General features: G+C 64.4%; 53 protein-coding genes, 1 tRNA gene and 1 pseudogene (2 of these 55 running past the window's edge). 34 read left to right on the top strand and 21 right to left on the bottom strand.

The annotated features are described in order from the left end of the window. Positions 1–652 carry the 5' end (the start) of a molybdopterin-dependent oxidoreductase gene (locus M1D74_RS13155; protein WP_458115562.1) on the bottom strand. 950 nt of this gene lie to the left of the window's left edge, so 652 of the gene's 1,602 nt are visible here — the first part of the coding sequence; it begins with the start codon at positions 650–652; its stop codon lies off the left edge, out of view. A gap of 135 nt (positions 653–787) precedes the next feature. On the opposite strand from M1D74_RS13155, the gene purD reads away from it, so the two are divergent. Together purD and M1D74_RS13145 are read left to right on the top strand one after the other, a co-directional pair. After that, positions 788–2,089, top strand: coding sequence for a phosphoribosylamine--glycine ligase (gene purD / locus M1D74_RS13150; RefSeq protein ID WP_458115561.1), 1,302 nt, complete (start codon positions 788–790; stop codon positions 2,087–2,089). 2 nt (positions 2,090–2,091) lie between these two features. Next, positions 2,092–2,958, top strand: a complete 867-nt coding sequence (locus M1D74_RS13145; protein WP_458115560.1) for a phosphoribosylaminoimidazolesuccinocarboxamide synthase — start codon at positions 2,092–2,094, stop codon at positions 2,956–2,958. A 96-nt stretch (positions 2,959–3,054) separates the two neighbouring features. Here the strand turns inward: M1D74_RS13145 and M1D74_RS13140 are convergent. The 5 genes from M1D74_RS13140 to M1D74_RS13120 all read right to left on the bottom strand — a co-directional run bounded on the left by M1D74_RS13140 (position 3,055) and on the right by M1D74_RS13120 (position 10,316). Next, positions 3,055–3,131, bottom strand: a tRNA-Pro gene (locus M1D74_RS13140). Positions 3,132–3,236: 105 nt separating this feature from the next. Further along, a complete protein-coding gene (locus M1D74_RS13135) occupies positions 3,237–5,108 on the bottom strand; it encodes an ABC transporter ATP-binding protein (protein WP_458115559.1) in 1,872 nt (623 codons plus the stop codon). Next, positions 5,105–6,931: an ABC transporter ATP-binding protein gene (locus M1D74_RS13130; protein ID WP_309070563.1), complete on the bottom strand. Its 1,827-nt coding sequence runs from the start codon at positions 6,929–6,931 to the stop codon at positions 5,105–5,107. Before M1D74_RS13130 ends, M1D74_RS13135 begins: the two co-directional genes overlap by 4 nt. A gap of 116 nt (positions 6,932–7,047) precedes the next feature. Next, positions 7,048–7,980, bottom strand: coding sequence for a metallophosphoesterase (locus M1D74_RS13125; protein ID WP_309070562.1), 933 nt, complete (start codon positions 7,978–7,980; stop codon positions 7,048–7,050). A 2-nt stretch (positions 7,981–7,982) separates the two neighbouring features. Continuing rightward, positions 7,983–10,316 (bottom strand): transglycosylase domain-containing protein, encoded by a 2,334-nt coding sequence (locus M1D74_RS13120; protein ID WP_309070561.1) that lies wholly within the window; start codon positions 10,314–10,316, stop codon positions 7,983–7,985. A gap of 37 nt (positions 10,317–10,353) precedes the next feature. Between M1D74_RS13120 and M1D74_RS13115 the strand changes: the two genes are divergently transcribed. From M1D74_RS13115 to M1D74_RS13105, 3 genes are read left to right on the top strand one after another with little or no spacing between them, the layout of a single operon-like run. Then, positions 10,354–10,512, top strand: a complete 159-nt coding sequence (locus tag M1D74_RS13115) for a DUF4177 domain-containing protein (protein ID WP_309070560.1) — start codon at positions 10,354–10,356, stop codon at positions 10,510–10,512. Continuing rightward, entirely contained in the window at positions 10,512–10,994 is a 483-nt protein-coding gene (locus M1D74_RS13110) for a RidA family protein (RefSeq protein ID WP_309070559.1), read from the top strand. Before M1D74_RS13115 ends, M1D74_RS13110 begins: the two co-directional genes overlap by 1 nt. A 4-nt stretch (positions 10,995–10,998) precedes the next feature. After that, positions 10,999–11,910, top strand: coding sequence for an NUDIX hydrolase (locus M1D74_RS13105; RefSeq protein ID WP_309070558.1), 912 nt, complete (start codon positions 10,999–11,001; stop codon positions 11,908–11,910). 105 nt (positions 11,911–12,015) lie between these two features. Here the strand turns inward: M1D74_RS13105 and M1D74_RS13100 are convergent, their stop codons facing one another. After that, a complete protein-coding gene (locus tag M1D74_RS13100; protein WP_026544229.1) occupies positions 12,016–12,693 on the bottom strand; it encodes a Crp/Fnr family transcriptional regulator in 678 nt (225 codons plus the stop codon). Positions 12,694–12,913: 220 nt separating this feature from the next. Between M1D74_RS13100 and M1D74_RS13095 the strand changes: the two genes are divergently transcribed. The 4 genes from M1D74_RS13095 (at position 12,914) to M1D74_RS13080 (ending at position 18,008) form a co-directional block, all read left to right on the top strand. Then, on the top strand, positions 12,914–14,098 hold the full coding sequence (locus M1D74_RS13095; protein WP_309070557.1) for a MarP family serine protease: 1,185 nt from the start codon (positions 12,914–12,916) through the stop codon (positions 14,096–14,098). A 178-nt stretch (positions 14,099–14,276) separates the two neighbouring features. After that, complete coding sequence (locus M1D74_RS13090) at positions 14,277–15,971, top strand: ABC transporter substrate-binding protein (RefSeq protein ID WP_309124337.1); 1,695 nt, start codon at positions 14,277–14,279, stop codon at positions 15,969–15,971. A gap of 88 nt (positions 15,972–16,059) precedes the next feature. Then, a complete protein-coding gene (locus M1D74_RS13085) occupies positions 16,060–17,064 on the top strand; it encodes an ABC transporter permease (protein ID WP_309070555.1) in 1,005 nt (334 codons plus the stop codon). Then, the gene (locus M1D74_RS13080; protein ID WP_309070554.1) at positions 17,061–18,008 is read left to right on the top strand and encodes an ABC transporter permease; all 948 of its coding nucleotides are present in this window, start codon (positions 17,061–17,063) and stop codon (positions 18,006–18,008) included. The genes M1D74_RS13085 and M1D74_RS13080 overlap by 4 nt, the downstream gene beginning before the upstream one ends. Before the next feature lie 77 nt (positions 18,009–18,085). Here M1D74_RS13080 and M1D74_RS13075 read toward each other — a convergent pair whose 3' ends face one another. From M1D74_RS13075 to acs, 4 genes are all read right to left on the bottom strand, one after another. Continuing rightward, positions 18,086–19,828, bottom strand: coding sequence for a dipeptide ABC transporter ATP-binding protein (locus M1D74_RS13075; RefSeq protein WP_458115558.1), 1,743 nt, complete (start codon positions 19,826–19,828; stop codon positions 18,086–18,088). Between the two features lie 4 nt (positions 19,829–19,832). Continuing rightward, the gene (gene aroQ / locus M1D74_RS13070; RefSeq protein WP_309070552.1) at positions 19,833–20,309 is read right to left on the bottom strand and encodes a type II 3-dehydroquinate dehydratase; all 477 of its coding nucleotides are present in this window, start codon (positions 20,307–20,309) and stop codon (positions 19,833–19,835) included. Between the two features lie 52 nt (positions 20,310–20,361). Next, positions 20,362–21,660 (bottom strand): MFS transporter, encoded by a 1,299-nt coding sequence (locus tag M1D74_RS13065; protein WP_458115557.1) that lies wholly within the window; start codon positions 21,658–21,660, stop codon positions 20,362–20,364. 138 nt (positions 21,661–21,798) lie between these two features. Then, a complete protein-coding gene (gene acs / locus M1D74_RS13060; protein ID WP_309070550.1) occupies positions 21,799–23,781 on the bottom strand; it encodes an acetate--CoA ligase in 1,983 nt (660 codons plus the stop codon). 299 nt (positions 23,782–24,080) lie between these two features. Between acs and M1D74_RS13055 the strand changes: the two genes are divergently transcribed. The 3 genes from M1D74_RS13055 to M1D74_RS13045 are packed head-to-tail and all read left to right on the top strand — an operon-like array spanning position 24,081 to position 26,893. Further along, a complete protein-coding gene (locus M1D74_RS13055; protein ID WP_458115556.1) occupies positions 24,081–25,388 on the top strand; it encodes a hypothetical protein in 1,308 nt (435 codons plus the stop codon). Between the two features lie 45 nt (positions 25,389–25,433). After that, positions 25,434–26,213, top strand: a complete 780-nt coding sequence (gene nth / locus M1D74_RS13050; protein WP_309070548.1) for an endonuclease III — start codon at positions 25,434–25,436, stop codon at positions 26,211–26,213. Continuing rightward, complete coding sequence (locus M1D74_RS13045; protein ID WP_309070547.1) at positions 26,210–26,893, top strand: NUDIX hydrolase; 684 nt, start codon at positions 26,210–26,212, stop codon at positions 26,891–26,893. Before nth ends, M1D74_RS13045 begins: the two co-directional genes overlap by 4 nt. Here M1D74_RS13045 and M1D74_RS13040 read toward each other — a convergent pair. Continuing rightward, positions 26,890–27,348 carry an SRPBCC family protein gene (locus M1D74_RS13040; protein ID WP_458115555.1) on the bottom strand — a complete coding sequence of 153 codons (459 nt, stop codon included), beginning with the start codon at positions 27,346–27,348 and terminating at the stop codon, positions 26,890–26,892. The two genes, M1D74_RS13045 and M1D74_RS13040, sit on opposite strands and share 4 nt — an antisense overlap. Before the next feature lie 79 nt (positions 27,349–27,427). Then, positions 27,428–29,134 (bottom strand): bifunctional 3'-5' exonuclease/DNA polymerase, encoded by a 1,707-nt coding sequence (locus M1D74_RS13035; RefSeq protein ID WP_309123733.1) that lies wholly within the window; start codon positions 29,132–29,134, stop codon positions 27,428–27,430. Between the two features lie 115 nt (positions 29,135–29,249). Here M1D74_RS13035 and ssd point away from each other — a divergent pair, with 115 nt between their 5' ends. From ssd to M1D74_RS13000, 7 genes are all read left to right on the top strand, one after another. Further along, positions 29,250–30,317, top strand: a complete 1,068-nt coding sequence (gene ssd / locus M1D74_RS13030) for a septum site-determining protein Ssd (protein WP_309123732.1) — start codon at positions 29,250–29,252, stop codon at positions 30,315–30,317. After that, the gene (locus M1D74_RS13025; protein WP_458115554.1) at positions 30,314–31,504 is read left to right on the top strand and encodes a TadA family conjugal transfer-associated ATPase; all 1,191 of its coding nucleotides are present in this window, start codon (positions 30,314–30,316) and stop codon (positions 31,502–31,504) included. The genes ssd and M1D74_RS13025 overlap by 4 nt, the downstream gene beginning before the upstream one ends. A gap of 1 nt (position 31,505) precedes the next feature. Continuing rightward, positions 31,506–32,228, top strand: a complete 723-nt coding sequence (locus M1D74_RS13020; protein ID WP_458115553.1) for a type II secretion system F family protein — start codon at positions 31,506–31,508, stop codon at positions 32,226–32,228. After that, the gene (locus tag M1D74_RS13015) at positions 32,225–32,788 is read left to right on the top strand and encodes a type II secretion system F family protein (protein WP_309123729.1); all 564 of its coding nucleotides are present in this window, start codon (positions 32,225–32,227) and stop codon (positions 32,786–32,788) included. Before M1D74_RS13020 ends, M1D74_RS13015 begins: the two co-directional genes overlap by 4 nt. 228 nt (positions 32,789–33,016) lie before the next feature. Continuing rightward, positions 33,017–33,307 (top strand): DUF4244 domain-containing protein, encoded by a 291-nt coding sequence (locus tag M1D74_RS13010; RefSeq protein WP_458115552.1) that lies wholly within the window; start codon positions 33,017–33,019, stop codon positions 33,305–33,307. A gap of 52 nt (positions 33,308–33,359) precedes the next feature. Beyond that, positions 33,360–33,680, top strand: coding sequence for a TadE family type IV pilus minor pilin (locus M1D74_RS13005; RefSeq protein WP_309072044.1), 321 nt, complete (start codon positions 33,360–33,362; stop codon positions 33,678–33,680). After that, a complete protein-coding gene (locus M1D74_RS13000) occupies positions 33,677–34,063 on the top strand; it encodes an Rv3654c family TadE-like protein (protein WP_458115551.1) in 387 nt (128 codons plus the stop codon). Before M1D74_RS13005 ends, M1D74_RS13000 begins: the two co-directional genes overlap by 4 nt. On the opposite strand, the pseudogene M1D74_RS12995 reads toward M1D74_RS13000, so the two are convergent. Further along, positions 34,060–36,413: pseudogene (locus M1D74_RS12995) on the bottom strand (DEAD/DEAH box helicase). The gene M1D74_RS13000 and the pseudogene M1D74_RS12995 sit on opposite strands and share 4 nt — an antisense overlap. A 56-nt stretch (positions 36,414–36,469) precedes the next feature. Then, entirely contained in the window at positions 36,470–37,120 is a 651-nt protein-coding gene (locus M1D74_RS12990; RefSeq protein ID WP_309072047.1) for a GNAT family N-acetyltransferase, read from the bottom strand. A gap of 96 nt (positions 37,121–37,216) precedes the next feature. On the opposite strand from M1D74_RS12990, the gene trhO reads away from it, so the two are divergent. Further along, positions 37,217–38,137: an oxygen-dependent tRNA uridine(34) hydroxylase TrhO gene (gene trhO, locus M1D74_RS12985; RefSeq protein ID WP_309072048.1), complete on the top strand. Its 921-nt coding sequence runs from the start codon at positions 37,217–37,219 to the stop codon at positions 38,135–38,137. 11 nt (positions 38,138–38,148) lie between these two features. Here trhO and M1D74_RS12980 read toward each other — a convergent pair whose 3' ends face one another. Next, complete coding sequence (locus tag M1D74_RS12980) at positions 38,149–38,607, bottom strand: hypothetical protein (protein WP_309123725.1); 459 nt, start codon at positions 38,605–38,607, stop codon at positions 38,149–38,151. A gap of 59 nt (positions 38,608–38,666) precedes the next feature. Between M1D74_RS12980 and M1D74_RS12975 the strand changes: the two genes are divergently transcribed. The 4 genes from M1D74_RS12975 to proC all read left to right on the top strand — a co-directional run bounded on the left by M1D74_RS12975 (position 38,667) and on the right by proC (position 45,334). Further along, positions 38,667–40,256 (top strand): DUF7059 domain-containing protein, encoded by a 1,590-nt coding sequence (locus tag M1D74_RS12975; RefSeq protein ID WP_458115550.1) that lies wholly within the window; start codon positions 38,667–38,669, stop codon positions 40,254–40,256. 203 nt (positions 40,257–40,459) lie between these two features. Next, complete coding sequence (gene topA, locus M1D74_RS12970) at positions 40,460–43,219, top strand: type I DNA topoisomerase (protein ID WP_458115549.1); 2,760 nt, start codon at positions 40,460–40,462, stop codon at positions 43,217–43,219. A gap of 52 nt (positions 43,220–43,271) precedes the next feature. Next, complete coding sequence (locus M1D74_RS12965; RefSeq protein WP_458115548.1) at positions 43,272–44,258, top strand: Ppx/GppA phosphatase family protein; 987 nt, start codon at positions 43,272–43,274, stop codon at positions 44,256–44,258. 242 nt (positions 44,259–44,500) lie between these two features. Continuing rightward, complete coding sequence (proC, locus tag M1D74_RS12960) at positions 44,501–45,334, top strand: pyrroline-5-carboxylate reductase (protein WP_458117186.1); 834 nt, start codon at positions 44,501–44,503, stop codon at positions 45,332–45,334. A 2-nt stretch (positions 45,335–45,336) separates the two neighbouring features. Here proC and M1D74_RS12955 read toward each other — a convergent pair whose 3' ends face one another. Together M1D74_RS12955 and M1D74_RS12950 are read right to left on the bottom strand one after the other, a co-directional pair. Continuing rightward, positions 45,337–45,975 carry a potassium channel family protein gene (locus tag M1D74_RS12955; RefSeq protein WP_309071623.1) on the bottom strand — a complete coding sequence of 213 codons (639 nt, stop codon included), beginning with the start codon at positions 45,973–45,975 and terminating at the stop codon, positions 45,337–45,339. A gap of 22 nt (positions 45,976–45,997) precedes the next feature. Next, positions 45,998–47,410 carry a TrkH family potassium uptake protein gene (locus tag M1D74_RS12950; protein ID WP_458115547.1) on the bottom strand — a complete coding sequence of 471 codons (1,413 nt, stop codon included), beginning with the start codon at positions 47,408–47,410 and terminating at the stop codon, positions 45,998–46,000. A gap of 158 nt (positions 47,411–47,568) precedes the next feature. Here M1D74_RS12950 and M1D74_RS12945 point away from each other — a divergent pair, with 158 nt between their 5' ends. The 5 genes from M1D74_RS12945 to M1D74_RS12925 all read left to right on the top strand — a co-directional run bounded on the left by M1D74_RS12945 (position 47,569) and on the right by M1D74_RS12925 (position 51,204). After that, positions 47,569–48,717, top strand: coding sequence for an acetoin utilization protein AcuC (locus tag M1D74_RS12945; protein ID WP_458117185.1), 1,149 nt, complete (start codon positions 47,569–47,571; stop codon positions 48,715–48,717). 54 nt (positions 48,718–48,771) lie between these two features. Continuing rightward, positions 48,772–49,218, top strand: a complete 447-nt coding sequence (locus tag M1D74_RS12940) for an ArsR/SmtB family transcription factor (protein ID WP_309071616.1) — start codon at positions 48,772–48,774, stop codon at positions 49,216–49,218. 246 nt (positions 49,219–49,464) lie between these two features. Continuing rightward, on the top strand, positions 49,465–50,538 hold the full coding sequence (locus tag M1D74_RS12935; RefSeq protein WP_309071615.1) for a 3-deoxy-7-phosphoheptulonate synthase: 1,074 nt from the start codon (positions 49,465–49,467) through the stop codon (positions 50,536–50,538). A gap of 159 nt (positions 50,539–50,697) precedes the next feature. Beyond that, positions 50,698–50,910, top strand: a complete 213-nt coding sequence (locus M1D74_RS12930) for a helix-turn-helix domain-containing protein (protein ID WP_299167223.1) — start codon at positions 50,698–50,700, stop codon at positions 50,908–50,910. 195 nt (positions 50,911–51,105) lie between these two features. Continuing rightward, complete coding sequence (locus M1D74_RS12925) at positions 51,106–51,204, top strand: 30S ribosomal protein bS22 (protein WP_003792170.1); 99 nt, start codon at positions 51,106–51,108, stop codon at positions 51,202–51,204. 62 nt (positions 51,205–51,266) lie between these two features. Here the strand turns inward: M1D74_RS12925 and M1D74_RS12920 are convergent, their stop codons facing one another. Beyond that, complete coding sequence (locus tag M1D74_RS12920; RefSeq protein ID WP_309071614.1) at positions 51,267–52,109, bottom strand: HAD family hydrolase; 843 nt, start codon at positions 52,107–52,109, stop codon at positions 51,267–51,269. 132 nt (positions 52,110–52,241) lie between these two features. Here M1D74_RS12920 and M1D74_RS12915 point away from each other — a divergent pair, with 132 nt between their 5' ends. Continuing rightward, positions 52,242–52,514, top strand: a complete 273-nt coding sequence (locus tag M1D74_RS12915; protein ID WP_309071613.1) for a glutaredoxin family protein — start codon at positions 52,242–52,244, stop codon at positions 52,512–52,514. A gap of 145 nt (positions 52,515–52,659) precedes the next feature. After that, complete coding sequence (locus tag M1D74_RS12910) at positions 52,660–53,382, top strand: redox-sensing transcriptional repressor Rex (protein WP_309071621.1); 723 nt, start codon at positions 52,660–52,662, stop codon at positions 53,380–53,382. An 8-nt stretch (positions 53,383–53,390) separates the two neighbouring features. Here M1D74_RS12910 and M1D74_RS12905 read toward each other — a convergent pair whose 3' ends face one another. Continuing rightward, positions 53,391–54,065: a hypothetical protein gene (locus M1D74_RS12905; RefSeq protein ID WP_309071612.1), complete on the bottom strand. Its 675-nt coding sequence runs from the start codon at positions 54,063–54,065 to the stop codon at positions 53,391–53,393. A 105-nt stretch (positions 54,066–54,170) separates the two neighbouring features. After that, a complete protein-coding gene (locus tag M1D74_RS12900) occupies positions 54,171–54,722 on the bottom strand; it encodes a YceI family protein (RefSeq protein ID WP_458115546.1) in 552 nt (183 codons plus the stop codon). A 198-nt stretch (positions 54,723–54,920) separates the two neighbouring features. On the opposite strand from M1D74_RS12900, the gene M1D74_RS12895 reads away from it, so the two are divergent. From M1D74_RS12895 to M1D74_RS12885, 3 genes are all read left to right on the top strand, one after another. After that, positions 54,921–55,586, top strand: coding sequence for a histidine phosphatase family protein (locus M1D74_RS12895; RefSeq protein WP_309071610.1), 666 nt, complete (start codon positions 54,921–54,923; stop codon positions 55,584–55,586). Between the two features lie 83 nt (positions 55,587–55,669). After that, positions 55,670–56,242: a TlpA family protein disulfide reductase gene (locus M1D74_RS12890; protein ID WP_309071620.1), complete on the top strand. Its 573-nt coding sequence runs from the start codon at positions 55,670–55,672 to the stop codon at positions 56,240–56,242. Positions 56,243–56,331: 89 nt separating this feature from the next. Beyond that, a protein-coding gene (locus M1D74_RS12885; protein WP_309071619.1) for a cytochrome c biogenesis CcdA family protein crosses the window boundary here: on the top strand, positions 56,332–56,475 show its 5' portion. It continues 570 nt past the right edge of the window; 144 of the gene's 714 nt are visible here — the first part of the coding sequence; the start codon lies at positions 56,332–56,334; its stop codon lies off the right edge, out of view.

Here is a 56,475-nt window from a genome sequence, read left to right as displayed (position 1 = left end):
CCCGGGCCACGTTCACGGTGTTGCGCACTCCGCTGACGACGGCGCCGCCAACTGCCGCAGCGGCAGCGACCACGGCGGTGACCCCCGCCGCTGCGAAGAACCCGCGCCTGCTGACGCCGGCCTTGCCCCCAACAGAGTGGGATCCGCCGGTACTGAAGGCGCCGTCATCGTTGGTGTCGACGATGGGGGAGGTGCGGTGCAGCATCCGAATCATCCACCGGAGCGCGGCCAGCCCTGCCAGCGTACCGATGATGGACGGCACGGCATCCTGCGATGCAGCGCCGGCACGGGAGATCACGGCGGCAACCATCACCGCGCCCATGACCAGGACACCGGCGACACCCAGGATCCAGCGTCGCCAGGCGAGGTAGCCGAGGATCGCAGCGAGGACGACGATGGTGACCGCCATGCCGACGAACAGCGCTGCCTTGTCATTGGTGCCGAAGGTGTCGATCGCGAAGTCCTTCAGCCAGGACGGCGTGAAGTCGATGAAGGTGGACCCCAGCGCGATCAGCGGCGCTGATCTGGAAGAGAAGAACGCCCCGACCAGTTCGGCGACGCCCAGCACCAACCCCGCCGCGAGGATTCCGGCAAGCATCGGGAGGGCTTTGAGCGACGGGGCGCTACGACTGGACGTGCGAACGGCTTTCATACTGAGGGTTCGGAGAGACGGGCCCGCTGTATTGGTCGGGTGAAGCCCGCGGGCGGTGCGTGCAGCTTCACACTGCATTCACAGTAGCCCCGCGCGGTAGTTGGGCATAGGAGGAACCCAGTACCCTGAACTACTGTGAAGGTTCTTGTGATTGGCCCCGGAGGCCGCGAACACGCCATTGTCCGAGCGCTCCTGGCCGATCCTTTCGTGAGCGAGGTGCACGCTGCTCCCGGGAACGCCGGAATCGCCCAGGACGTGCCGGTTTCCGCCATCGACGCGAACGATCCCGTCGCGGTCACGGAGCTCGCGAATCGCCTGGGTTCGGATCTCGTGGTCGTCGGACCGGAAGCGCCTTTGGCAGCCGGCGTGGCGGATGCGCTGATCGAGGCTGGTATCCCCGTTTTCGGACCGACGAAGGCCGCCGCGCAGCTGGAGGCGTCGAAGGCGTTCGCGAAGCAGGTCATGGCCGCAGCCTCGGTTCCGACGGCGATGGCGAAGGTCGCTTCGACCGCCGCTGAGGCTGAAGAAGCACTGGATGCCTTCGGCGCCCCCTACGTTGTCAAGGACGATGGCCTCGCCGCGGGCAAGGGAGTGGTTGTTACCTCTGACCGGACCGCCGCCCTTGAGCATGCGCAGGCATGCTTCGACGCCGGCGGTTCAGTGGTCATCGAGGAGTACCTCGACGGACCCGAGGTGTCCCTCTTTGTGCTCTCGGACGGTTCCACCGTGGTCCCGCTTGCACCGGCGCAGGACTTCAAGCGCATCTTCGACAACGACGAGGGCCCGAACACCGGCGGCATGGGGGCGTACTCTCCGCTGGAGTGGGTCCCCGCCGGCCTCGTCGACGAGGTCATCGAGCGCGTTGCGCAACCCACTATCGACGAAATGGCCCGCCGCGGCACCCCGTTCACCGGTGTTCTCTACTGCGGTCTTGCGCTGACCTCCCGCGGGCTGCGCGTCATCGAGTTCAACGCGCGGTTCGGCGACCCCGAGACCCAGGCCGTACTCGCCCGGCTGAAGACCCCGCTGGGAGGCGTCCTCCTCGCGGCTGCGAAGGGTGAACTTGGGAACGTGGATAACCTGCACTGGTCCCCTGAATCAGCTGTCGCCGTCGTACTGGCCTCGGCCGATTACCCGGACACCCCGCGCACCGGGGATCCGATCCGCGGGCTGGAGGATGCGTCCGCGCTGGAGGGCGTGCACGTGGTGCACGCCGGTACCGCACTGGCCGAAGACGGCTCGGTCGTGTCCGCGGGCGGGCGCGTACTCGCCGTCGTCGGGCTGGGAAAGGATCTCGCGGAGGCGAGGGGCAAAGCGTACGACGGCGTAGGGCGCCTTGAGCTCGAAGGCGGGCAGTACCGTACGGATATCGCGGCGAAAGCGGCCAGCGGCGACGTCGTCGTTTCACAGGCGAGCACAACGACGGGCGGGGCGTAGCCATGGTGCAGGAACTGGCCGGTTGGCGGCACATCTACTCCGGGAAGGTCCGTGACCTGTACGAGCCCGAGACGGGCGAGGACGACCGCGTGCTGGTGGTCGCCAGCGACCGGATCAGCGCCTATGACTTCGTGCTGTCATCGGAGATCCCCGACAAGGGGCGTGTCCTCACCCAGCTGAGCCTGTGGTGGTTCGAGCAGCTGTCAGGCATCCCCAACCACGTCCTGTCCACCGACGTTCCCGCAGAAGTCGCAGGGCGGGCCATGATCTGCCAGCGGCTCGAGATGTACCCGGTGGAGTGCATCGCGCGCGGTTACCTCACCGGCTCGGGCCTGCAGGAGTACAACGCTTCCCGCACCGTATGCGAGTTGCCGTTGCCCGAGGGCCTGGTGGACGGGTCGCGGCTCGAGACGCCGCTGTTCACCCCGTCGGCGAAGGCCGAAGTGGGGGAGCACGACGAAAACATCACCTACGACGCCGTCGTCATGATGGTGGGAGATGACCTAGCCGCGAAGCTGCGTTCCCTGACGCTCGACATCTACTCGCGGGCGGAGTCCATTGCGCGTGACCGCGGCATCATCGTGGCCGACACCAAGGTGGAGTTCGGGATGTCGAGTTCGGGAGAGGTCACGCTCGGTGACGAGGTCCTGACGCCCGATTCTTCCCGGTTCTGGGATGCCGCGCTGTACTCTCCGGGGAAGACGCAGCCCTCCTTCGACAAGCAGTTCGTCCGGGACTGGCTCACGTCTGATGCGGCCGGCTGGGACCGGGTCTCGGAACCTCCGGCGCTGCCAGCCGAGGTGGTCGAGAAGACCCGTGCACGGTACATCGAGGCATTCGAGCGGCTGACCGGGCGGACTTTCGTCTGACCAACCAGGGGCTGACCAAATAGGCTTGATCGGCATGCCGACCGACAGGACGAACGAAAGAAGGCACCACCAGTAGGTGGTGCCTTCTTTCCTGAATGGTCGGGGTGACAGGATTTGAACCTGCGGCCTCGTCGTCCCGAACGACGCGCGCTACCAAGCTGCGCCACACCCCGATTCTGCTGTTCAACGTATCCGTACTAACTCATCGGTGAAAGTTCTACGTATCCGTGAAAGCAACCTCTCAAGGATAACGGAGAATCCTGCTTCAGACTAACCGGTTAGACCAGCGAGTCCCGCCACGCGGCATGCAGGGTCGCGAACCGGCCGTTGCCGCTGATGAGGTCGGCAGGTGTTCCGTCTTCGACCACCGCGCCGTCGTGCACCACCATGACGCGGTCGGCGATCTCCACCGTCGAGAGGCGATGGGCGATGATTAGCGCGGTCCGGTTACCGAGCAGCTTTTGCAGGCCCTGCTGTACAAGGCGTTCGCTGGGAATATCCAGCGACGACGTCGCTTCATCCAGGATCAGCACGGCGGGATCAGCCAGGAATGCCCGGGCAAAACTGATCAGCTGACGTTGACCCGAGGAGACCCGGCCGCCGCGCTTGTTCACGTCGGTGTCGTAACCCTCGGGAAGCGAGGTGATGAACTCGTGCGCTCCCACCGCCTGTGCAGCCCGCTCGATCTCTTCCCGGCTCGCCTGCGGTTTGCCGAGCGCAATATTGTCCGCCACGCTGCCGCTGAAGAGGAAAGCCTCCTGGGTGACCATGACGACGGCGCTGCGAAGGTCACGTGGGGACAACTGGCGAAGGTCGATACCGTCAAGCAGAACGCGGCCCTCGGAGACGTCGTAGAACCGGGCAATGACTTTCGCAAGAGTCGACTTGCCGGCACCGGTTTGGCCCACAAGGGCCACCGTCTGCCCGGCAGGAATGGTGAGGTCCATGCGCGGAAGAATCACCGGACCATCGCCGTAACGGAACTCGACGCCGTCGAACTCGATTCTGCCCTGGGCATTTTTCAACGGCACAGGGTTTTTCGGCGGGCGCACGGTGGGCACTTCCTCCAGGAGCCCGGACACCTTCTCCAGCGCCGCCGCCGCCGACTGGAACGAGTTGTAGAACATCGCCATCTGGTCCACAGGCTGGAAGAACCGCTTGCTGTAGAGGAGCAGTGCGAGGAGTGCACCCACCTCAAGGGACCCACCAAGTACCCGGAAGCCACCGAACAGCAGCACCGCGGCCACTGTCACGTTGCCGATCAACACAAGACCCGGCTGGAAGACCCCGTTGAGGTTGATCGAGCGCACGGTCACGCGGCGGTAATCTTCGGCCAGCTCGTCATAGCGGTCTGCGTTGACCTTCTCGCGCCGGAACGCCTTGACAGCCCTGATACCGGTCATCGTCTCGATGAAGTGCACGATCAGCCGTGCGGACACCACCCGGGAAGAGCGGTAGGCGATCTGCGAGTGCTTCTGATACCAGCGCGCGAGGAATGTCATCGGGATCGCTGCCACGAGGATCAGCAGCCCGGTGGGCCAGTCGAGAACGAAGATGGTGACGGCGGTGAAGATCATGTACATCAGGCCGGACGCAAGGGAACTTACACCGGAATCGAGCAGTTCGCGCAACGCCTCGAGGTCCGACGTCTGGCGGGAGATGATGCGGCCGGAAGTGTACTTCTCGTGGAACTCAAGGCTCAACCGCTGGGTGTGCCGGAAGACGCGCAGCCGCAGGTCCAGCAGCATCTCCTGGCTCAACCTTGCCGCCGCGAGGACATAGCCGGCGGTGAGCACGGCAGCGAGCACGGCCGCCAGCAGGTAAGTGATTCCCGTGGCCCAGAGCAGGGCGGAGTCTCCCTGCATCAGCGAGGGCAGCGCGTGATCGATGCCGAAGGCGATGATAGCCGGCCCGGAGACCCGCGCGATTTGCGAGAAGATCACCAGGAACGCCGTCCAGATAAACTGCCTGCGGTTCGGGCGAATCAGGGAGCCAAGAAGCTTGAAAGACCGTGACCGCACTGACTTGTTCTGTGCCCGGTCAAGGATGACGTCGTCCTCGTTGGAGACACCGGAGGAAATGCCCGACGACGGCGCCTCGTCTCCCTGGCTGCGCTTGTTCTGCTTGTTCTCCCTGGCTGAGCTGCTCATGCGTGAGCCCCCTGGTCGTTGTGCCCCAGCTCTTCGAGTTCGCTGTCCAGATCCACTGGCTCCTCGTTGAGACTCGCGATGACGTAGCGGTAGTGGTCGCTGCGCTCCAGCAGTTCGGTATGGCTGCCGACGTCGGCAATGCGTCCGTTCTCCATGAGGGCCACCCGGTCCGCAAGCGCCACTGTCGATGGCCTGTGCGCGACGATCAGCGTAGTGGTCTCAGAGAGCACCTCCCGGAGCCGCTCCTCCACCAGTTCCTCGGTCCGCACATCGAGAGCCGACAGCGGGTCGTCGAGGACGAGGACCCGCGGCTTCGCAGCGATTGCCCGAGCCAGCGCCAGGCGCTGCCGCTGGCCACCTGAAAGGCTGAGGCCTTCTTCACCGATCAGCGTGTCGACGCCGTCGGGCAGGGAGTAAACGAAGTGCGCCTGCGCGACATCAAGGGCCTCAGCGAGGATGGTCTCTGCCTCGTCGTCATTGTGGGCGTCCGCACCCATCAGCACGTTCTCACGGACGGAATTAGAGAACAGCGTGGTGTCCTCGAAGGCTACGGCCACGTGGCGGCGCAGTTCCTCAAGGGACAGCTCGCGCACATCGACGCCGTCGATTCGGAGGGAACCGCCGGTGACATCGTAAAGCCGGGGCACCAGTTGGAGGAGGGTGCTCTTGCCGCAGCCGGTAACGCCCACAAGCGCCATAGTTTCCCCGGCCCGAAGGGTGAGGTCGACGCCGTCGATGACGGACACTGACGCGTCCTCGGCATCCGGGTAACGGAAGTGAACGTCGTCGAAGGTCACCTCGCCCCGCGGGTTCGTCAGCGTGCGAGCGTTCTGCGGGTCAGTAATGGTGTTCTCTGATTCCATGACCTCGTAATGGCGGTCGATGGCTGTCTTGGCCGTGAAGGTCATGGCGAGCAACGGGCCAATGAACTCGACCCGGCCGATCACCACGCCGGCCGTGGCGAAGAAGGCAACCAGGCCGCCGATGGACACCTCGCCGTTCACCGCCAGGAGGATCCCGGTCACCAGGGAGGCCCCAAGTGCGAGTTCGGGGAGCAGCGTGACGATGAAAGAGAACCAGGCAAGACTCTTCGCCTTGTGAATCTCGGTCTCTCGGAGCTCCTCCGCCTGGTCACTGAACGCGTCCAGAGCTTCCCGGCTGCGACCGAAGGCCTTCAAAACGCGGATGCCGTGAACGGATTCCTCAACCGAGGTTGCAAGGTCGCCGGCCTGGTCCTGGCTCTTGCGCGACACCCTGCTGTAGGAGGTACGAAACCGGAACCCGTAGACCATCACGGGGACAGCGGCAGCGAGGAAGATGAGAGCAAGCGGCCAACTCATGAAGAACATGATTGCGACGCCGGCGGTCACGGTGAGCGCGTCGACTACGAGCATGATGGCGCCGAAAGCCATCCAGCGTCGCATGAGGTTGAGGTCTGACATCGCCCGGGACAACAACTGACCGCTTCCCCAGCGGTCATGAAATGCCACGGCCAGGTTCTGCAGGTGCCGGTAGAAGGATGTGCGCAGGTTGGTTTCGACGGTGGTGGCGGGGTTGATGACGAAGAATCGTCGCATGGCCACAAAGGCAGCCTCAAGCACGCCGAGGACGAGCACAATCCCGGAAGCTATCCAGACCGTGGAAGTGGCCTGCCCTTCAGCGAGCGCGTCATTGACGAGTACCCGAAAGACTTGGGGAATGGCGAGGACCATGATGCTTGCACCGAGCGCGGCGAAAAGCCCGAGCATCAGCCGCGGCATGATCGGCTTCAGGTGCGGGTAAAGACGGCTGAGAGACTCCCACAGCGTAGTTTGCTTCGGCATGCTCTTCTCTCGACAGGTTGAAGATAGGAGGGAGCGAAGAATTTGTGTCCCCCAGCAACCAATCCTATGTCAGCTGTGCCGCACGCCGCATCCGGTGGCGGGTGGGAAGTCCGCTGTCAGCGAGGCGTAAGCGTCAGCAATACTGCTTCGGGGCGACAGGCGAAACGGACTGGAGCAAAGCGGGACGTTCCAATGCCGGCAGAGACATTAAGCGGTACGGTCCTGCCGTTGTTCTCCCACTGCGTGAGGCCGCGGGCGCGCCAGGTGGGCAGGTCACAGTTGCTGACCAACGCGCCGTACCCGGGAATGCAGACCTGCCCGCCGTGCGTGTGGCCGGCAAGGATGAGCTGGGCCCCACCGTCGGTGAAAGTGTCCAAAACACGCTGGTAGGGAGCATGCGCGACGCCGACCCGCAGGTACGGCGCCTCGTGCGCTGTGCTGCTTCCGTTCGGGAAACCGACGAACCGGTCCCGGTTGAGGTGGGGATCGTCGACGCCGCTGAAGTCCAGGCGGGTACCCTTCAGGCCAATGGACTGCGACCGGTTGGTGAGGTCGACCCAGCCGGCGGACCCGAACCGGGCGAACATCTGCTGCCACGGCAGTTCCTTGAGCTGCTGGCCCGCAGTCGAGGACGGGCCGCCCAGGTATCTGAACGGATTTTGTAGGCGCGGAGCGTAGTAGTCGTTGGAGCCCGGAACGAAAACGCCGGGGAAGTCCAGGAGAGGCTCAAGGGCATCCAACAGTGGAGCGAGAGCCTTGGGATGACTGAGATTGTCACCGGTGTTGACCACCAGATCAGGCTGGAGTTCAGCCAGCCCCTTCAACCACTTCGCCTTCGCGGCTTGCCGGGGGACCATATGGATGTCCGAAAGGTGCAGGACCCTCAAAGGCCGGCTGCCGGCGGGCAGTATCGGAAGAACTTCCTCGCGGAGCCCGAACAGGTTTCGTTCAACAAAGGCCGCATATCCGGCAGTGGCAACCCCGGCCGCCGTGGTCAAACCAAGCGCAACGGCAGCGCCGTTGCGCAAGCCCCCTTTAGATGTCACCACGATCAGCCGTTGCCTCCGCCATTGCCGTTCCCGTTCCCATTGCCGTTACCGTTCCCATTGTTGCCTGAATTGTCCGGCGGCGTCACAGGTTGAGTGCTTCCTTCGGGGGCCGGGGGAACGATGGGCTGGAAGTTGCCCGCGTTGTTGGCGTTATTGCCATTGTTGTTCGAGGGCTGCGACGGCTCAATGGAACGGCCGCTGTTCAGCATGTTGGACGGCGGATCAGCGAATGGCTTCGGCTGGTACGAACCCCGGATCTGCTGCATGTAGCGCGCCCACGAAGGGGCCGCCACGAACGCGCCGTCGATCTCCTCGTAGATCCGTCCACCGATCTGCAGCTCGGACAACGTGCCGCTGTTGGCTTTCCAGTTACCTACCCAGCTGGCGGTGGCCATCGCGGAGTTGTAACCCATGAACCAGGTCTGCGAGCGGGCGTCGTTGGTTCCGGTCTTGCCCGCCATGGGGATATCGCCGAATTCGAGCAACTGGCCGGAGCCCCGCTCGATCACTTCCTGGGTGGCGTAGTTGACGCCGCGGGCCAGTTCCTTGGGTATGACCTGCTCGCAGGAAGGCTGCGGAACCGGGAAAGTGCTGCCGTCAACGGCCGTTACTTCGGTCAGTGCCCGCGGCTGGCAGGTGAGGCCCTCGGCCGCCAGACCGGCGAAGGCGGTAGCCATCGACATCGGGGAAACCTCGCTGCCGCCACCGATGAGTGCGGAAGGCTGCACCTGGAGCGGTGTGTATTCGCCGCTGGCGCTCTTACCGTCGTGGACGCCGAGCTTGGTGGCAATTTCAAACGGCTTGCACAGGTCGACTTCCTTAGCCGTGTACATGGTCACGGTGTTGTAGGACTGCGCCAGGCCTTCGAGAACGGTGTAGTTGCCGTAGTTGATGTCGCCGTAGTTCTGCGGCTCGTAACCCTCAGCGTCGGGCAGGACGTACTCACCGCCGGGCAGGCAACTGGCTTCCCACGTCTCACCCTGCTCGTACTTCTTCTTGCTTCCGTCGACGACGGTGTTCAGCGACCGGCCGTCCTCGAGCCAGGCGGCAACAACGAAGGGCTTGAACGTCGATCCGGGCTGGAATCCGCCCAGGCCGCCCAAGGGCCGGTTCGGGTCGCCGCCGGCGTACTGGTCCACATTGAAGTTGAGCACTGAGTCGCCTGGAGTTTCACCGGGCATGAACCGGGTGTTCTGTGCCATCACCAGGATGTCTCCGGTGCCCGGCTTCAGGCTCACCATGGAGTGGCCCACGGCGGCGTCGGTGGTCTCGCGGTTCGCGGTCTCGTTGATTGCGGTCTGCGCCGCAGCCTGTGCGCGCGGGTCCAGCGTTGTCTTGATCGTCAGGCCGCCGCGGTACAGAAGGTTCTCGCGGTCCTCGCGGGTCTCACCGTAGGCCGCATCATTGAGGATCAGGTGGGTGACATAGTCGCAGAAGTACGGTGCCTGTTCGGCACCGACACAGCCGTTCAGAACCGGCGTGATTGCCAGACCAAGGTCGGAGGCCACCGCGGCGTCGTACTCTTCCTGCGTGATCTTGCCGGTCTCCAGCATGCGCCCGATTACCAGGTTGCGCCGCTCCAATGCACGCTCCGGGTAAAGCTCGGGGCTGTAGAAGGTGGGACCGTTGACCACGCCGGCAAGCAGTGCCGCCTGCTGAACGTTCAGGTCTTTGGCTTCGACGTTGAAGAAGTACTTCGACGCAGCCTGGACCCCGTAGGTGTTGCCGGTGAACGGCACGATGTTCAGATAGCCCGCGAGGATCTCGTCCTTGCTCAGTTCCTTCTCCACCGCGATGGCGAGCTTGGCTTCACGAAGTTTGTCGCCCAGCGTCTTCTGGCCGCTGAACGTGATGTCGCCGCCGCTCTGCATGCTCGCGTCGATCAGTACGTTGTTGACGTACTGCTGCGTGATGGTGGATGCACCGCGTGTGGTGTCGCTGCTGATGTTGCTGATGGCCGCACTGATGATGCCCTGCAGGTCCACACCGCCGTGGTTGTAGAACTGGTCATCCTCGATGGCGATCAGCGCGTCCGTCATGTTTTCGGACACCTGCTCCAGCGTTACAGGCTGGCGGTTCTCCTCATACAGGGTCGCGATCAGGGATCCGTCAGAAGCCACGATCTTGGAGGGCTGGGCGAGCGCGCCACGCTCGAGCTCAGCCGGAAGATTCTCAAAGAACTGGATGGATGCGGACGCGCCGGTACCGGCGGCCGCAGCTACGGGGACAAGAAGACCTGCAGCAAGCACCCCACTCAATCCACTGATTCCTAGGAATGCAATGATTTTCCCCAGGGTGGTTGCCGTGTCAAAGAAAGGGGATTTACGAGCAGCCATGTGCTCCAGTTTACTAGCACACGCTACCCTGTGAGTCATGACCAAATGGGAGTACGCCACAATTCCGCTCATCATCCACGCAACGAAGCAGATCCTCGACCAGTGGGGCGAGGACGGCTGGGAGCTTGTGCAGGTTGTTCCGGGGCCTGACGGCAAGGGCCTGGTCGCGTACCTCAAGCGGCAGAAGAACGCGTAATGACCAGCGCTAACGGGGCAGTCTCCGCCGTCGAAAGCAGGCTCCAGGAGCTCGGGATCACGCTTCCGGAGGTGGCAGCCCCGGTTGCCGCCTACATCCCCGCTGTGGTCTCCGGCAACTATGTCTACACCTCCGGGCAGCTGCCCTTTATTAACGGCAAACTCCCAGCAACAGGAAAAGTCGGCGCGGCGATAGATGCGGACCAGGCCAAGGAATTCGCGGCCACCTGTGCAGTCAACGCCCTCGCTGCCGTGAAGTCGCAGATCGGGGACCTCGACCGGGTAACCCGGATCGTCAAGGTCGTCGGTTTCGTTGCATCGGAGCCGAGCTTCACCGGTCAGCCTGGAGTGATCAACGGAGCTTCCGAGCTGCTTGGAAGCGTGTTCGGCGAGGCCGGCGCCCACGCGCGTTCCGCCGTCGGCGTTGCGGTACTACCATTGGATGCGCCCGTAGAAGTCGAAATCATCGCGGAGTTCGTCTAGTTTCGTGAACCGTTCAAGCACCAGGCTCTTTCCAGTCCCGGATGAGCAGCAGGGCGCCGCCCGTAGTTGGATCGACCACGGCGAACGCACCCCCATGAAGCCACGGCCAGCATCGTCGGTCGTGCTGATCCGCGACGCTCCGGTGGGCACGGAGGTCTACCTCTCCTATCGGCGGGGGGAGTCTCCGCTCGGCGTAGTCGCCTTCCCGGGAGGCAGCGTGGAAGAGCACGACGACGATCCGGTTGCCTGGTTCGGTCCCTCGCCCGCGCAATGGGCGGCTGCTTTGGCCACACCGGATCATCACGTGGCCCGCCGCTTCGTGGTTGCCGCGATTCGGGAGCTGTTCGAAGAGACCGGTGTACTGCTCGCAGGCCCGGACCCCTCGAGCCTCGTGGAGGGAACCCGACATCCTCAGTGGATGGAGGCGCGTGAGGCGATGGCTGCCGGGGAGAAGACTTTCGCCGAAATTCTCGGCAAACGGGGTTTGGGTCTGCGGACAGATCTCATTAAACCCCTGTCCGCCTGGCTCAGCCCTGACTTTGCGCACCGGCGTTTCGACACCCGCTACTTTGCGGCCGCGCAGCCTGTGAATCAGGAACCCACCCTGCTTGCCAGCAAGGGCGTGTGGGGGCAGTGGCGGTGGTCGGCGGACGAAATCAGGCAGCGCAACACCACTACGCTCGGTGATGACGTTGGTCAGCCAAACACTGTCGGCAAGACGCTGAGCGAACTGACTGTGCCCGCCGTCGAACTCATCCTCGAGAAGATCGGCTCTTCGCGGGGGTGTATTGCCTACCTGTCCCACAAGAGGCCCATGAAGGTGTTCTCGCCCCGCCTGATCGAAACGGACGGCGAACCCAAGGTCGAAGTCGAGTGTTCAACCGCCACTGAAGGTTCCGAACAGCGCGGCCGCTAGCCCCGTTTCCCTTGCAAAGACGCCGACGGCGGGCGGTCACCGGCGCAGCTGCAGCTGACTGCCATGGGCGACCACCCGCCGTCGTAAGTCGGGGAGGGACGAGGCTTAGCGGCTCCGCTGGCGCAGGCGCTGGATGTCGAGAATGACGACGGCGCGGGCCTCCAGGCGCAGCCAGCCGCGCTGAACGAACTCGGCCAGGGCCTTGTTCACGGTCTCGCGGGAGGCGCCCACCAGCTGGGCAAGCTCTTCCTGCGTGAGTTCGTGGGCGACAAGGATGCCGTCTGTTGCCGGACGACCGAAGCGGTCCGCGAGATCCAGCAGGGCTTTGGCCACGCGCCCGGGAACGTCGGAGAAGACCAGGTCTGCCAGTGACTCGTTCGTACGGCGCAACCGGCGGGCCAACGCCTGCAGCAGCTGGGCGGATACCTCGGGGCGGGTTTCCAGCAGTGCGCGCAGGTTCTCGTTCTTCAGGCCCGCGAGGCGCGTTTCGGAGACAGCGGTGGCCGTGGCGGTTCGGGGACTTGGGTCGAAGAGCGCCATTTCGCCGAAGAGTTCGCCGGGGCCGAGGATTGCCAGCAGGTTCTCGCGACCGTCCTGAGCGGTGCGGCCGAGCTTGATCTTGCCGGAGACTATGAAGTAGAGCTGGTCGCCCTGGTCGCCCTCCCGGAAGACCGATGCGCCGCGGGACAGATCCACCTCTGTCAGCTCGTCGGTGAGTGCCGCAAAGACCTCGTCGCCGAGCGAAGCGAAAAGGGGCGCCCTGCGCAGAACCTCGATATCCATGAAATCTCCTATGTATGGTGCAGAACCAGCAAGTTTCCGTTTTTTCCATCTTGCCGTACGCAGAGACGTTGTGACACCTGCTACACGCGTGTTCGCCGCTGGGGTAGGGGAAATCACTCCAACACGTTTCCCGGGACACGTTCCCGGCTGATTGTCAGGCCCGGACCGTAGAATCGAAGGTCAGCAGGGGAAGTACGGCGCTTCCTGGAAGGGGAGTGGCGTGTTCGGCTTTACGCTCCTGGACATCATTCTGATCCTGGTGCTGATCGGGTACCTGATCACCGGGCTCAAGAACGGTTTCCTGGTCACGCTCGGCGGCATCATCGGGTTCGCTGCTGGTGCCGTGGCGGCCTTCTTCGCCATCCCACTGGTGAGCGCCTGGGTGACGGATGACGCCTGGCGGCTGGCAGCAGTCATCGCTACAGCGCTGATTCTCGTCATCATCGGCCAGGCACTCGGTGCAGGGTTGGGCCGCGCGCTGAGCAGCAGGGCAGGTTCCGTGCCTATCCGCGTCATCGACCGGTTGCTGGGAGGCGTAACCAACGTCGTCGTGGCTGCGTTGGTGCTTGCCATGCTTGCGTTCAGCATCAGCACCATGGGTGTGCCGTTACTGTCCCAGTCGATCGCCTCATCGAAGGTAATCACCACCATCGACACCGTAACGCCCTCGCCCGTTCGTGCCTGGATGGCAGAGGTGCGCTCAATCGCCGTCGCTGACGGCATACCCACGCTGCTGGAGGGGGTAGCGCCCGCCACTCCTGCTCCGGTGCCTGACGCGTCGGTCGACACTCCCGAGCTTGCGGCTGCTTCTCAGTCGGTACTGCGCATCGCCGGAACGGCATTTCAGTGTGGACAGAACCAGACCGGGTCCGGGTTCATTGTGGCGCCCGGCCGGGTGGTTACGAACGCCCACGTGGTAGCAGGAGTGAACCAGCCGGTCGTAGAGGCTCCCGGCGGCGGAGCAGTGCCCGGAAGCGTGGTGTATTTCGATCCCGTCCGGGATATTGCCGTGATCGCCGTGGATGGACTGGACCGCGCACCCCTCGCCCTCGGCGAAGCGCTGGACACCGGGGATACTGCTGCATTCGCCGGGTATCCCGCAGGCGGTCCGTTCCAGATCCAGCCGGCAAGCGTGCAGAACCGGTCGGATGTGCTCGTCGAGAACATTTACGGTGCCGATCCCACAGCAGTTGACGTCTACACCCTTGCCGCCAACGTCCAGCAAGGGAACTCGGGAGGACCGCTTCTGGACCTGCAGGGGCGCGTCGCGGGGGTCATCTTCGCGAAGTCGACGTCGGATGTCCCCGTCGGATATGCCCTCACGCTCGACGAGCTCCGCCCCGTCGTCGAGCAGGCATCAGGTCTCAATGAGCCTGTGTCCGCGGGACAGTGCACGGAGCGCTAGCGGGAATCCGCTCAACCAGGTGAACTCGCTTAACCAAATCGTGATGGCTTGCTGTCGGGAAATACTGCGTAGCTCGCGGCTGAGAGTTAGGCTCGTCACATTAGGCAACACGGCACACCCGTGCGCCGCTCGGGCACATTGACGTGCCCGCCAGATCACAGATCATCAGGAGCGCTCAATGTTCACAAGCAATTCGGCGCGGGGGGTGTTTCCCACAAGGAAGCGCGCTGCCGCCTTCACCGCAGGAGCAGCCATCAGTGCATTGCTGCTCAGCGGTTGCGTCCAAAGCCAGCGTGAGGAAGACGGCGGTGCGGGTGCGGAGGGCGAGGTCGACTCGACCTTCGTCTTCGCGGCATCGTCAGACCCCGCCTCGCTTGATCCTGCGTTCGCGAGTGATGGCGAGTCCTTCCGCGTCAGCCGCCAGATCTTCGAGGGTCTTGTCGGCGTGGAACCCGGCACCGCCGACCCTGCGCCGTTGTTGGCCGAATCCTGGGAAACGTCTGAAGACGGCCTTTCCTACACCTTCCAGTTGAAGGAAGGCGTGACGTTCCACGACGGCAGCGAATTCAACGCAGAGGCTGTCTGCTTCAACTTCGATCGGTGGTACAACTTCACCGGTCTGGCGCAGGCCCCGTCAGTGTCCTACTACTACAACAACCTCTTCCGCGGGTTCGCTGATTCGCCGGATGCCGCAGTTTACGAATCCTGTGAGGTGAACGGTGACCTCGAGGCCACCGTTACCCTGGCCAAGCCGTTCGCAGGGTTCATCCCGGCACTGTCCCTTCCCGCGTTCGCCATGCAGAGCCCAACGGCGCTGGAGGAGTTCGGCGCTGACGACATCGGTGGTTCTGCCGAGGCTCCCCAGTTGAGTGAGTACGCACAGGGCCACCCCGTCGGCACCGGGCCGTTCAAGTTCGATTCCTGGAACGTCGGCGAGGACCTCACCGTCTCGGCCAATGAAGAGTACTGGGGTGAGCAGGGCCAGGTGCAGACGGTAATCTTCCGAATCATCGACGATCCGCAGGCACGCACCCAGGCTCTCCAGGCGGGAACCATCGACGGTTTCGACCTCGTGTCGCCGGCCGACATTCCGGTACTGGAGGAAGAGGGCTACAAGATCATCGCGCGTGATCCGTTCACGATCCTCTACCTCGGTCTCAACCACACGGTCGAGGAGCTAAGCGATCCGCTGGTGCGCCAGGCAATCCACCACGCAATCGACAAGCAGGCCCTGATCGATCAGACCCTTCCTGAGGGAACCAAGGTGGCAACCCAGTTCATCCCCGACGTAGTTGACGGCTACAACGAGGACGTCACCACCTACGAGTACAACCCGGAGCGGGCCAAGGAACTTCTGGCCGAAGCTGGGTACCCGGACGGCTTCGAGGTTCAGTTCAACTACCCGACTGACGTATCGCGGCCATACATGCCTACCCCGGAGCAGGCATTCACCAACCTCAGCGCACAGCTGGGTGAAGTCGGCATCACCGTGACGCCGGCGCCTGACGTCTGGACCCCGGACTACCTTGACCGCATTCAGGGCACCGAGAACCACGGTATCCACCTCCTCGGCTGGACCGGCGACTACAACGACACCGACAACTTCATCGGCGTCTTCTTCGGTCAGGAGAAGCCGGAGTTCGGCTTCGACAATCCGGAACTGTTCGAGGCTCTCAGCGAGGCCCGCGGCATGACTGACCGTGAGGAGCAGACGGAGTTGTACAAGGAGATCAACGAGCAGATCGCCCAGTTCAACCCGGCGATCCCGCTGGCGCACCCCGCGCCGTCGCTGGCCTTCGCTCCCCGGGTGGATTCCTACCCTGCGAGCCCGGTCAACGATGAAGTCTTCAACATGATCGAACTGAACGAGTAACAACACTGGCGGAGGGACCGGCCCCAAGCGGGTCCCTCCGCTTTTGTTTGCTCTCGTTCACTCGGTGCCGCACTGTTGAAAGGACATCGTGCTTCGCGTCATAGGTAAACGTCTCGCCCTGCTGGTTCCCACCCTCTTCGGACTGTCAGTCCTGCTCTTCCTCTGGGTGCGCAGCCTGCCGGGTGGGCCTGCTACGGCCCTGCTGGGTGAGCGGGCGACCCCCGAGGCGGTCGCCAGGGTCAACGAACTCTACGGCTTCGACCAGCCGCTGCTGACGCAGTACTTCACCTATATGGGCAAACTGCTCCAGGGTGATTTCGGTACATCGATCATCACGGGCCGTCCCGTCCTGGAGGAGTTCGCCACCCGTTTCCCGGCCACCATCGAACTCAGCGTGGTGGCCCTGATCTTCGCGATCGGCATCGGTATCCCCTTGGGCTACCTCGCTGCACGGCACTACGGGAAGCTCGCAGACCACGGCTCGGTGGTCCTCAGCCTGATCGGAATCACCATTCCGGTGTTCTTCTTGGCCTTCATCCTGAAATACCTGTTTGCTATCCAGTGGCCCATTCTGCCGCCGGACGGCCGGCAGAACCCCAGGATCAATGCCACGCATGTCACGGACTTCTATGTCCTGGACGGACTGCTGACGGGCGAGTTCGACGCCGCCTGGGACGCCTTCCTGCACCTCATCCTCCCGGGTCTTGCCCTTGGAACCATTCCCCTGGCCATCATCGTCCGCATCACGCGCGCTTCGGTGCTGGAGGTGCAGAACGCCGATTACGTGCGGACCGCACGCGCGAAGGGTCTGATGGAGAAGACCATCCGGGGCAGGTTCATCCTTCGCAACGCGATGCTGCCGGTTGTCACCACCATCGGGCTGCAGACCGGCCTCCTGATTTCGGGTGCGGTCCTCACCGAAACGGTGTTCGCCTTCAATGGCATCGGCAGGTTCCTTCGAGATGCCATCTTCGAACTCGACTACCCGGTACTGCAGGGGTTCATCATCTTCATCGCTGTCCTGTACGCCCTGATCAATCTCATCGTTGACATCTCCTACACCATCATCGATCCAAGGGTGCGTGTGCAATGAGCAATACCCTGCCTCCCGCGGCCGGCGGGGAGGTCTCCCCGGCCACAGCAGACCCGGCACTCGCCGAAGGCGGGGGTACCGGCCTTTGGAAGGATGCATTCCGCAGACTGCGCCGTAATCCCCAAGCCATCGCCGGAGCGGTGATCATCGGCTTGTTCCTGCTCGTGGCGGCGCTTGCACCGATCCTCGCTCCCTTCGGCGGCGAAGAACTGCCTGGCCGTACCGAGATCAGGCCCACCAATATTCCGGGGCCGGGGGAGCTCCCGGAGTATCCGCTCGGCCTGGACCGGTTCGGCGGTGACGTGCTCTCCAAGCTCATCTGGGGTGCCCAGGCGTCCCTGCTGATCGGTGTGATTTCGACGGCGATCGGCCTTGCCGGCGGTATGCTGCTCGGCCTGCTGGCCGGCGGTCTGGGCGGCTGGGTGGACAGCGTCATCATGCGCTTCGTGGACATCCTGCTGTCCGTTCCCAACCTGCTGCTCGCGGTGAGCATCGCGGCGATCCTTGGTCAGGGGCCGTACGCGATCATGATCGCCATCGGTGTCTCCCAACTACCGATCTTCGCCCGTCTGCTCCGTTCGTCCATGCTCTCGCAGCGCGGATCCGACTACATCCTCGCGGCGCAGACCCTCGGCCTGAGCAAGCGCACCATCACCATGAGCCACCTGCTGCCCAACAGCGTGGGCCCGGTGATCGTGCAGGCTACGCTGTCTCTCGCAACGGCGGTGATCGACGCGGCCGCCCTGTCCTTCCTGGGGCTCGGCGGCGGACTTCCGCAGACAGCCGAATGGGGTCGCATGCTCACCTACGCCCAGGCTGAACTGGCTTCATCGCCGTACCTGGCCTTCCTGCCCGGCGCGTGCATTGCCATCACGGCACTCGGCTTCACGCTGCTGGGGGAGTCACTGCGCGAGGCGCTGGACCCGAAGACCCGCCAGAAGTAACCCCTCAAATACGACGGCGGCCGGTTACCTTCGCTTCGAAGGTGACCGGCCGCCGTCGTACTTTGCTTCCGTGAGGGTCAGGCGATGTTGAGCTCGTTGCCTGGGATCGAGGCGAGGAGCTTTCGCGTGTACGGGTGGCGTGGGTTCTGGAAGACCTCCTCGGAGCTGGCCGCTTCAACCAGCTCGCCGTCCTTCATGACGCACACGTAGTCGGAGATGAGCCGGACCACCGCGAGGTCGTGGGAGATGAACAGGTAGCTCAATCCGAGCTCCGATTGCAGGTCTCCCAGAAGCTTCAGGATCTGGGCCTGAACCAGCACGTCGAGCGCGGAGACCGGCTCATCGCAGATGATCAGCTCGGGCTTGAGCGCCAGGGCCCGGGCGATCGCGACACGCTGGCGTTGCCCGCCGGAGAGCTCGGAGGGGTAGCGCCGCAGCGCGTTGTGCGGCAGGGATACCTGGTCCATGAGCTCGCGCACGCGGGCAGCGCGCTCTGTCCGGGAGCCCCGCTTGTAGGCGTTCAGGGGTTCCTCGACAATCCGTTCAATCGTGAACATCGGGTTCAGTGACGAGTACGGGTCCTGGAATACCGGTTGGACGCGCTGCCGGAAGTCGTCGAGCTGCTTCTTGTCGAGCGTCGCCACGTCCATCCCGTCGAAGGTCATGGTGCCGGAGGTTGGCTCGATGAGTTTGAGGAGCATGCGCGCCGTCGTGGTCTTGCCGGAGCCGGACTCGCCGACGATGGCAACGGTCTGCCCGCGCGGGATGTCCAGAGTGACGTTCTTCGCGGCGTAAAAGTCCTCGGAACTGCCGCGTCGCTTGTAGATCTTCGTCAGGTCCCGGATCTCGACGATGTTGTTGGTCGGAGCGGCGTCTACTGCAGCGTCGGCTTCAGCCTGGTGTTCTTCGAAGGCGGCCTGCGCCACGGCGACGCGCTTCCCGGCGTCGTCTGCATAGGCGCCGGGACGCAGCCTGATCGCCGCCACGCTCGGCGCGGCACGAACCAGCGACTGCGTGTAGGGGTGCCTGGGGTCGTTGAGGAGCTGTGCCGCCGGACCTGTTTCCACGACGCGGCCGCGGTGCATTACCACCAGTTCCGATGCGCGCTCCGCCGCGAGCCCCAGGTCATGGGTGATCAGGAGGACCGACGTGCCGAGCTGCTCCGTCATGGTGTCGATCTGGTCGAGGATGGTGCGCTGCACCGTGACGTCCAGAGCGCTGGTGGGCTCGTCGGCGATCAGGAGCCGCGGGCGGCAGGCCATGCCGATGGCGATCAGGGCGCGTTGGCGCATGCCGCCGGAGAACTCGTGGGGGTACTGCTTGGCTCGTTCACGTGCGTCCGGGAGGCCTGCAGCTGAGAGCACCTCGACCACGCGATCCTTGACGTTCTTCTTGTCCGCGAGCCGGTGCACCAGCAGGGTCTCAGCTACCTGGGTCCCGATTTTCGCCACCGGGTTGAGGTTGGACATCGGGTCCTGCGGCACCAGTCCGATTGAGCGTCCCCGGATTGTGCGCATGGCCGACTCGGGGAGCGGCACCAGATCACGGCCTTCGAACAGGATGCTTCCCCCGGTGACCCGCCCGTTGCCGGGGAGCAGCCCGATACAGGCCATCGCCGTCGTCGACTTGCCGGAACCGGACTCACCCACGATCGCCAGAGTCTTCCCCCGATGGAGGGTGAAGCTGGCGTCCTCTACGGCATGCACTTCGCCGTAGGTGGTTCGAAAGCTGACCGCCAGGTTCTTCACCTGGAGCATGGGGGCATTCTCGGCGGGATCGGCGGCACTGCCTGAGGCATCCATGGGTGTGATGTGCGTCATGGGACTATCGTCCCTCATAACCGCCCTGCATCAGGTCATGCCGCGTCAGTTTCCGCACAAGATGATCGATGGCCAACCGATAACCGTCCACCCCGGCTCCCACGATGACGGCGTCAACCACCGCAGACAGGTAGGAGTGGTGCCGAAACTCCTCACGCTTGTGCACGTTACTGATGTGCACCTCGACCGTGGGCAGGCCGACTGCACTGATTGCATCCCGGAGGGCGACTGAGGTGTGGGTGTACGCGGCGGCGTTGATGACGATCCCATCGGCAGTTCCCGCAGCGGCGTGGATGGCGTCGACAAGCTCACCCTCGTGGTTGGACTGGGTGCACGTGACCGCCCAACCGTGGGCACCCGCGGCCGACTCACACAGCTTCTCGACGTCGTCCAGGCTGTGTGATCCGTAGACCCCGGGCTCGCGGGTACCAAGCAGGTTCAGGTTGGGGCCGTTGAGGATCAGCAGGGTAGTGGTCGCCATGGCTTAACTATGCCTGATCGCCCAGGCTTAGCCCGCGGCGTTGCCCGGGATGTCAGCCCAGCGCGGGCGCCGGCCGGCGGAGGCGCACTGCCGCCGTCGCACCCGCGAGAGTCACGAGGCTCATGAGGGCCAGCACGACACCGGGATGCCACCAGGCGCCGTCAGTGGCCTCTCCGAACATCTGGGTGATGGACGGAGCAAAGCCGGCCACAATAGCGGCGATGCTGTACGAGAACGACAGGGCGGTGAAGCTTGTGCTCGGATCGAACAGATCCGCCATGAGCCCTCCGAGCGCCGCCCAACTTGCGGTCGGCAGGATGCCGCCGAGCAGGATCGCCGCTACGTACAGGGGCGCATCCGCGATGCTGATGACCCAGTAGAGCGGGAAACTGATCAGTGCCGTTCCGAGAGCGCCGCCCGCGACTACTTTCGCCGAGCCGATCCGCGTGGCCAGCCAACCGAACGCGGGAATGGTGGCGAGCTGCAGCAGCGAACCGATCAGCGCGGCGTTGAGGACGGTGGCTTCCGACAGACCCAACCGCTCGGTCCCGTACGCCTGGGTGTAGGACACCATGAGGAAATAGGAGCCGATACCCAGCACCGCTGACGCAACAGCAACAACAACGGCGACGGGCTGGGAGCGCAGGACGCTCAGCAGCGGAACGCGTACCTTCCTGGTCGTCTGGAAAACCGGTGTCTCGTCAATCGCGAGCCGCAGGTAGAGGGCGACGGCGAGGAACGGGAAGGCGAGCAGGAACGGGATGCGCCAGCCCCAGGTCGTCATGATGTCCGGAACCATCACCGTGAGGATGAGGAAGATCAGTGAGATCAGCATGGTGCCGACGGGGGAGCCCAGCTGGGGGATTGCGGCGTACAGCGCGCGCTTGCGTCCGCTTGCGTGTTCAGTGGCAATCAGGATGGAGCCGCCCCACTCGCCGCCCAGCGACAGGCCCTGCAGCAGGCGGAGGATTGTCAGGATGATGGGTGCCCAGACGCCGATCACACTGTAATCGGGAAGAAGCCCGACGGCGCCGGTGGCCAGTCCCATCAGCAGGATGGTCCAGATGAGCGTCTTTTTCCGGCCGATCCGGTCCCCGAGATGACCGAAGAGGATGGCACCCAGCGGGCGGGCGACGAAGCCCATCGCGAAGATCAGGAATGCGGACAGGGTTCCGGCGAGCGGATCCTGCTCCGCGAAGAAGACCTCATTGAAGACGAGTGCGGCAGCGGTGCCGAAAACATAGAAGTCGTAGGATTCAAGGGCGGTTCCGACGAAGGACGCAGCGGCTGTCTTTCGGGCCACTCCGGGGCGGGTGGCCGGCGTCGGGCGGGGTGCGGTAGAGGTGGACACGGTTCAGAATTGTCCTCGCAGCCAGACCCGAGCGGCCAGCAATTCCGGTCAACATCACAGTGTCGGTAGACCTGCATCACAGTCCCTGTCCGGCTGCCGCTCGAAAAGCGGCAGCCGGACAGCAGGGAGCGAAAGAGACTACTTTCTCAGCGATGCCGCGATCTGCTGCATGATCGTCGGATCGGACAGGGTGGTGGCGTCGCCGACCTCCCGGCCCTCCGCCACGTCCTTGAGCAGGCGCCGCATGATCTTGCCCGAGCGTGTCTTGGGCAGCTCCGGCACCACCAGGATGTTGCGTGGCTTCGCGATTGGTCCGATCTCCTTGGCGACGTGGTTGCGCAGGGTGGTGACGACGTCGTCGTCCTGGGCAGCAGAACCGCGCAGGATCACGAAGGCGACCACAGCCTCGCCGGTGGTTTCGTCGGAAGCACCGACGACGGCGGCCTCCGCCACCGACGGATGGCTCACAAGCGCGGACTCGATTTCTGTCGTCGACAGGCGGTGGCCCGAGACATTCATGACGTCGTCCACCCGGCCGAGCAGCCAGATGTCGCCGTCCTCGTCGCGCTTGGCGCCGTCTCCCGCGAAGTACATGTTGTCGAACCGGGACCAGTAGGTGTCCTTGAACCGCTGCGGGTCACCCCAGATCCCGCGGAGCATGGACGGCCAGGGCTCACGGATCACGAGGTAGCCGCCGGAGCCGTTGGGTACGGACTGACCCATCTCGTCCACCACATCCACCGCGATGCCGGGCATGGCCACCTGCGCCGATCCCGGCTTGCAGGCAGTCACGCCGGGGAGCGGGGAGATCATGTGCGCGCCGGTTTCGGTCTGCCACCACGTGTCGACGATCGGTGCGCGGGTTTCTGATCGCCCGCCGTTGCCGCCGATGATTTCCCGGTACCACATCCACGCCTCGGGGTTGATGGGTTCACCCACCGAACCGAGAACGCGGATGGAGGAGAGGTCGAACTTCGCGGGAATGTCGCGCCCCCACTTCATGAACGTCCGGATGGCGGTGGGCGCGGTGTAAAGAATTGACACCTTGTACTTCTCCACGAGCTCCCACCAGCGGCCCTGGTGGGGGGTGTCCGGCGTGCCCTCATAGATGAGCTGGGTGGCGCCGTTGACCAGCGGTGAGTACGCGACGTAGCTGTGCCCTGTCACCCAGCCGATGTCGGCCGTGCACCAGAAGACATCGGTCTCAGGGTGCAGGTCGAAGGTGTACTTCTGGGTGAATGCGGTCTGGGTCAGGAACCCGCCGGTGGTGTGCAGGATGCCCTTGGGCTTACCGGTGGTGCCCGAGGTGTAGAGGATGAAGAGTGGGTGTTCGGAATCGTGGCCCTCGGCGGTGTGCTCATCGGAGGCCTCACCGACGACGTCGTGCCACCAGCGGTCGCGGCCTTCCACCCACTCGACCGGTTCCCCGTTGCGCTTGACCACGACGACGTTCTCGACCGTATGGCCGGGGCGCTCCAGTGCACTGTCCACGGCGGGTTTGAGGGAGCTCGGCTTACCCCTGCGGTAGGTGCCGTCGGAGGTGACCACCAGCTTCGCTTCGGCGTCGTCGATCCGGCTGCGCAGGGCATCGGCCGAGAATCCTCCGAAGACCACGGAGTGGACCGCGCCGATGCGGGCGCAGGCCAGCATGGTGATGACGGCCTCAGGGATCATGGGCAGGTAGACGGCAACGCGGTCGCCCTTGGTCACGCCCAGGGACTCGAAGGCGTTGGCGGCCTTCTTCACCGCCGTTGTCAGCTCTGCGTAAGTGTAGGTAAGGGTGTCACCGGGTTCGCCCTCGAAATGGATCGCCACACGGTCGCCGCGGCCCTGCTCCACATGGCGGTCCAGAGCGTTGTACGCGGCATTGACCTTTCCGCCGACGAACCACTTGGCGAACGGCGCCTCAGACCAGTCCAGGGCCTGTGAGAAATCCTGGTGCCAGGTCAGCAACTCCCGGGCCTGGCTCGCCCAGAACTCGGGGCCCTGTTTCCCCTGCTCATACAGCTCGGCCGTCGCGATGGCGCTGGCCGCGAAGTCCTCGCTCGGCGGGAAGCGTCGCTCCTCATGCAGCAGATTTTCGAATGCGTCACCCGTGGAAACCTGGGTGTCTTCAGACATTGTGAACCCCTTCGGCCATTCAGTGCGGAGGCGGACCCGAACAGACAATTCAAGCCGCTGATGTGCTGTGTCCCACATTAGTGGGGGCGCCACCCGATCGGTGTGCTGGTGGTCACACTGTAGATGCGAAAGGCACTGATTCTGCGATGAGCGGTGAGCGCGGGACGCCGACATGTCCCATCATTGGTAGGAAAGGAAGTAGGCGTTGACTAGGGTTATCAAAGAAATCCGAATCCGGCTCAACGCCCTCGGCACCTGACTGCGGCAGAAGCCGCCGTTATGAAACGGAGAATCCAGACATGACCGAACAGCGCCAGTACGACGGCGGCGCAGACACCGCGCACAGCTCGCCGGTGCAGCAATCAGGCCGGTCCGAAACACCTGCAGATGCCTCTGCTACCGCCGGGCACAGCGGGCCCGAGGCTGTAGCAGGGCCCTTCACCCTGCGTGAAACGGTCATCGGTGTCTCGGTGCTGGTGATGTTCGTCGGCACAATCCTGCCCTTTATGGACGGCGTCAATCTGTGGCGCACGTTCTCCCTCTTCTTCCTGGGCATCGGGATCCTGCTTCCGGTTGCGGCGCTGTCGCTGATCGTGGGCCGCCGGCTGGGAGCCAAGAGCCTGCGCGTCGGATCGCTCTCTGTCGACCAGTTCGCCTCGGTGACCGCAGCGTTCGCCGCCGCATTCTTCTTCCTGCAGACCGTTACCACTTTCGAGGTCGGTGCGTTCATCGCGTTGCTCGGATCGGTCGGGTTCTTCGTCGCAACGGTCGGCGGTCCCCACCTCGGCGTCTTCAAGCCGGATTTCGCGGGTCGTCCGTCGTCGTCCGCCCATCGGATCGCCCGGGAGGCGTTGCCCGCCAAGCCGCGTCCGCCGAAGCCGGTTCCTGCAGAGACCGTGACGGGATGGAATGATTCTTCGGCAGGCAAGTCCGTCACTGGCGGGCCGAGCAGCGCCGGCTACAGCGCCGGGTATGCCGTCGTTGATTACGCTGCAGGCCAGGGCTCCGGTGCCTCGCACGGCTCCGCGGCGGGGCAGGCGCAGACTCCTGTAACAGAGCACGCGCAGGTTCCCGCAGCCAAGCAGGACTCCGCTCCGCACACTGAGAGCACCGCCCGCCCCACGGAGACAAGGGAGGCGGAGCCTGCAGCTCCCAGTGCAGGTGCAGCGCAGCCGGAAGCGCCGCGCGGCTCCGGCTCACACGCGGTGTCCAGCTCGGGAGCAGCCGCAGAAGCCGCTGCTCCCGCTGCCACTGTTGCGCAGCCAGCAGTTGAGAAGGCCGCGGAGCGGACCATGGCGCAGCAGACTGTGCGGCAGACGGACAGCAGCACCGAGGAAGCCGCGCACCCGCGGACCGAATCCATCTCCGCTACCCGGGATGCCGAGGATGATGAGCCGGTGCTCGAGGCATTCTGGTTCGCCGTCGGAACTCCCCGCTCGGTAGTGGACGAGCAGACCGGGGCACCCTTGTTCGTGCTCCAGCCCGGTGACTGGGAAGTTGGCATCGAGGACCGCGGGCATGAGTTCCTCGTTCAGGACAAGCGCACTGGCCGCATTGGTGTCATGCGGGACCTGCGCAACATCGAACGCGCACCCCGCGAGGGATAGCAGGCGGCACGGGCGGGCGGAAACGGAAAGGGAAACCGGGTCATCGTGGATGTATCGCCGATCGCGCTGAAGCGCCGGGCGCGTAGGATCCATCGCGTGCTCGCAGAGACGTACCCATACGCTGTAGCGGAACTGGATTTCCGGAACCCCTTCGAGCTGCTGGTGGCTACGGTCCTCTCAGCCCAGACCACCGACGTGCGGGTGAATCTGACCACCCCGGCCCTGTTTGCGCGATACCCGGACGCCCGGAGCCTCGCTGAAGCTGCGGAAGATGAGTTGCAGGAGATGATTCGCCCCACCGGCTTTTTCCGGGCGAAGTCCCGCAGCCTGCTCGCGTTGGCCACCCGCATCGTCGACGATTTCGACGGTGAGGTGCCCGGTCGCCTGGAGGATCTGGTGACCCTTCCCGGAGTAGGCCGTAAAACGGCGAACGTGGTGCTGGCCAACGCGTTCGGCGTACCGGGCATTTCGGTGGACACGCACTTCGGCCGCCTCTCCCGCCGCTTCGGCTGGACCACGGAGGAGGACCCAGTGAAGGTGGAGTTCGACGTCGCCGCTCTCTTCGAGCGCAGGGACTGGACTATGCTCTCGCACCGGGTAATCTTCCACGGCCGCCGTATCTGCCATGCCAAGAAGCCCGCGTGCGGTGTGTGCCCGGTGGCCTCGCTGTGCCCGTCCTACGGCGAAGGAGAGGTCGACCCGGACAAGGCACGGAAGCTCCTGAAGTACGAGCTCGCCCCGGGCCGCGAGGAGCTCCACCGCCGTATGGTGGAGGGCGCTTCGCGCGCCGAGTTGCTGGCTGCCGGCCATACCCTGAGCGCATGAGCGCGTACTCCCAACTCAAGGCCTTCGCCGAGAGCGCGGCGCCCATCGGCCCGGGCAGGGACAAGACGGAGTCATGGCAGGTAGTCGGGATAGATATTGCAACCGCCAGGCCGGCCGCTGTCCTGATTCTCTTCGGACACCTTGATGACCGTCCTGCACGTATCCACTCGGCAGCTGTGCCGGATGACCTGGACGTCCTGTTTGTGACCCGCGCCGGCACGTTGCGCAGCCATCCCGGCCAGGTGGCGTTCCCGGGCGGACGAATCGACGACGACGACGCCGATCCCGCCGCTGCAGCCCTGCGGGAAGCTGAGGAGGAGACAGGCCTCGATCCTGCGGGCGTCGAAGTCCTGGGGGAGCTGCCGGAAGTGGGGCTCCCGCTCAGCAATTACCTCGTGACGCCCGTGCTCGGCTGGTGGGCCTCGCCGACGCCCGTGCGGGTAGTGGACCACGCCGAATCATCACACGTTTTCCGTGCGCCGGTGGCGGAGCTTCTCTCGCCCGAGGCACGGTTCACCGCAGTTGTGCGGCGCAACGGGCGTAGGCACAGCACACCGGCATTCATGGTCGATGACATCACGATCTGGGGGTTCACCGGACTGTTACTGTCACGCTTGTTCGATGGGTTGGGCTGGACGCAGCCCTGGGATGAGTCCCGCGAGCGCGACGCGCCGCTCTAGAGCGATTCGGCTTTCGCCGCGATCTCGGCCAGGTCCTTGGCCAGTGCCTTGCGCGTCATCTTCATCCCGATCTTGCCGAACAGGGCGAGCATGATTCGGCCGGCCATGGTGGGCTCGACGACCTGGGCACCGAAAGTCAGGGTCAGATCAGTTCCGCCATTGCGTTCCGCGAGCGTGAAGTGCGTGGTGTAGTCCGCGCCGTTCTGAAGGGCCTTGACCGTTGTGCTGCGGGGCGGGTCCGCCTGCTCCACCCACATCTCGACGGTTTCCGAGCGGCCCATCATGGTGCGGGTTTCCTTCCACCGGGTGCCCTTCCCGTACGGTCCGTCACTGAGCATCTGCACCGACTGAACCCCGGACAGGGTTGCTGCTGAGCCTGGGATGTCTGAGATAACGGACCAGACCCTTTCGGGGGAAGCGTTGATGTGCTGAGTGAGGCTGGTGCTGTGATCCATGCGTCGAGCCTAGCCACCCCCCCTGACGATTCGCAGGTTCGCGCGCCCTGCCTGTTGTGAATCTGTCTTTGTGAATCAGCTATTTTGCGTCGGCGTATGAGTCCGCCATCACGACGTTCACGGGGAACTCGACCGGAATCCGACCGAACATCAGGTGGGTAGCGGCGCGCGCCGACTCGTTCACCATGGTGGAAACCTCGCCCGCAAGCTCACGGGGTACATGCAGCATGACCTCGTCATGCAGGAAGAACACAATGTGCGCTTGAGCAAAGCCGGGCGGGGCGGCACGCAACCGCCGTCGTAATTCAGCCAGCCAGCACAGGGCCCATTCCGCGGCCGTCGCCTGAACCACGAAATTGCGTGTGAAACGGCCCCGCGACCGGGCAAGCGCATCCGCGCGCTGCTGCTCGGCGGCGCTGCTGGTGCGCTGGGCGGCGAGCCAGCGTTCCGACGGCGGAGGGCAGCCGCGGCCGAGGAAACTCGCGACGACGCCGCCTCCCTCGCCCGTGCGCGCAGCGGCCTCCACCACAGAGATCGCCTGCGGATAAGTGCGGGTGAGCTGTGGCATGAGCCGGCCGGATTCGCCGGTGGTTGCGCCGTACATGGCTCCGAGCATGGCCACCTTCGCCTTGGCCCGGTCCCCACCGAATCCCTGATCGGCGATGCCCTGGTACAGATCCAGGCCGCGTCCCGCTGTCGCGAGCGCGGAATCCTTGCCGAGCACGGCGAGTACGCGCGGTTCGAGTTGGGCTGCATCCGCGACGATGAGCACATGGCCGGGGTCCGCGCGGACGGCATCGCGTACCTGGTGGGGGATCTGCAGCGCGCCGCCGCCGCGGGACGCCCACCGTCCGGACATGCTGCCGCCCACAACGTACTCCGGTCGGAACCTGCCGTCGCGAACCCAGGTGTCCAGCCAGGTCCAGCCGTTCGCTGCCATCAGCCGGGAGAGTTTCTTGTACCTCAACAACGGCGCGATCGCGGGATGGTTGTGCCGCTGAAGCTCCCACGAACGCGTGGACGACACCTCGATACCCGCCCGGTGCAGGGCTCTCAGCAGCTCCTGGGGTGAATCGGGATTGAAGCGCGGATTGCCCAGGGCAGTGCGGAGTTCCCCTACCAGTTGCTCCAATCCGGCTGGGAGATGCCCCTCTCTTGGGCGCGGACCGAGCTGGGAGGTGAGCAGGTCATCGTGCAGATCCGCCCTCCACGGGATGCCATGGAACTCCATTTCCGCGGCGAGGAGGGCCCCCGCGGATTCGGCTGCGAGCAGCAAGGCGAGCTGCGCCGGACGGTCGCTGGCCCTGACTGCTCGCTGCTGGGCTGCGAACTCCTGCACGACGTCGGATAGGTCCGGACCGCTCTGGGGCAGGACCGTCTCGAACAGGCTTCCCTGATCGGGTGAGGGCGCCGTAGGCGGCAACATCCGGGACGGGTTCGCGTCCTCGGTTTCGTCCGAACGGGGTTGCAGTCGGCTCCCGTAGTCCGTCGACGCACAGTAGGGTGAGTGGCGCATGATCTCCCGGCTGAGCGCGATGTCGTGGCAACGCTCGACGGTGATGCCCTGAGCGAGCAGCCCGGGGTACCACCTGCGTGTGCTGTCCCAGACCCAACGGGTGCCGGGCCGTTCCAGCCTTCGCACCGTCTCTGCCTGCTGACCTGCCGGAACGACGACGGGGTCAGTGGTGGGGGAGCCGGCGGCATCGACCGGCTGGAAGGCCACTTGTGCATCGTTAACGTCGCTGAGGCGCTGCCCGCTCGACGGCGGCGCGAGGACGATGTACACGCCTCCTATTGTCGCCTACCGCGCAGCAGGAACTTCTCCTGCACTTTCGCTGAAGGTATCCACATAAGGGGGGATCCGCCCCTTGTCCGGCCGGCCGCGACCGCAGGCTGGGTGTATGTCTTCCTGGGTTCCGACCGCTGAGTCGCCGGCCGTAGTGCTGGTCAGTCCGTCACAACGTCTCCGTGATGAGGCGGCAAGGGTTGCGGTTGCCGCGGGACTGGGCCTGACCCTTGCTGCGTCGGTGGGCGAGGCACTGGCGCTACGCCCCGCCGTCCTGCTGCTGCACAGCGATAGTGCGAGGCATGCTGTCTCCGGCTGCCCTGTCATTGTGGTCGGCCTGGACGGAGAGGAAACGGGCGCCTGGGCAGCGGCAGCGCAGTGCGGTGCCGATCGCGTTGCCATTCTTCCTCAGGCTGCCGGCTGGCTCGCCGAGCACCTAGGCCAACTGCAGCGGGCTCGGGAGGAGGGAACCGTCGTCGGGGTGCTGGGTGCGGTCGGAGGAGTAGGTGCCAGCACCATCAGTGGATGGCTGGCCGCCTCTGCGGGCGTGCGGGACTTTCGTACGCTGCTGGTTGACGGTGATCCCTTCGGAGGAGGGCTCGAGCTTGCGCTCGGTACTGAAGAGATGCCTGGCGTCCGATGGCCGGATCTGGGTGAAGTTCGAGGCACCCTGAACCCCGACCAGCTGGTGCATGCGCTCCCGTCGCTGGCCGGCTTCTCGCTGCTTTCCATGGGAACGGAAGCCCCGGCGCCGGGAGTACTGGCATCTGCGGCTGTGCCTTCCATCATGGAAGCGGCTCGCTCAGCGTTCGATTTCTCGGTGGTTGACGTTGCGCGCGGCTGGTCCGCCGACGGCTCGCTGCTCCCGTACTGCGACAGCGTACTTCTTGTTGTTCCCGGCCGGGTGCGGGCCATCTCGGCCGCCCGTGCGCTCGTTGCGCAGCTGCAGCCGCTCCCGGTCTGGGCGGTTGTCCGCGGCCCTCTTGGGCCGAACCTGGACCCGGGGAGGGTCGCAGACGCCATCGGTGTGCCGGGGGCCGGCTACCTGCCGCATTTCCGCACTGCTGCCGGTGGCGAAAACCAGGGTCGGGTGCTGGAACTGGCGCGCTGCCGGGCCGTGCGCTCCTTCTCGCGTACTGTGTTCGACGCTGTTTTTCCTGGGCTGGTGAAGGCGGCCGCATGAACTCCCACATCCGAGCCCGCAGGACGCGCCGAACCGTCCTTACGACTGACCAGGCAATGGTGGCGCAGGTCCGTGATGCTGTGCTCAGTGATGCCGAGCCGGTCACCGGTGCCCGGCTGGCCGCTGCGGTGCAGTCCACCGGGCGGCTGCTCGGGGCAGAGGGAGCCTTCCGCACCCTGGACCGCGTTCGCGCAGAGCTGCAGGGGCTCGGCCCATTGCAGCGTTTCGCGGAAGACCCTGCGGTCACCGACATTCTGGTCAACGGCCCCGGCGCGGTGTGGGTCGATGACGGCAGCGGACTGCAGCGCACCGACCTCACCTTGTCCAGCGACGCCGAGGTGCGTGCCCTCGCCACAAGGCTGATCGCCGCAGGTGGGCGCCGACTCGATGACGGCAACCCCTGCGTGGACGTGCGGTTGGACCGCTTCCGGGTCCACGCCGTGCTGCCCCCGCTCTCCACGGGCGGGACGCTGCTGTCCATCCGTATCCAGAGGCAGCGTTCCTTCTCCTTCGACGAGCTGGTGGCTTCGGGCGCGCTGGACACCCGGATGTCCACCGTGATGCGGGGAATCATAAGCCAGCGGCTCAATTTCCTCATCAGCGGCGCAACGGGCACCGGAAAGACAACCTTGCTCGCGGCGATGCTGTCACTGAGCGGACACCATGAGCGGTTGGTGACGGTTGAGGACTCAGCCGAGCTCAGCCCAGCTCATCCGCATGTCGTGGGACTTCAGAGCAAGCACGGAAACGCGGAGGGCAGCGGCTCCGTGGACCTCGCCGAACTGGTCCGGCAGGCCCTGAGGATGCGTCCCGACAGGCTCGTCGTCGGCGAATGCCGCGGAGCAGAGGTTCGCGAATTGCTGGCTGCGATGAACACCGGGCATGACGGCGCGGGCGGAACGATCCACGCCAACTCGGCTGCGAGCGTCCCTGCGCGGCTGTCGGCGCTCGCAGCCCTTGCGGGAATGGAGGCGGGACCGCTCGCCCTGCAGGCAGCGAACGCGCTCGACGTCGTCATCCACGTAGTCCGCGCCGGGACCGGACGGACCGTATCGGAGATCGGCGTTGTCGAAATGAGTGCAGAGGGTCAGCTGGTTGTGGGCACTGCACTTCGGCGGAACGGCACGTCATCCGAATCGGGGCCGTCATGGGAAGCCCTCGCGGTGAAGCTTCAACGGGGCCGGTGACATGACCGGAGCACTGGTTGCAGGACTCCTGTTCGGGGCATGGTGGGTCTTCGCCCTGCCTCGTCGCTCCCTGCCCGCCCCGGCATCACGGAAGACCAGCTCCGATGCTGCCACTCCGCGCTTCGGTCTGAGGAGGGTGCCGGCGATAGATCCCCATGAGATTCCGCTGTTCGTCCACCAGTTGACAGGCCTGCTTCAGGCTGGACGTACGCCTTCCCAACTGTGGGGTGATGCGCTCAGGGTCCACGGGAGCACTGCCACCGGCTTCTCTCAAGCGGCCAGGCAGGTCCTCCAGTCTGCCCATCAGGCTGCCCTACTCGGGCTTGGTGTCCCTGATGTGCTGCGGGTGGCCGCCTCACGCTGCAGGGACAGTAGGCTGAGGGGTCTCTGGCTGGATCTTGCAGCGTGCGTTGAGGTTGCAGAGCGAAGCGGAGCCCCGCTTGCCGCAGTCCTTGCCCGTTATGCGGTGCAGCGCGAATCCCAACTGGACTCTGATGCTGCCAGGGACACCGCGCTCGCCGGTCCGCGCGCTACCGTCCGCCTCCTGTCCTGGCTGCCGCTGTTTGGGATGGCCGTAGGTTACCTGATCGGGGTTGACCCGATCGCGGTCCTCCTTGGTTCCGTCCCGGGCGTCGCCGCTCTTTGTGCAGGAGCCTTGCTGATGATTGCCGGCAGAATCTGGTCGAGCAGGCTCGTGCGGGCAGCGGCAGGCGAAACCCCGTGACCGGCGCCGTCGTGGCGATTCTCCTCTGTACCGGGTGCTGGCTTCTGCACCGGTCAGCCCTGCATGAGCAGCGGCTCTCGACAGCCGCCCAGGGAGAATTTTCCGGAGCCGGCAAGGTCGGCCTGGACGACCCGGCACTCATGATGGATCTCACAGCGTCCATGCTTGCTGCCGGGCTGTCCCTCGACCGTTGCATCGAGGTCCTTGCACGATCAACATCGCCGCCGGTCAGCTCCGCTCTGACGGCAGTCAAGATCGCGTTGGATCTCGGCGCGTCCTGGGAGACAGCCTGGGACACTGTTTCCGCGGCCGCCGATGCCCAACCCGCGGTAGAGCTTGGCCGTGCCCTCCGCTTCGCAGGAACGACCGGTGCGCCCTCCGCAGCCGTCGTTACCGCGCACGCTGCCCAGTTTCGGCGCAGGAGGAACCGTGAGGCGGAGCAGCGGGCCGCAGCGCTCGGCGTGCGGTTGGTCGTTCCCCTTGGCCTCTGCTCGTTGCCTGCGTTTGTCTGCCTCGGTGTCATCCCGATCCTGGTCGGACTATTTCCCGCATTCTCCTGAGGATCGTGATCCCTCCGTGGGACCAAGCTTTCCGCCTCCGCTCTGGGCGTTGACGATGTCCGGAACTCCACAACCCGGCGGAACGCCTGCACTTTTCCACACAGGGGAACTTCCTGAACCGGGACCGGGACGGTCGCGAAAGACTCGAATCAGCCGCTCAAGCAGCTACGGACGGGCCGGCATTCGCCGGCCGGGTTCATCAGGAAAATCATCGATCGAGGAGTTGTCATGACACGTTCCACCACAGCAGCAACAGCCCAGTCCGCACGCCCGCGGGAAGCCCCCGTGGAGGAGAGGCCCCTCGCGGACGTGGTGCCGCTCCGAGCGGACGCCGTTGGGACCCGAGACCGATCCAGAGGGGCTCTGATGCGGTCGGAGGCAGGATTGGCTACCGCTGAATATGCGATCGCTACCCTGGCTGCCGTTGGCTTTGCCGCGCTCCTGGTTGCGGTTCTTTCCAGTGGGGAGATCCGCGGCATGCTCAAGTCTCTGATCACAAATGCCCTCAGCTTCGGCTGAGTTCGGTGATTTGACGGGCTTCCAGGTGAAGAGAGCATCCCAAGAAGGCGCCGTGACAGCCGAGGTGGCAGTTGCCTTCCCGGCCGTGGTTGCTTTGCTGGCAGTGGTTCTTGCGGCCGCTTCGGTTGGACTGTCCCAATTACGGGTAGAGGAGGCTGCACGGGCGGGAGCGCGTGAGGTGATGCGAGGCGAGTCAGAAGCCAGTGTGGGATCAACCGTTCGCCGTATCGCCGGAGAACATGCGTCTATCGCTCTTCACTCCGGCGGCGGCTACGACACGGTAACAGTGACCACAACGGTCGATGTCCCGGTGTTGGACCTCTTCGATCTCAACCTTTCGGCTCGAGCGTTTGCTGTGCCGGAGCAGAAGTGACCTGCGGGCGGCCGGCCCGCGAAAGCGGAGCAGGCACCACGCTCATGGCCGGAGTTGCACTCGCAGCCCTGCTGCTGCTTGCCGGGATCGTCCTGTTCGTCCAAGGGTCGGTAGCAGCATCGAGGGCAGCTACCGCAGCAGATCTATCCGCGCTCGCCGCCGCCGACGCCGCCCGGGGCCTTCGTGACGGCAGCCCCTGCATGGTGGCCGCAACTGTCGCCTCGCACCATGGAAGCCGGTTGACCGGGTGCTCGCTCGAGGGACCATCGGGCCACATCGTCCGTGTGCAGACCGAGCTGGACGTCAGCCGCGTGCTGCCCCCGGCAACAGGTCAGGCACGGGCAGGCCCGCCACCATCAGATCCTGACAGGAAGGAGGACTAATCGTCCGACATGCCCTTGCCTGGCGCAGGCTCCCCGTCCGGGGCCTGCGCCAGCAGCATGTCGAGCAGAGTCAGTGCCCCGTCCTTGCTCAGGGGATTGTTGCGGTTGCCGCACTTGGGGGACTGGACACACGATGGGCACCCAGCGTCACACTCACAGGACCGGATTGCCTCCGCAGTAGCACCGAGCCAGGTCTTCGCCGCCTCGAAACCGCGCTCCGCGAACCCGGCTCCACCGGGATGGCCGTCGTAGACAAAAATGGTCGGCAGTCCGGTGTCGGCGTGCAGGGCCGTCGATACTCCACCGATGTCCCAACGATCGCTTGAGGCGACCAGAGGCAACAGTCCGATCGCCGCATGTTCGGCGGCGTGAAGTGCACCGGGCAGATCCACAGCGGTGACACCGCTGGTCTCGAGGAGACGGTTGTCGCACTCAAACCACACGCTTTTTGTGAAAAGGTCTCTCGCGCCAAGTTCCAGAGGCTCTTCACCAAGAATCTCGTTCGAGACGAACGCCTTCCGCTGGAAAGAGATCACCTGCGTGGTGACCTTCACTTCCCCGAAACACACCGGATGGGACCCCACGAGACGCTGCGTTGCTCTGAGATGACCTCGATCTGGGTGACGTCCCGTGCCTGGGTGTAGTAGTCGGGATTGGAGCGCGTGACGACGGCGCAGTGGTCCTGCTCGTTCAGTTCTTCGACAACGTAACTCTGGCCCTGGTGCACGTACACCGCACCTGTGTGCGCTTGATAGTGACTCTGCGGTGAGTCCATGGTTCCGAGTACGGTCCCGGTTTCACTCTCGATGATGTTGATGGGTCCGCCTCCGTCCGCGCGCAGGTTGACCATCCCCGCCGCGCTCTGGGGGTGCGTCCAGAACCATCCTGCAGGGCGATTGCGCAGCAGCCCCTGATCCACCAGCTGACCGAGCAAGCCCTGAGCCGTTTCCCCGAACAGCGGCAGATCATCGACCGTAAGCGGCAGCTCCGCGGCTGCGGCGCACAGATGCGGTCCAAGAACATATGGGTTGGCAGGGTCGAACACCGTTGCCTCCACACCGACATCGAAAACCGCCTCGGGATGGTGAACCAGGTAGGTGTCCAGGGGGTCGTCGCTCGCAACGAATGCGGCGAGGGCATCCTGACCGGATCGTCCCGCCCGCCCGATCTGCTGCAACAGCGACGCCCGGGTGCCGGGCCAGCCCGCCACCAGGACGGCGTCCAGACCGGAGATGTCGATCCCGAGCTCCAGGGCAGACGTACTCGCGACGCCGAGAAGCCGGCCGGAGCGCAGAGCGGCTTCCAGCTGACGGCGTTCTTCAGGCAGGTAGCCGGACCGGTACGCGGCCACGCGGGCCGGCAGCTTCGGGTCCACCTCACTGAGCAGCCGCTTGGTGTTGGCGGCGATGCTTTCCGCTCCCCGACGGGACTTGATGAACGCGATCGTGCGCACCTGGGCTGACACCAAATTTGTCAGCAGGTCGGAAGTTTCCGCTATCACGGTCCGGCGTTGCCGGGCACCGTTCTCGCCCCGCAGGTCTGTCAGTTGCGGCTCCCAGAAAGCGATCGTCGTCGAACCGTGTGGCGACTTGTCCTCGGTGAAGGCGCTGACGGAGGCTCCGATGAGCTTCCCGAAGGACTCCGCAGGGGCCGCCGAGGTTGCCGACGCCCCGATGAAAACAGGATTCGCGCCATAGTAGGCGCACACCCGGCGGAGTCTCCGGAGCAGATTGGCCACGTGTGAGCCGAAGACCCCCCGGTAGCTGTGGGCCTCATCCACGATCACGTAGCTCAGACGGCGGAAGAAACGCGCCCACCAGGCGTGGTTCGGCAGGATCCCGTAATGCAGCATGTCCGGGTTCGCCAGCACGAGGTTGGCGTGATCACGAATCCAGCGACGCGCGCCCGAGTCCGTGTCGCCGTCGTACGTGTCAGCGCGAACCGTCGCCAGCCCCAGGGAGGAGATGGCTGAAAGCTGGTCTGCCGCCAGTGCCTTCGTTGGCGAAAGATACAGCGCGACTGCGCCCGTCGGCTCAAGGGAAACCCGTTCCGCCAGCGCCGACCGGTGAATGGCGTCGAGGACAGGAAGCTGGTAGCTGAGGGACTTGCCGGACGCCGTGCCCGTTGCGATAACCACGTGTGAACCAGCGTGGGCCGCATCCGCGGCCGCAGCCTGGTGTTCCCAGGGCCGGTCGATTCCCTGAGCCTGGTACGCCTCAACCACGTCAGGATGCGCCCAGGCAGGCCAGTCGCTGTACACCGCGTCGCGGGCGGGAAGCTGGCGAACGTGAACCAGCTGCTCAGGATCCACCCCGCCGAGAATCGGAATCAGGGAATCGTGGGCAGGCACCTGCCCATTTTGTCACCCCGTCACAAATCAGGCGGGCAGGACCAGGCCGACGGCGGTCAGCGCCGGATGACGAATGTGTCCGCGAGGTGGGTCCATCCCAGGTACTGGTACAGGTGCCGGCCCGACTCGGAGGCCATCAGCAGTCCAGTCTCGACATCGTCCTCGAGGATGTCGGCGGTGAGCGCACGCATCACAAAGCTCCCCAAACCACGCCGGCGATACCCCGGGTCCGTGATAATGCGGTCATACACTGCGTGACCGTCCTGCCTGGCAACCGAACCGCTGGCCACTTCCTGGCCGTCCACGGTGACGGAAACGCGCCTGCAGTGTTCCTCGCGAATGTGCGCAAGCTTGAACTCATCGTCCGGTGGCCGAGGATCTTCGACATCCTGTTCGTCCATATCGGCGCACATCAGCGCCTGCTCATAGTCTGTGATTCGCATGTGAAGGGGGGCGGAGGCGTTGATGAGGTCGTGCATGCGGTTGGTAATCACCGTGAGCACGCGATAGGAGCTCTCGCGGGTCTCGCCGGCGAGTTCGAGGAACTCCCCGATAGTGGGCTCATAAACGATGGTCTCGAGATGGTTCTGCTGGTCTGTGAGCACCACCGACATGCTCCGGCCGTTGTCCTGGGGTGTGTAACCGCGGCATTGAGCCCAGCCGGCGACCCAGGTGCGGACCAGTTGTTCAGATAGAGCGGCTCCCATGCCTGAACCATAGTGGTGCCCGGTCCGTAAGAACATAGGCCCGGGCAGAGGTTGCCGATTTGAGACCTCCCCTCCGGGCGCCGGTACCATTGATGGGTGTCAATGAACCGCATCGTCCTCTACTACGCGTTCACCCCGCTGTCCGATCCTGAAGCGATCCGGCTGTGGCAGCGTTCCCTCTGCGAGAAGCTGGGGTTGCGTGGCAGGATTCTCATCTCGAAGGACGGTATCAACGGCACTGTCGGCGGCGAACTGAATGCCGTCAAACAGTACGTGAAGACAACGCGGGAGTACCCCGCATTCAAGAAGATGGATATCAAGTGGTCAGAGGGCGGCGCCGACGATTTCCCGAGGCTCAGCATCAAGGTCCGCGAGGAGATCGTCTCATTCGGCGCGCCCGGCGAGCTCAAGGTTGATGAGAACGGTGTCGTCGGCGGAGGCACCCACCTGAAGCCCGAGCAGGTGCATCAGCTGGTGGAAGAGCGCGGCGACGACGTCGTCTTCTTCGATGGTCGTAACGCGCTCGAAGCCCAGATCGGCAAGTTTCGGAACGCAGTTGTCCCGGACGTGAGCACCACCCATGACTTCGTGACCGAGCTGGACTCCGGAAAGTACGATCATCTGAAGAACAAGCCCGTTGTCACCTACTGCACGGGCGGCATCCGGTGCGAGGTACTCTCCAGCCTGATGGTCAACCGGGGATTCAACGAGGTCTACCAGTTGCAAGGCGGCATCGTGCGCTATGGGGAAACGTACGGGGACTCAGGCCTCTGGGAAGGCTCGCTCTATGTCTTCGACAAGCGGATGCACGTCGAATTCACGAAGGATGCGAAGACGATCGGCAAGTGCGTCCGATGCTCTGCGCCCACCAACAAGTTTGAAAATTGCTCGAACCTCAGCTGCCGGAATCTGACCCTGTACTGCGCGGAATGCGCCGCCGATCCTGCAACCCTGCGTTGCCCGCAGGGCTGCGAAACCGACGAAGCCGAAGCAACGGCCGCAGTCGGAACCGCCTGACGCGACCCGACTCAGCCGGTTGGGACTGGGGAAGGCTCGGATGCCTCCTCGAGACCGACAGTCCACAGGATGTGCTCGCCTGAATTCGAGACGACGAACTCCAGCTCACCGGCATCGGCCATCACCTGGATGTGCGCATTCACAGCCGGGGTGTCGCAGCCGGTGGTTCCGTCACCGACAGGCTCGTCATCGGCGGTGATGCTCAGCGCCATGTTCCCGCCGCCGGCACAGGCCATGGTGAGCCGGTACCAGCCGGCCTTCACGTTCTGGAAGGCGCCGCGGCTGTCATTTCCGCCTTCGTGGTCGCCGGCCAGCGACATGCCGTCACGGTCTCCCAGCACGGACCTGGACCACTCCCCGACATTCGCGGACCCAGGATCGACAGACTCCGGTTGACTCTCGCCGGAAGTGCAGGCGCTGAGGACAAGGACGAGTGCTGCCCAGCCGAGCGCCATTGGTGTGGTGTGCATTCGCAGACTGACTCTCCCCATCCCCCTAGTAAAGCGCAGACGGCGCCTAGACTTGCCCCGTGACAGATTTCGCCGCCGTGCCGCAAGCCCCTCGAAGTGACGATCAGAACCTTCTGGAACAACTTGCCTCGGACCTCGCATCGGCGAACTACACCGTCGACGGCGTGGCGGAGCTCGTGGGCGCCGACGCGTATGCAGCGCTGGAACGGGACCAGCCTGTCCCCGCGCTTCTCGCCGCGCGCGCCGCACAGGTTTCGCAGGCAGGAAGCCGGCTGGCCGCCGTCGTGCTTGTTTTCCTGCTTGGGGAGACGGTGCCTCCACCGGTGCTCGACGAAGCCCTTCCCTCGGCCGGTGCTGCAGGAGCGCTTGCGCTGGGCCTTGCGGAAGAGTACGACGGCGGCCTTCGCGCCTCCGTGGACCTGCGCCCCTACTCCTCGGACACCGGCGGTGATGTGTGGGTGGCATCGGACCTCGGGTCGCATATCCGGCCGGGCGTGCTGCGAACCGACTATGTGCTTGGCATCGGCAGGGCGTCGCTGACCCTCGCACAGTTCGCGGCGCGCGCCGAGGTGAAGCGGGCACTCGACCTCGGGACCGGGTGCGGAATCCAGACCTTCCATCTCCTGGCACACGCACAGCACGTCACGGCCACCGATATCTCTGAGCGCGCGCTCGCAGTGACTCGCTTCAACCTCCTGCTGAATGCCCGGGTGCTCGGAATCGACCCGGCGAATCTCGAAGCGCGCGTCTCGCTCCGTCTGGGAAGTCTGCTGGAACCGGTGCTGGGGGAGACCTTCGACCAGGTCGTGTCCAACCCGCCGTTCGTGATCACGCCGAGGCTTTCAGGAGAAGCGGCGGAGGACCAGTTCACATATCGGGACGGTGGGCTGGCGGGTGATGACGTCGTCTCGTCCCTGATCCGCGCGATTCCGTCCGTCCTGGCACCGGGTGGCACAGCTCAGCTCCTCGGGAACTGGGAAATCACCGAGGGGCAGAGCTGGGAGGACAGGATCACCGGTTGGCTCCCGGACGCCGTTGATGCCTGGGTGGTGCAGCGTGAACAGCTCACCCCCACCCACTACGCCGAGACGTGGCTGCGCGATGCCGCCGAGAACCGCGACCCCGCCCGTTTTGCGGAGCGCTTCAGCGATTATCTGGTCGACTTTGCCTCGCGCTCCGTCGAGCACATCGGATTCGGGATGGTGTGCCTGAGGAAATCACAGGGTCCGGTGGGTCTTCGCCGCTTCGAGGAGATCACCTACGACCTCGAACAGCCAATCGGCCCGCATGTGAGTGCGGCGGTGGAGCGTTCGGACTGGCTGAGCCGGTGCCCCGATCTTTCCGCTGCATACTTACTCGTCGCCGATGACGTGACCGAGGAGCGGCATCAACGCCCAGGAGCCGAGCACCCCGGCGTCATCCTGCTGCGTCAGGGCGCCGGCTTCCGGCGTACCACCCTGCTCAGCACGGAGCTTGCCGGGTTCGTGTCCGCGTGCGACGGTGACCTCACCGCCGGGCAGATCATCGGTGCGCTCGCAGCTCTCCTGGCACGCGACGACGAAGCGTTCTCAAGGGGGCTTGTGGCGGAGGTGCGCAACCTCGTTGAGGATGGTTTCCTGATTCCCGCTACAGCTTCCCCCGCCCGCTGATCCAACCGCTCGGCCGCCGCTCGTGCCGCACCCGTTGTGCACAGCCGCGGGGCTCGCAGCAGGATGCTCCTAGCCAAGCCGTTACCCTTGTGCAGGTAGGCATGCCGCATACTGTGAAGGGCAGGACGCCCGCCAACTCACATATTGAGCTCAGAATGAGCGGTTGTTCTGCTGTTTAAGAAGCATCTGTATCGAGGAGTGAAGTGCCAGCTAAGGCAACGGACAAGAAGCCCGGCAAGAAGCTCGTCATTGTCGAGTCTCCCGCCAAGAGCAAGACGATTGCGGGCTACCTCGGTGAGGGCTTTGAAGTCACCGCATCAATGGGTCACATCCGTGACCTTCCGCAGCCTTCCGACCTGCCTGCCGAGTTGAAGAAGAGTTCGCTTGGCAAGTTCGCGGTGGACCTGGAGAACGACTTCGAGCCCTACTACGTCGTCTCCGCGGACAAGAAGAAGCGTGTCGCGGAGCTCAAGGCTGCGCTCAAGGACGCCACTGAGCTCTACCTCGCGACCGACGGTGACAGGGAGGGCGAAGCGATCGCCTGGCACCTGCTTGAGGTACTCAAGCCCAAGGTTCCCGTCTTCCGCTTGACCTTCCCTGAGATCACCCGCGAGGCCATCCAGCGCGCCATGGAAGAATTACGCGACCTCGACATCCCCATGGTCGACGCGCAGGAAACCCGCCGCATCCTCGACCGTCTCTACGGCTACGAGATTTCCCCCGTCCTCTGGCGCAAGGTCGCGCGAGGACTGTCGGCCGGGCGCGTGCAGTCGGTCGCCACGCGGCTTGTCGTTGAACGCGAGCGTGAACGCATGGCCTTCCGTGCGGCGTCGTATTGGGACCTCACCGGGACCTTCTCGCCGAAGGACGCCTCCAAGGGGGAGTCCTTCACCGCGAAGCTTGTGTCGGTTGACGGCACGCGCGTGGCAACAGGAAAGGACTTCAGCGACCTGGGCAGGCTGAAGACGCAAAGTGTTGCCCTGCTCGATGAAGCAGCGGCCACCGCTCTTGCCGAGGGCCTCCAGCAGGCAGCTTTCGAAGTCCGTTCGGTCGACACGAAGCCGTACACGCGCCGTCCTGCAGCACCGTTCACCACCTCAACGCTGCAGCAGGAAGCTGCCCGCAAGTTGCGGTTCTCCTCCCGGGTCACCATGCAGGTTGCGCAGCGCCTGTATGAGAACGGCTACATCACGTATATGCGTACGGACTCGCCGGCGCTGAGCGACCAGGCGATCAACGCTGCCCGCCGCCAGGCCTCCGAACTCTACGGGCCCGAGTACGTCCCCGACGGCCGCCGCGTCTACAAGGGAAAGTCGAAAAATGCGCAGGAGGCCCACGAGGCCATCCGGCCCGCGGGTGACTCCTTCCGGACTCCGGCGCAGGTTGCCAGGGAGCTGCATGGAGATGAGTTCCGGCTCTACGAGCTGATTTGGAAGCGCACGGTCGCCTCCCAGATGGCAGATGCAAAGGGTTCGACGGCGTCGGTACGGCTTGGCGCCCAGACACCCGACGGCAAGGACGCTGAGTTTTCCGCGTCCGGTACGGTCATCACCTTCCGTGGCTTTATGGCCGCCTACGAGGAGGGCCGCGACGCCTCCCGTGATGAGGATGACGCTGCGGGCGGAGCGGATGCGCCGGGGCAGGGCGGCCGGTTGCCGAACCTCGCCACCGGTGACGCCTTGGGTGCCGAGGAAATCCAGCCAATCGGGCATGAGACCTCGCCACCCCCGCGCTATACCGAAGCTTCCCTGGTCAAGGTGCTCGAAGAGCGCGGTATCGGGCGTCCTTCCACCTACGCGGCCACCATCTCGACGATCATGGACCGCGGGTATGTCCGCACCCGCGGCCAGGCCCTTGTCCCAAGCTGGATCGCCTTCTCTGTTGTTCGTCTGCTCGAGGAGCATTTCCACGACTACGTGGACTATGATTTCACCGCTGAGCTCGAAGAAGATCTCGACCGCATCGCACGCGGCGAGGAGAGCCGCGTCCAGTGGTTGAACCACTTCTACTACGGTGACCGCAAGGAAACCGGCTTGAACACCATCGTGAATGATCTTGGGGAGATCGACGCGCGCCGCATCAATTCCGTCGAGATTGCTGACGGCATTGTCCTGCGGGTGGGCAAGTTCGGGCCGTACCTGGAGAAGCCGCTGCCGGAGGATGCACCCGAGGGTACTGAGCCACAGCGCGCAAACGTGCCAGAGGACCTCGCACCCGATGAGCTCACCGCCGAAAAAGCTGTGGAGCTGATGAACACCCCGGCCTCCGAGGAGCGCGTGCTCGGGACCGACCCTGAGACCGGACGCACCATTGTTGCCCGTGACGGGCGCTACGGGCCCTATGTGATAGAGCTCATCCCGGAGCCCACGGCCGAGGAACTGGCGAACCAGCCCGTGGAGTACTACAAGAACGGCAAGCCCAAGCCGCCCAAGAAGCCGGCGAAGGTCAAGCCGCGCACCGGGTCGCTGTTCAAGTCGATGTCGGTTGATACCGTCACCCTTGAAGATGCGCTGAAGCTGATGAACCTGCCTCGGGTGCTGGGCAAGGACGCCGAAGGCAACGAGATCACCGTGCAGAACGGGCGGTTCGGCCCCTATCTGAAGAAGGGCTCCGACTCGCGCTCGATCGGATCGGAAGAGGAGATCTTCACCATCACGCTGGAGCAGGCGTTGGAGATCTATTCCCAGCCCAAGCAGCGCGGTGGCCGGACCGCCACCCCACCACTGGCAGAGTTCGGCGACGACCCGGTGTCTGAGAAGCCCATCGTGGTCAAGGAGGGCAGGTTCGGTCCGTACATTACCGACGGCGTCACCAACATCACCGTGCCGAGATCCACGGCAATCGAGGAATTGACACGGGAGACAGCCGTGGCGCTCCTCGCTGAGAAACGAGCCAAGGGTCCTGCTCCGCGAAAGTCCGGTGGGCGTGCCCCGGCGAAGCGCAAGGCGACAGCCCGGAAGTAACGCCGTGACGGTGAATTGAAGCCGGGGAACCGGTGCGCGACATAATGGGGGCATGCGACTAGGCGTCCTCGATATCGGGTCCAACACCGTACATCTGCTCCTTGTGGATGCGCACCCGGGTGCTCGGCCAGTACCTTACGCCTCGCACAAGCGGCCGCTTCAGCTGGTCAGCTACCTCGATTCGGAGGGGCGCATCAGTGACGAGGGGCAGCAGGAACTTGTTGGATTCATCCGTCAGGCACGCGCGTTCGCGAGCGACCATCGTGCCGAGGACTTCCTGGCGTTCTGTACGTCTGCAATCCGGGAAGCGGGCAACGGCGCCGACGTCCTGAATCGCGTGGAAGCGGAAACGTCGGTGGTCCTGCAGGAGCTTTCCGGCGACGAGGAAGCCGCCATGACCTTTCAGGCCGTGCGCCGCTGGTATGGCTGGGGCACCGGGTCGATCCTCAACCTGGATATCGGCGGTGGCTCGTTCGAAATGGCGATGGGTCACGACGAGCTCCCGGAAGTCGCCCGGTCGGTGCCCCTCGGGGCAGGCCGGCTGACGCGGGAATGGTTGCCCGGCGATCCTCCTGCTCCTCGCGACGTCAAGAAACTGAGGCGCTACATTCGGCAGACGCTCAAGGAATCAGCGACCAGTTTCGCGCCGCTCGGTGAACCGCACCTCGTAGCCGGCACCTCCAAGACTTTCCGCTCTCTGGCGCGCATAGCCGGTGCTGCGCCATCCGCCGCCGGCCCATTCGCCCGCCGGACTCTGCGTCTACAGGACCTCGCGCTGTGGGCGAAGCGGCTGGAGGCAATGTCGGTCGCAGACCGGACAAACCTCGACGGCGTTTCCGAGCTGCGTGCGCGTCAGGTGCTGGCCGGAGCGCTGGTTGCCGAGGCTGCGTTCGAGGTCTTCAACGTCACTGAAATGGACATCTGCCCGTGGGCGTTACGGGAAGGGCTGATCCTTCGCCGGTTCGACACCCTGATGTTCGAAGCAGAGGAACCGATGCCTTCGGTAGGTGTTGGCCACGTGCATCTGAGCAGTCGCTGAGCCGGGCTGAGCACCGCGCCTTCAAGTTTGACGAAGAGTGCCGGTGAGCCGCCAGCGGGATTGGGGGAAATCGTCGCTTCGACTCACCGGCACCGACCGAGCCAGGGAGAGCTCGGCCTCATCACTCGCACCTTTATGAGGTAATAACGACTGTACTGCTATTTCTGGGAAGCGCCCCCAGCGCCACCTGTGAGGATGCTGGGAATCGTTCGGTCTGACACGATGGACCGATGGTTACGAACATCCAACAGCACATTTCCTTCCTTGGCTGCGGCTCCATGAACGGGGCAATCCTGACCGGTCTGCTGGCGGCCGGACTATCGGCAGCGCAGGTCACGGCCACGGTCCGCAACCCCGAGAAGGCGGCCAGTCTCTCCCAACGGCACGGCGTCGCAGTGCTTTCCTCGACGGAGGACCCTGAGGCGAACCCCACGGCAGCGGCCAAGGCCGACGTCGTGCTGCTGGGGGTGAAGCCAGTGGGAATCCTTGACCTGGCCCGCGAGATCTCACCGGCCCTCAAGCCGGGAACAGTAGTGATCAGCGTCGCCGCAGCCATCTCGATTGACATGCTCGAGGCAGCCCTGCCGGCCGGCCAGCCGGTGATCCGCAGCATGCCCAACACACCGTCGAGCCTTGGACGCGGGGTGCTGTCCATCTCCGCGGGAACCAGCGCCACCGCCGAACTGATGGACCAGGCCCGCAGCATCCTGAGCGCAGCGGGTACCGTCGTCGAAATCCCGGAAGGACAGGTCGACGCGCTGTCAGCGGTGAGCGGGTCCGGCCCCGCCTACGCGTTCTACCTCGCCGAGGCAATGGCCGCCGCTGGGGTGAAGCTCGGCCTCGACGAGGAGCTGGCCAAACTGCTGGCGACGCAGACCGTAGCCGGCGCGGGGTTCATGCTGGCGGAGGAGGGTGCCGACGCAACTGCACTGCGCAAGGCCGTCACGAGTCCCAATGGAACTACGGAGCGTGCCATTGCGACCTTCGACGATCGGGGCCTGCGCGACATCGTGGCTGCAGGGGCGAAGGCGGCTGCAGAGCGGGCTGCCGCCATCACGCGTGAACTGGGCGGCTAGCCTCAGGGACGCGCAGCGAACCGCTCGAGCAGGTCTACGTGCCCCGACACGATCAGCATGTCCCGGCTCGTGACCTTGGTGTCCGGCCGCGCGTAAGTGAAGTCTTCGCCGGGAGACTTCACACCGACCACGGTGACGCCGTACTTCGAGCGAACTGCGGACTCGCCCAGGGTGAAGCCCTGGGTCTCCTTCGGCGGATACATCTTCACGATGGCGAAACCGTCGTCGAACTCGATGAAGTCCAGCATCCGGCCGCCCACCAGGTGGGCGGCCCGCTGGCCCGCGTCGGCCTCGGGGTAGATCACGTGATTGGCGCCGATGCGCTTGAGGATTTTCCCGTGTGACGGCGTGATTGCCTTGACCCACAGGTTGTCAATATTCAGATCCACCAGGTTGGCAGTGATCAGCACGCTCGATTCGATCGAGGTTCCTACACCGACGACGGCGGCGGTGAACTCCTGCGCACCGAGTTGGCGGAGCGCGTCGATATTGGTGGCATCCGCCTCCACGACGTGGGTGAGCGTTCCGGCCCACTTCTGGACCAGCTGCGGATCACGCTCGATTGCAAGGACCTCCCGTCCCTGCTTCACGAGCTGTTCGGCGGTCGCCGACCCGAACCGTCCCAGTCCGATGACAAGCACCGGTGCGTTGTGTGCAGGTCTCTCAGCCAATGATGGGCCTTTCTTCGGGGTAGTGGTAGAGGGTGCTGCGCTGACGCAGGGCCAACGCCGATGCCAGCGTAATTGTCCCGAGGCGTCCGGCAAACATCAGTGCGGAAAGGACATACTTGCCCTCGGGCGGTAGTTCTGCGCTGAGATTGGTGCTCAGGCCGCAGGTTGCGAATGCGGAGATCACCTCGAAGAGCACGCGATTCAGCTCAACGCCCGAAATCCACAGGATAAGACCGGTTCCGACCAGAACGATCGTCGCACCCATAAACAACACCGAGATAGCAACCCGCATCGCACCCTGGGGGATTTTTCTCCCGTAGACGCTGACGTCCGAGTCGCCGCGGGATTCGGCGAGGATGGCCAGGAACATGAGCGCAATCGTGGTGACCTTGATGCCGCCCGCCGTGGAGGCGGAACCACCGCCGGCGAACATGAGTGCGTCGGTCAGGAGCATAGTGGTCGGCTCCATTTGGCTCTGGTCAACCAGGTTGAAGCCTCCCGAGCGGGTCATCACCGATGCGAAGAGCGAGTGGATGATTTTATCGCCTGCACTCAGCCCGCCGATTGTCCGGTCATTCGACCACTCCATGAAGCCCCACAGCACCATACCGATGACGAGCAGAATGACGGACACGTTGACGGTCAGTTTGGCGTGCAGGCTCCACTTCCGCACATGGTGTCGGAACTGAATAAGAATCAGAATGACCGGAAAACCGAGGCTGCCGACAAACACGCCGATCATCAGCGGAACCAGGATCCACAGGTCTGTCTCGTAGGGCACAAGCCCGTCTGAGTGGGGTGTGAATCCGGCGTTGTTGAAGGCAGAGATGGAATAGAAGATCCCGTGCCAGACAGCCAGCCAGAATGGTTCACCGAGCACGATGAACCGCGGGATCAGGGCGAGGGCCAGAAGCACTTCCACAACTACCGACGTCGTGATGACGATGCGCAGCAGGGTGCCGACCTCACCGAGGCGGCTCGCGTTGTTCAGGGCTGATTGAGCGAGCAGCTTCCCGCGCACACCGAGCTTCTTGCTGACGACCAGCGCCAGCAGGGAGGCGAGGGTCAGGGTTCCCAGGCCTCCGACGAAGATGCCGATAAGGATCACCAGTTGACCGAAGAATGACCAGTGCGCTGCCGTGGACACAACCGTGAGCCCTACGACGCAGACTGCGGAAACCGCCGTGAACATGGCGTCGTGCAGGGGAGTGACCTCGCCCGTTGCGCTCGCGAACGGCAGGCTGAGCAGCCCGGTGAAGATGAGGACAACCAGGGCAAAGACCAGCAGTGCTACGCGTGCAGGTGAGCTATTGACTACGCTGTCGATGAAGTCGCGCGCCCTGCCAAGCAGCTGCAGGTGAACCTGGTCTTCCCCTCCCAACCAGGAGGGGTGTGTTCGTGCCATGCTCGCTGATCCGCTCCATTCGTCCTGCTGCGTCCTTCGAGTAGTAAACCACTTCCGCTCATCGGCCGTGGGCAGGACCGGCGATGATCGCGTAGCCTGCTTGAGTGGCCAGTACCTCCGATGCCGCCTTTGCAACCCGCATTGTGTGGGACGAATCCATGCTTGCGTACAACTTCGGCGCCCATCACCCAATGAATCCGCAGCGGCTCGACCTGACTGCACGCCTTGTCAGTGCCCTGGGACTGTTCGATCTTCCGCAGGTCACGGTTGAGATTCCGGAGGTAGCGGACGACGCCAGCCTGTTGACGGTGCACGACGCCGCCTACGTCCGGGCGGTCAAGGAGGCCGGTGAGAATCCGGAAGACGCCGATGAATCGGCAGGATTCGGGTCCGACGACACACCGGCCTTCGTAGGCATGCATGACGCAAGCGCCCGCCTGGTCGGGGGCTCTCTCGCCGCCGCGGAAGCGCTGCTCACCGGGACAGCCCAGCACGCTGTGAACTTCGGCGGCGGTATGCACCACGCGGGAAGAGCACGCGCCAGCGGATTCTGCATCTATAACGACGCTGCAGCCGCCGTTCAGCGGTTGCTGGACCGCGGCGTCGAGCGCGTCCTGTACCTCGATGTCGACGCCCACCACGGAGACGGCACGGAGCAGATCTTCTGGGACGACAATCGCGTCATGACCATCTCCCTTCATGAAACGGGAATGAGCCTGTTCCCAGGCACTGGTTTCTCCAATGAGATCGGTGGTCCGGCCGCCGCCGGATTCGCCGTGAATGTCGCGCTGCCCACCACCACGGGGGATTCCGGATTCCTGCGTGCCTTCCATGCGGTGGTGCCGCAGCTGACCGCCGCTTTCAAGCCGGACGTCATCGTCAGCCAGCACGGTTGTGACAGTCACGTGGAAGATCCGCTCACGAACCTGCGCCTTTCCGTGGACGCCCAGCATGCTGCTGCACTCGCGGTTCGTGATCTTGCTTCCGAGCACTGCGGTGGACGCTGGATTGCCACCGGCGGCGGCGGCTACAACATCACGTCTGTGGTGCCTCGATCGTGGACTCTTCTCACAGCCATAGCCGCGGGCGCTGACATAAGCCTGACGACGCCGGTCCCCGTACCGTGGCGCTCCTACGTCGCCGAACGGTTCGGTCGAAGCACGCCGGAAGTGATGGGTGATGGATCCGACACCTGGTGGCAGTCGTGGGAAGCCGGATTCGACCCCAACGAGAGCCTGGACCGTTCAATCATGGCCACTCGCAAGGCTGTCTTCCCTCTTCACGGGCTGGATCCCTGGTTCGACTGAGTGCGCGCTTGTACAAGTGATGCCCCAACCGATATATGCGGTTATGGTAATGGGATGGTCATGGATGATGTGTTCGCCGTCATCGCCGAAGCCACCCGCCGCCAGATTCTTACATCGCTGCGGAGTGGGGACAAAGCGGTGGGCGAGTTGGTGCTGGAGCTCGAGGTCAGCCAGCCTACTGTTTCGAAACACCTTAAAGTCCTGCGGGAAGCGGGCCTTGTAACCATGCGGGCCCAGGGGCAAAAGCGCTTCTACTCGCTTGACCCGGAACCGCTCCAGGCTGTCGTCTCCTGGCTCTCCGAGTTTCAGTTGCAGACGCCCCAGGTAAGCCCCGCGCTTGCTCCAGCCGTCGTGGAGCCCGACATCGGGGAACTCCTTCCCGTGGCGTCCGGGCTCGCCTCCGACGGGGCACAGCCGTTCGGGCGAACAGTGGGTAGGGCGGCCGAACGCGCAGCCGATCTGCTCTCCCAGTTCCCGAAACTCCGGCGCCGCAAGGAGTAGCCAGTAGTCGCGCACGGTCACAATTCCTGCCCCGTGTTTGCAATTCGTGCGCAGACCGCTAGTCTCATTCCCATGACAACCCGTTGGTATGCGTATTTTGCGTTGGCTCTGGAGGAGCCCGCGGCCTAATACGCTGACCAACACCTTCAGAGCCAACAGGGCAGGATCCGTTCCTGCCCTTCGTCGTTTCTACGGCGGGTTCTGCAGGACAGTCCCGCCGAAGACCATCTTCGAAAGCCGGGACCCATGAAAACCCTCGCCACACCATCCTCCAACCTGAACGTCCGCGGGATTGAAGCGCTGCCCACGCCCGCTTCGCTGATCGCGGACCTGCCGGGCACTGATGCAGTCATCGAAACTGTGCGCCGGTCCCGGGAAGAAATCAGGGCCGTCCTCAACGGAGTAGATGACCGCCTCCTCGTCATCGTTGGCCCGTGCTCCATCCACGACCCCGCCGCCGGCCTTGAGTACGCGCGACTGCTTGCTGACGCCGCGCAGCTGCACCGGCAGAACCTGCTGGTCGTCATGAGGGCCTACTTCGAGAAGCCGCGCACCACAGTGGGCTGGAAGGGGCTCATCAATGATCCGCATCTGGACGGCAGTCACGACATCGCGGCCGGTCTGCGCACCGCGCGACAGTTCCTGGGCGACGTCGCCCAATTAGGGCTCCCGGTCGGCACGGAGTTCCTTGAGCCGATCAGCCCGCAGTACATTGCGGACCTGGTCAGCTGGGGAGCGATCGGGGCGCGCACCACGGAGAGTCAGATTCACCGCCAGCTCTCTTCAGGGTTGTCCATGCCTGTGGGATTCAAGAACGGGACCGACGGCGGCATCAGCGTCGCCCTCGATGCCTGCGCCGCAGCCGGCGTACCGCAGGCCTTCCTGGGCGTGGACGACGACGGGCGGGCCGCCCTTGTCTCCACCACCGGCAATCCTGACACCCACCTGATTCTGCGCGGGGGATCGGATGGCCCCAATTACGGTTCCGACAGCGTGGCAAGCGCCTCGAGCCGATTGGCGGCTGCCGGGTTGAACGAACGGCTGATCGTCGATGCCAGCCACGCCAACAGTGGAAAGGATCACCGACGGCAGGCGGAGGTGGCGCGCGAACTGGCGGATGCGGTAGCGGTATCGGACCGGATTGCCGGAGTGATGCTCGAAAGTTTCCTCGTTGAGGGAGCGCAGAAGCTGGACGTGACGAATAGAGGCGACCTTGTGTACGGCCAAAGCGTCACGGACGCGTGCATGGGATGGGGCACCACCGCATCCGTCCTGGGGGATCTCGCTCGGGGCGTTCGCCGCCGTCGGGCAGAGAGCTGATCGTGACCGTCACGCGCTTTCACTTTGGTCACATGAACCACTAGAGTATCTCCCTAGACGGATAATCCTCAGGTCTCAAGGCGACACGCCGTCCGGCGATCCTCCCAATGCGGGGGCGCCAATCTCAGGGTTGGCTCCAGAGAAAAGGACAGTGGTGAGATGACGAGCGGAAGCAACTTCTCCGACGTGCGCTTCCTGACCGTTGCGGAGGTCGCCGCGCTGATGCGGGTGTCGAAAATGACCGTATATCGGCTGGTGCACTCGGGTGAGATGCCGGCGGTTCAGTTCGGGCGCTCATACCGGGTGCCGGAATCGGCCGTGCAGCAGTACCTGCGTTCCGCTTCGGTAGAGGGGGAGTCGGGTACTGGCTAGGCCATCGGTACCGGCCGGTCAGGAAGGCCGGTTGAAGCGGGTACTCTGTTAAGAAGCGTTTTGCGTAGGCGGCCGTTTGTTCGGCCGCTCGACGTACGTCGTCGTGATGTGCGTTTTGTCAGATTCGAGCGTCCCTGCCGCAGTTGATGCGGTAGAGGTTGTCCGGAACCGGAATGAATAGTTTGTGAGGACTCTATGGGTTCAGTAATCAAGAAGCGCCGCAAGCGGATGGCGAAGAAGAAGCACCGCAAACTGCTTCGCAAGACCCGCCACCAGCGCCGCAACAAGAAGTAGCAGCAAGAAGCAGCATCGCAGCCGGTCCGCCTCTCCAGGCGGGCCGGTTTTGCGCTTAAGGGCTAGCCCCTCATCCGGGTGAAGCCGCGCCAGAGGCCATAGACGGCGCCCGCTCCTGTTGCTGCTTTGAGTCCAAGCGTGGCTGCCCGGCGCCCGCTCCTGAAGTCGTAGATGGGCCAATTCGAGTCCCGGGCATGTTTACGGAGCCGGCGATCCGGATTGATGGCAACCGGATGGCCCACCATGCTGAGTAGTGGGATGTCGTTATAGGAATCGCTGTACGCCCAGCAGCGCGCGAGGTCCAGTCCCTCATTACCGGCAAGCTCACGGACGGCTATGGCTTTCGCGGGGCCGTGAAGGAACTCGCCCACCAGTTTGCCCGTGTACAGGCCCTCCGACACTTCACCGACGGTGCCGAGTGCTCCCGTCAGCCCCAGGCGGTTCGCGATGACGCTCGCCACTTCGACCGGCGTGCCGCTGACCAGCCAGACGCGGCGCCCGTTCCGGAGGTGCTGCTCGGCGAGAGCGCGGGCGCCCGGCCAGATCTTCGAGGCGATCATCTCGTCATAGACCTCTTCGCCGAGGGCCAGGATGTCCTCATGGGCGATGCCGATGGCGAAGGCCAGAGCCGCGTCCCGCACTGCGTGGATGTCAGTCATGTTTTCGCCCCGCATGACGAAACGCAGCTGCTTCCATGCCAGACCGGCGGCGAAACGGAGAGTGAAAGCCTTCCGCTGGTACATCTTGCGGGCCACATGAAAGAGGCTTGCCCCACGCATCATGGTGTTGTCGACGTCGAAGAAGGCTGCTTCTCCAGCCGGTCCGCCCAGCGGTGCCGCTTCTGCGGGCACGGCCTCCGAGGATGACCCCGGCTCTACGGCGGGTCGGAGGCTGGCAGCGGACATAGCACGAGTCTAATCACTGCTGGACGCTGGTTGCGTCTGCGCACGCCCACCGTGCTGCACCTGTGACCTCCGGAACGAAGACCTGATCCTCGCTCCAACGGATGCCTTGCCCGGGGCCAGTACGCTTAGGGGATGCTGAACGAGCAGAGCCAGCCGTCGGATGAGGCCTGGACCTCCGGCCTTGTGCTGGTGACTAGGCCTGACTGCCATCTGTGCGAGGAGGCCCGGAACACAGTGGCGCGCGTCGCCGCTGACTTCGGCGTGGGCTGGCGGGAAGAATCGATTGCTGACCATGCGGAGTTGCTGGAGCGGTTCTCCGAAGAAGTGCCGGTCCTTCTGCTCGACGGCGTTCAGCGTGACTTCTGGACTATAGACGAGGCTCGCCTGCGAAAGTTGCTCGCCTAGTGCCGGGCGTTGCAGGGCACAGCCGCCGGAACTTTGAGTGGGCCGAAGCGGGACCTAAAGTTGAAGTATCCCGCCGTCATCCTCCGGCGGGCAGGCGGACCGCGGAACCACCGGCGAACAGTGATGGAGCGATGAACCAGTGACCATGTCGGAGATCCCCGGGCTCCGGGGGGCGACGAGTGGCCAGGCGGGCGACCAGCAGGGCAGGCACATACCTCCTGCATCGCTGGCCCGGCTCACGATTTATCTGCGCGCTCTCAATTCCTTGCTTGCCGAGGGTATCGAGCGTGTGTCCTCGGAAGAGCTTGCTGACGCTGCGGGCGTGAATTCTCCGATGCTTCGCAAGGACCTCTCCTACCTCGGCTCCTACGGCACCCGCGGCGTGGGGTATGACGTGCAGTACCTCAACAGCCAGATCTCTACTGCGCTGGGTCTCACCCAGGACTGGAGGGTGGCAATCATCGGTGCCGGTAACCTTGGCCGGGCTCTGGCCGGCTACTCGGGGTTCCAGTCACGGGGTTTCGAGGTTGTTGCCCTGATTGACGCTGACCAGATGATCGTGGGCACCGAAGTCGGGTGGCTGCGGGTGAGCCCGGTCCAGGAACTTGCTACGGTGCTGCACCGGACCCGGGCCAATATGGCTGTGCTGGCTGTGCCGGCCGGTGTTGCCCAGAAGCTGTGTGACGAGCTGGTCGAAGCCGGCATCACCAGCATCCTGAGTTTTGCGCCGGTTGTGCTGCAGGTACCCGATCACGTGCAGCTGCGGAAGGTCGACATGGCCACGGAACTTCAGATCCTCGCCTATCACGCCCAGCGGGCGCAGGAGCCGGATATCGAGACGGGACCCAGCGCCCGCGCCGCGCAGTAGCCGGCGTTCTAGTACGTGATCTGCTGCGGCTTGAAGTAGCGGTTCGAGGGCTTGAGCCAGCACAGGACGACGCCCGCTACTCCCAAGAGGACCACCAGGATATTCAGCGTGATTGCGAATCCGCTCGGCTGCAGGTCCTGTCCGCCGAGTTGCGCCTGTACCTCCGCATTGCCCTGGAGAGCGGCAAGCGTCAGCGAGCTCATCACGAGCAGCAGCAGCGAGATGGCGGCAAGGACTGTCGCGGTGATCCGCGCCCAGTTCTGACCCTTACGGATGAAGATGGCGAGGAGGACATAAATGCCTGTGGTCACCACGCCCACCGCCACCGCAATACCAATGCCGATGGATGCCGCTGCGGCGGGTCCGCCGGTGGTTCCAGAGCCGACGAGCGTGCTGACGAAGTTCAGTACACCGGCGGCGATGATCAGCCAGAAAGCGAGGTTGACTTCCTTCGGCAGCGGTGGCCGCACGGCCTCCGGCATACGGGCCGCGCCGGGATAGGCGTACCCTGCCGGCTGGGCTGCCTGGTAGGAGTACGGAGATGACGGCTTCTGCGGCTCGGGAGAGAGCCCTGCTGCCGAGTTTTGGGTGGGCCCCGGCTGTGCGGGGTTCAGTGGTTCGGTGCCCGAAAGTCGGCGGGGATCGCGTTCTGAAGGGTCCGGATCGTTTGTTGGCGTACTCATGCGCCCAGCGTACCGCCGGTAAGCACCGGTGGCAGGTGTTTTCGGGCAGAAACACCGCTGGGGCGTACCGGATGGTCCGGCACGCCCCAGAAACGTCTCAGATGTCTAGTTGGCTGAAGGCGCTACGAAGGCGGCATCGAGGTTGATGGTCACCTTGTCGCCCACCAGGACGCCGCCGGCTTCGAGGGCTGCGTTCCAGGTCAGGCCGAACTCTTTGCGGGAGATCACGGTCTGGCCGGAGAACCCGGCGCGGGTGGCACCGAAGGGGTCAACAGCAACGCCGTTGAACTCGGTGTCGATGACAACCTCCTTGGTGATGCCGCGGATGGTGAGGTCTCCGATGAGCTTGTAGGTCTCGCCTGCACCTTCCACGCGCTTGGACTCGAAGGTCATCTCGGGGAACTGCTCGACATCGAAGAAGTCACCGCCGCGCACGTGGGCGTCGCGGTTCTCGTCGTTCGAGTTGAAGGACTCGGTCTTGATGGTCGCAGTGATCTTTGAATCCTCGAGCGAGGATCCGACCTGCAGGCTGGCGTCGACGTCGTCGAAGTTTCCGCGCACCTTGCTGATGCCTGCGTGGCGGACGGTGAAGCCGACCTCGCTGTGCGCGCCGTCGAAGTTCCAGGTGCCCTGGGTGAGTCCGATGGGGATAGCCATGATGATTCTCCTGATCTGTGATGCATTCGATGGTGTGCGACCGGGTCGGCCGTACGGGCTGTACCTCTAATAAACATGCATTTGCATCTTTTATTCCAGAGATTGCTTCAATGTTCAAATATTTTTTCCTCCGTCGCGTCATGCCGGGCAACGTCGGGCGATTTAGCCCTCTGCGGCAGGGGATGAGAAACTTGGATCATGCCCACAGCCATCGTCCACCTCGTGCGCCACGGCGAAGTCCACAACCCGGACGGGATCCTCTACGGTCGCCTGCCCGAGTTCCACCTGTCTGAGCTCGGCCGCGAGATGGCGGAGCGGGTGGCCGGGTTCTTCGCAGAGCGCAGGAACGACGGCGCCGACATCGTGCATCTCGTCGCCTCACCCCTCACGCGCGCGCAGGAAACAGCAGAGCCCACAGCCAGGGAGCTCGGCCTCACTATCGTGACTGACGAACGCATCATCGAGGCGGAAAACAGGTTCGAGGGTATGGCGCAGGTTGCGCATCAGATCAGGCACCCGCGTCACTGGAAGTCCTTGCGGAACCCCTTCACGCCGTCGTGGGGTGAGCCGTACAGCGCTCAGGTTGAGCGCGTTATGTCGGCAGTCCATGACGCACGTCGTGCCGCGCTTGAGGCGACGGACGGCAAGCACGCTGAGGCCATCATGGTCAGTCACCAGCTGCCCATTTGGGTTGCCCGCCTTGCTGCGGAGAACCGGCGCCTGTGGCACGATCCGCGCCAGCGGAAGTGCACGCTGAGCTCCGTGACCTCCCTTTATTTCGACGGCGACCACCTCACCGGCGTGAGGTACGCGGAACCATGCGCGGACCTGCTTCCCCGCGCGAAGAACATCCCGGGAGCGTAATACAATTACTACACGTTGTAGAACTCGTGGAAGATGTTGTGACTCGAACTGAAGCTGCCCCCCGCCCGCCGAGCGGCAAGCTGATGCGCCTTGCCGCGTCGGTGCTTGCTGCCGTCGTTGTCCTCTCCGGCTGTGCCGCTCAGGACCCGCTGGCCCAGCAGGCGGCGGAAGGCAGTAACAAGAACTACATCGCCGGTGACGGCTCAGTCACTGAGTACGCAGCGGCTGACCGGGGCGAGCCAGTCCAGATCGAGGGTGCCTTGTACAACGGGGATGCCGTCTCGTCGTCCGAGTGGCCCGGCACTGTGACCGTCCTGAACTTCTGGTATGCCGCCTGTGCCCCCTGCCGTGAGGAGGCTCCTGATCTCGTGGCCCTCCACGAGGAGCATGAGGCCCAGGGCGTGCAGTTTTACGGCGTGAACATCCGGGACGGCCAAAAGAACGCCGAAGCGTTCGAGCGCAATTTCGGCATTCCGTACCCAAGCTTCAACGACTCCGACGGCGGCGTCCTGCTCTCCATGACCAGCTACGTTCCGCCGCAGGCAGTGCCGACAACGATTGTGCTCGACAAGGAAGGACGCGTTTCCGCGCGCATCCTGGGCCTGGCCGACAAGGGAACCCTCAGCGCGCTCATCGATTCCGCGCTGGCCGAGTAGTGGCTGTGACCTCGGCCCTTTCATCCGGCGGCTTCCTGGCGCTCGCTCCCGCAGGGAATGCATTCGCCGACACGGTGCTGAACGGCTCAATGCTCCTCGCCTTGCCCGTAGCGCTGCTGGCCGGCCTGGTCTCCTTCGTCTCGCCGTGCGTATTGCCGTTGGTTCCCGGGTACCTCGGCTACGTCAGCGGACTCACAGGCGTTGATCTCCAGGATCAGAAGCGCGGGCGGATG

Source organism: Arthrobacter sp. D2-10 (genome assembly GCF_054161285.1).
The sequence above is the reverse complement of the archived record's forward strand: the minus strand, read 5'-3'. Positions and strand labels throughout refer to the sequence as shown.

What these genes read in the sequence shown, in the direction of transcription:
- M1D74_RS13135 (WP_458115559.1), bottom strand. Translation starts at nt 5,108, where the DNA reads ATGAGCAGCTCAGCCAGGGAGAACAAGCAGAACAAGCGCAGCCAGGGA.
- M1D74_RS13100 (WP_026544229.1), bottom strand. Translation starts at nt 12,693, where the DNA reads ATGGATATCGAGGTTCTGCGCAGGGCGCCCCTTTTCGCTTCGCTCGGC.
- M1D74_RS13090 (WP_309124337.1), top strand. Translation starts at nt 14,277, where the DNA reads ATGTTCACAAGCAATTCGGCGCGGGGGGTGTTTCCCACAAGGAAGCGC.
- M1D74_RS12890 (WP_309071620.1), top strand. Translation starts at nt 55,670, where the DNA reads ATGCGCCTTGCCGCGTCGGTGCTTGCTGCCGTCGTTGTCCTCTCCGGC.
- M1D74_RS12920 (WP_309071614.1), bottom strand. Translation starts at nt 52,109, where the DNA reads ATGTCCGCTGCCAGCCTCCGACCCGCCGTAGAGCCGGGGTCATCCTCG.
- M1D74_RS13010 (WP_458115552.1), top strand. Translation starts at nt 33,017, where the DNA reads ATGACACGTTCCACCACAGCAGCAACAGCCCAGTCCGCACGCCCGCGG.
- M1D74_RS12910 (WP_309071621.1), top strand. Translation starts at nt 52,660, where the DNA reads ATGTCGGAGATCCCCGGGCTCCGGGGGGCGACGAGTGGCCAGGCGGGC.
- M1D74_RS12900 (WP_458115546.1), bottom strand. Translation starts at nt 54,722, where the DNA reads ATGGCTATCCCCATCGGACTCACCCAGGGCACCTGGAACTTCGACGGC.
- aroQ (WP_309070552.1), bottom strand. Translation starts at nt 20,309, where the DNA reads ATGGCGACCACTACCCTGCTGATCCTCAACGGCCCCAACCTGAACCTG.
- acs (WP_309070550.1), bottom strand. Translation starts at nt 23,781, where the DNA reads ATGTCTGAAGACACCCAGGTTTCCACGGGTGACGCATTCGAAAATCTG.
- M1D74_RS13145 (WP_458115560.1), top strand. Translation starts at nt 2,092, where the DNA reads ATGGTGCAGGAACTGGCCGGTTGGCGGCACATCTACTCCGGGAAGGTC.
- M1D74_RS13055 (WP_458115556.1), top strand. Translation starts at nt 24,081, where the DNA reads ATGACCGAACAGCGCCAGTACGACGGCGGCGCAGACACCGCGCACAGC.
- M1D74_RS12930 (WP_299167223.1), top strand. Translation starts at nt 50,698, where the DNA reads ATGACGAGCGGAAGCAACTTCTCCGACGTGCGCTTCCTGACCGTTGCG.
- M1D74_RS13080 (WP_309070554.1), top strand. Translation starts at nt 17,061, where the DNA reads ATGAGCAATACCCTGCCTCCCGCGGCCGGCGGGGAGGTCTCCCCGGCC.
- M1D74_RS13115 (WP_309070560.1), top strand. Translation starts at nt 10,354, where the DNA reads ATGACCAAATGGGAGTACGCCACAATTCCGCTCATCATCCACGCAACG.
- M1D74_RS12965 (WP_458115548.1), top strand. Translation starts at nt 43,272, where the DNA reads ATGCGACTAGGCGTCCTCGATATCGGGTCCAACACCGTACATCTGCTC.
- M1D74_RS13130 (WP_309070563.1), bottom strand. Translation starts at nt 6,931, where the DNA reads ATGCCGAAGCAAACTACGCTGTGGGAGTCTCTCAGCCGTCTTTACCCG.
- M1D74_RS13025 (WP_458115554.1), top strand. Translation starts at nt 30,314, where the DNA reads ATGAACTCCCACATCCGAGCCCGCAGGACGCGCCGAACCGTCCTTACG.
- M1D74_RS12925 (WP_003792170.1), top strand. Translation starts at nt 51,106, where the DNA reads ATGGGTTCAGTAATCAAGAAGCGCCGCAAGCGGATGGCGAAGAAGAAG.
- ssd (WP_309123732.1), top strand. Translation starts at nt 29,250, where the DNA reads ATGTCTTCCTGGGTTCCGACCGCTGAGTCGCCGGCCGTAGTGCTGGTC.
- M1D74_RS12905 (WP_309071612.1), bottom strand. Translation starts at nt 54,065, where the DNA reads ATGAGTACGCCAACAAACGATCCGGACCCTTCAGAACGCGATCCCCGC.
- M1D74_RS12945 (WP_458117185.1), top strand. Translation starts at nt 47,569, where the DNA reads ATGCTTGCGTACAACTTCGGCGCCCATCACCCAATGAATCCGCAGCGG.
- M1D74_RS12950 (WP_458115547.1), bottom strand. Translation starts at nt 47,410, where the DNA reads ATGGCACGAACACACCCCTCCTGGTTGGGAGGGGAAGACCAGGTTCAC.
- M1D74_RS12990 (WP_309072047.1), bottom strand. Translation starts at nt 37,120, where the DNA reads ATGGGAGCCGCTCTATCTGAACAACTGGTCCGCACCTGGGTCGCCGGC.
- M1D74_RS13045 (WP_309070547.1), top strand. Translation starts at nt 26,210, where the DNA reads ATGAGCGCGTACTCCCAACTCAAGGCCTTCGCCGAGAGCGCGGCGCCC.
- M1D74_RS13075 (WP_458115558.1), bottom strand. Translation starts at nt 19,828, where the DNA reads ATGACGCACATCACACCCATGGATGCCTCAGGCAGTGCCGCCGATCCC.
- M1D74_RS13120 (WP_309070561.1), bottom strand. Translation starts at nt 10,316, where the DNA reads ATGGCTGCTCGTAAATCCCCTTTCTTTGACACGGCAACCACCCTGGGG.
- M1D74_RS13020 (WP_458115553.1), top strand. Translation starts at nt 31,506, where the DNA reads ATGACCGGAGCACTGGTTGCAGGACTCCTGTTCGGGGCATGGTGGGTC.
- M1D74_RS12895 (WP_309071610.1), top strand. Translation starts at nt 54,921, where the DNA reads ATGCCCACAGCCATCGTCCACCTCGTGCGCCACGGCGAAGTCCACAAC.
- M1D74_RS12980 (WP_309123725.1), bottom strand. Translation starts at nt 38,607, where the DNA reads ATGCACACCACACCAATGGCGCTCGGCTGGGCAGCACTCGTCCTTGTC.
- M1D74_RS12940 (WP_309071616.1), top strand. Translation starts at nt 48,772, where the DNA reads ATGGTCATGGATGATGTGTTCGCCGTCATCGCCGAAGCCACCCGCCGC.
- M1D74_RS13040 (WP_458115555.1), bottom strand. Translation starts at nt 27,348, where the DNA reads ATGGATCACAGCACCAGCCTCACTCAGCACATCAACGCTTCCCCCGAA.
- M1D74_RS13110 (WP_309070559.1), top strand. Translation starts at nt 10,512, where the DNA reads ATGACCAGCGCTAACGGGGCAGTCTCCGCCGTCGAAAGCAGGCTCCAG.
- M1D74_RS12935 (WP_309071615.1), top strand. Translation starts at nt 49,465, where the DNA reads ATGAAAACCCTCGCCACACCATCCTCCAACCTGAACGTCCGCGGGATT.
- M1D74_RS12915 (WP_309071613.1), top strand. Translation starts at nt 52,242, where the DNA reads ATGCTGAACGAGCAGAGCCAGCCGTCGGATGAGGCCTGGACCTCCGGC.